Source organism: Bradyrhizobium sp. Ai1a-2, from assembly GCF_000426245.1.
GTDB lineage: Bacteria > Pseudomonadota > Alphaproteobacteria > Rhizobiales > Xanthobacteraceae > Bradyrhizobium.
Window position 1 is genome coordinate 1 of sequence record NZ_AUEZ01000068.1, and the last position, 44,971, is coordinate 44,971.

The 44,971-nt window shown below is 63.0% G+C and carries 43 protein-coding genes and 1 tRNA gene; 31 read left to right on the top strand and 13 right to left on the bottom strand.

Annotated elements, in window-relative coordinates:
• On the top strand, positions 1-290 hold a 290-nt coding region (locus tag K288_RS0132340), incomplete at its 5' end, for an IS5/IS1182 family transposase (RefSeq protein WP_027583278.1).
• Positions 291-303: 13 nt separating this feature from the next.
• On the opposite strand, the gene K288_RS0132345 is transcribed toward K288_RS0132340, so the two are convergent.
• On the bottom strand, positions 304-1,095 hold the full coding sequence (locus K288_RS0132345; protein WP_043161308.1) for a helix-turn-helix transcriptional regulator: 792 nt from the start codon (positions 1,093-1,095) through the stop codon (positions 304-306).
• Positions 1,096-1,315: 220 nt separating this feature from the next.
• On the opposite strand from K288_RS0132345, the gene K288_RS0132350 reads away from it, so the two are divergent.
• The 10 genes from K288_RS0132350 (at position 1,316) to K288_RS0132395 (ending at position 12,328) form a co-directional block, all read left to right on the top strand.
• Positions 1,316-2,464, top strand: a complete 1,149-nt coding sequence (locus tag K288_RS0132350; RefSeq protein ID WP_027583280.1) for an ABC transporter substrate-binding protein — start codon at positions 1,316-1,318, stop codon at positions 2,462-2,464.
• Between the two features lie 23 nt (positions 2,465-2,487).
• On the top strand, positions 2,488-3,702 hold the full coding sequence (locus K288_RS0132355; RefSeq protein WP_027583281.1) for a cytochrome P450: 1,215 nt from the start codon (positions 2,488-2,490) through the stop codon (positions 3,700-3,702).
• Between the two features lie 11 nt (positions 3,703-3,713).
• On the top strand, positions 3,714-4,037 hold the full coding sequence (locus K288_RS0132360) for a 2Fe-2S iron-sulfur cluster-binding protein (RefSeq protein WP_027583282.1): 324 nt from the start codon (positions 3,714-3,716) through the stop codon (positions 4,035-4,037).
• A gap of 370 nt (positions 4,038-4,407) precedes the next feature.
• Complete coding sequence (locus K288_RS0132365) at positions 4,408-6,675, top strand: penicillin acylase family protein (protein WP_201449755.1); 2,268 nt, start codon at positions 4,408-4,410, stop codon at positions 6,673-6,675.
• A 201-nt stretch (positions 6,676-6,876) separates the two neighbouring features.
• Positions 6,877-7,587, top strand: a complete 711-nt coding sequence (locus tag K288_RS49810; protein ID WP_051334856.1) for a TetR/AcrR family transcriptional regulator — start codon at positions 6,877-6,879, stop codon at positions 7,585-7,587.
• A 126-nt stretch (positions 7,588-7,713) separates the two neighbouring features.
• Positions 7,714-8,901, top strand: coding sequence for an aromatic ring-hydroxylating dioxygenase subunit alpha (locus tag K288_RS47190; RefSeq protein ID WP_051334857.1), 1,188 nt, complete (start codon positions 7,714-7,716; stop codon positions 8,899-8,901).
• The gene (locus tag K288_RS0132380) at positions 8,898-9,365 is read left to right on the top strand and encodes a nuclear transport factor 2 family protein (RefSeq protein WP_027583284.1); all 468 of its coding nucleotides are present in this window, start codon (positions 8,898-8,900) and stop codon (positions 9,363-9,365) included. The genes K288_RS47190 and K288_RS0132380 overlap by 4 nt, the downstream gene beginning before the upstream one ends.
• A 12-nt stretch (positions 9,366-9,377) precedes the next feature.
• Complete coding sequence (locus tag K288_RS47195; RefSeq protein WP_051334858.1) at positions 9,378-10,343, top strand: tripartite tricarboxylate transporter substrate-binding protein; 966 nt, start codon at positions 9,378-9,380, stop codon at positions 10,341-10,343.
• 236 nt (positions 10,344-10,579) lie between these two features.
• Entirely contained in the window at positions 10,580-11,527 is a 948-nt protein-coding gene (locus tag K288_RS0132390; protein WP_244443332.1) for a crotonase/enoyl-CoA hydratase family protein, read from the top strand.
• A 390-nt stretch (positions 11,528-11,917) separates the two neighbouring features.
• Positions 11,918-12,328 (top strand): RidA family protein, encoded by a 411-nt coding sequence (locus K288_RS0132395; RefSeq protein WP_027583286.1) that lies wholly within the window; start codon positions 11,918-11,920, stop codon positions 12,326-12,328.
• Positions 12,329-12,617: 289 nt separating this feature from the next.
• Here K288_RS0132395 and K288_RS0132400 read toward each other — a convergent pair.
• Positions 12,618-12,694, bottom strand: a tRNA-Arg gene (locus K288_RS0132400).
• A gap of 301 nt (positions 12,695-12,995) precedes the next feature.
• Here K288_RS0132400 and K288_RS0132405 point away from each other — a divergent pair.
• The gene (locus K288_RS0132405; RefSeq protein WP_027583287.1) at positions 12,996-14,345 is read left to right on the top strand and encodes a globin-coupled sensor protein; all 1,350 of its coding nucleotides are present in this window, start codon (positions 12,996-12,998) and stop codon (positions 14,343-14,345) included.
• 406 nt (positions 14,346-14,751) lie between these two features.
• Complete coding sequence (locus tag K288_RS0132410) at positions 14,752-15,387, top strand: hypothetical protein (protein WP_343208986.1); 636 nt, start codon at positions 14,752-14,754, stop codon at positions 15,385-15,387.
• Positions 15,388-15,470: 83 nt separating this feature from the next.
• Here the strand turns inward: K288_RS0132410 and K288_RS0132415 are convergent, their stop codons facing one another.
• Complete coding sequence (locus K288_RS0132415) at positions 15,471-15,689, bottom strand: hypothetical protein (protein WP_027583289.1); 219 nt, start codon at positions 15,687-15,689, stop codon at positions 15,471-15,473.
• A 60-nt stretch (positions 15,690-15,749) separates the two neighbouring features.
• Positions 15,750-16,754, bottom strand: a complete 1,005-nt coding sequence (locus K288_RS0132420) for a 2-dehydropantoate 2-reductase (protein ID WP_027583290.1) — start codon at positions 16,752-16,754, stop codon at positions 15,750-15,752.
• Positions 16,755-16,900: 146 nt separating this feature from the next.
• Between K288_RS0132420 and K288_RS0132425 the strand changes: the two genes are divergently transcribed.
• The gene (locus K288_RS0132425) at positions 16,901-17,506 is read left to right on the top strand and encodes a YidB family protein (protein ID WP_027583291.1); all 606 of its coding nucleotides are present in this window, start codon (positions 16,901-16,903) and stop codon (positions 17,504-17,506) included.
• Positions 17,507-17,557: 51 nt separating this feature from the next.
• The gene (locus tag K288_RS0132430) at positions 17,558-17,836 is read left to right on the top strand and encodes a GlsB/YeaQ/YmgE family stress response membrane protein (RefSeq protein WP_027583292.1); all 279 of its coding nucleotides are present in this window, start codon (positions 17,558-17,560) and stop codon (positions 17,834-17,836) included.
• Positions 17,837-17,979: 143 nt separating this feature from the next.
• On the opposite strand, the gene K288_RS0132435 is transcribed toward K288_RS0132430, so the two are convergent.
• Complete coding sequence (locus K288_RS0132435; protein WP_027583293.1) at positions 17,980-18,762, bottom strand: SDR family oxidoreductase; 783 nt, start codon at positions 18,760-18,762, stop codon at positions 17,980-17,982.
• A 264-nt stretch (positions 18,763-19,026) separates the two neighbouring features.
• On the opposite strand from K288_RS0132435, the gene K288_RS0132440 reads away from it, so the two are divergent.
• Genes K288_RS0132440 through K288_RS0132450 form a run of 3 tightly spaced genes read left to right on the top strand, consistent with a single transcriptional unit; the run spans position 19,027 to position 22,088 of the window.
• Positions 19,027-20,094: an acyl-CoA dehydrogenase family protein gene (locus K288_RS0132440; protein ID WP_027583294.1), complete on the top strand. Its 1,068-nt coding sequence runs from the start codon at positions 19,027-19,029 to the stop codon at positions 20,092-20,094.
• 15 nt (positions 20,095-20,109) lie between these two features.
• Complete coding sequence (locus tag K288_RS0132445) at positions 20,110-21,270, top strand: acyl-CoA dehydrogenase family protein (RefSeq protein WP_027583295.1); 1,161 nt, start codon at positions 20,110-20,112, stop codon at positions 21,268-21,270.
• A 17-nt stretch (positions 21,271-21,287) separates the two neighbouring features.
• The gene (locus K288_RS0132450; RefSeq protein WP_027583296.1) at positions 21,288-22,088 is read left to right on the top strand and encodes an enoyl-CoA hydratase/isomerase family protein; all 801 of its coding nucleotides are present in this window, start codon (positions 21,288-21,290) and stop codon (positions 22,086-22,088) included.
• A 104-nt stretch (positions 22,089-22,192) separates the two neighbouring features.
• Here K288_RS0132450 and K288_RS0132455 read toward each other — a convergent pair whose 3' ends face one another.
• From K288_RS0132455 to K288_RS0132465, 3 genes are read right to left on the bottom strand one after another with little or no spacing between them, the layout of a single operon-like run.
• A complete protein-coding gene (locus tag K288_RS0132455; protein ID WP_027583297.1) occupies positions 22,193-22,942 on the bottom strand; it encodes a hypothetical protein in 750 nt (249 codons plus the stop codon).
• Positions 22,943-22,944: 2 nt separating this feature from the next.
• Complete coding sequence (locus K288_RS0132460) at positions 22,945-23,739, bottom strand: enoyl-CoA hydratase (protein ID WP_027583298.1); 795 nt, start codon at positions 23,737-23,739, stop codon at positions 22,945-22,947.
• A gap of 42 nt (positions 23,740-23,781) precedes the next feature.
• The gene (locus tag K288_RS0132465; protein WP_027583299.1) at positions 23,782-24,990 is read right to left on the bottom strand and encodes an ABC transporter substrate-binding protein; all 1,209 of its coding nucleotides are present in this window, start codon (positions 24,988-24,990) and stop codon (positions 23,782-23,784) included.
• A 522-nt stretch (positions 24,991-25,512) separates the two neighbouring features.
• On the opposite strand from K288_RS0132465, the gene K288_RS47200 reads away from it, so the two are divergent.
• Together K288_RS47200 and K288_RS47205 are read left to right on the top strand one after the other, a co-directional pair.
• Positions 25,513-26,256, top strand: a complete 744-nt coding sequence (locus tag K288_RS47200; RefSeq protein WP_051334859.1) for a hypothetical protein — start codon at positions 25,513-25,515, stop codon at positions 26,254-26,256.
• Positions 26,257-26,401: 145 nt separating this feature from the next.
• On the top strand, positions 26,402-27,436 hold the full coding sequence (locus K288_RS47205; RefSeq protein WP_064737373.1) for a LysM domain-containing protein: 1,035 nt from the start codon (positions 26,402-26,404) through the stop codon (positions 27,434-27,436).
• A 45-nt stretch (positions 27,437-27,481) separates the two neighbouring features.
• Here K288_RS47205 and K288_RS0132485 read toward each other — a convergent pair whose 3' ends face one another.
• The 3 genes from K288_RS0132485 to K288_RS0132495 are packed head-to-tail and all read right to left on the bottom strand — an operon-like array spanning position 27,482 to position 29,728.
• Positions 27,482-28,108 (bottom strand): isoprenylcysteine carboxylmethyltransferase family protein, encoded by a 627-nt coding sequence (locus K288_RS0132485; RefSeq protein WP_027583300.1) that lies wholly within the window; start codon positions 28,106-28,108, stop codon positions 27,482-27,484.
• 25 nt (positions 28,109-28,133) lie between these two features.
• Positions 28,134-29,183: an NAD-dependent epimerase/dehydratase family protein gene (locus K288_RS47210; protein ID WP_064737374.1), complete on the bottom strand. Its 1,050-nt coding sequence runs from the start codon at positions 29,181-29,183 to the stop codon at positions 28,134-28,136.
• A gap of 26 nt (positions 29,184-29,209) precedes the next feature.
• Entirely contained in the window at positions 29,210-29,728 is a 519-nt protein-coding gene (locus K288_RS0132495; protein ID WP_027583301.1) for an Mpo1-like protein, read from the bottom strand.
• A gap of 274 nt (positions 29,729-30,002) precedes the next feature.
• Here K288_RS0132495 and K288_RS0132500 point away from each other — a divergent pair, with 274 nt between their 5' ends.
• Together K288_RS0132500 and K288_RS0132505 are read left to right on the top strand one after the other, a co-directional pair.
• Positions 30,003-30,746, top strand: a complete 744-nt coding sequence (locus K288_RS0132500) for a thermonuclease family protein (RefSeq protein WP_051334861.1) — start codon at positions 30,003-30,005, stop codon at positions 30,744-30,746.
• A gap of 240 nt (positions 30,747-30,986) precedes the next feature.
• Entirely contained in the window at positions 30,987-32,516 is a 1,530-nt protein-coding gene (locus K288_RS0132505) for a M48 family metalloprotease (protein WP_244443335.1), read from the top strand.
• A gap of 70 nt (positions 32,517-32,586) precedes the next feature.
• On the opposite strand, the gene K288_RS0132510 is transcribed toward K288_RS0132505, so the two are convergent.
• A complete protein-coding gene (locus K288_RS0132510) occupies positions 32,587-33,897 on the bottom strand; it encodes an MFS transporter (RefSeq protein ID WP_152535772.1) in 1,311 nt (436 codons plus the stop codon).
• A 186-nt stretch (positions 33,898-34,083) separates the two neighbouring features.
• Between K288_RS0132510 and cyoA the strand changes: the two genes are divergently transcribed.
• The 9 genes from cyoA to K288_RS47215 all read left to right on the top strand — a co-directional run bounded on the left by cyoA (position 34,084) and on the right by K288_RS47215 (position 44,653).
• A complete protein-coding gene (gene cyoA / locus K288_RS0132515; RefSeq protein WP_027583305.1) occupies positions 34,084-35,250 on the top strand; it encodes a ubiquinol oxidase subunit II in 1,167 nt (388 codons plus the stop codon).
• A 9-nt stretch (positions 35,251-35,259) separates the two neighbouring features.
• Entirely contained in the window at positions 35,260-37,269 is a 2,010-nt protein-coding gene (gene cyoB, locus K288_RS0132520) for a cytochrome o ubiquinol oxidase subunit I (RefSeq protein WP_027583306.1), read from the top strand.
• Positions 37,266-37,895 carry a cytochrome o ubiquinol oxidase subunit III gene (cyoC, locus tag K288_RS0132525; protein ID WP_027583307.1) on the top strand — a complete coding sequence of 210 codons (630 nt, stop codon included), beginning with the start codon at positions 37,266-37,268 and terminating at the stop codon, positions 37,893-37,895. Before cyoB ends, cyoC begins: the two co-directional genes overlap by 4 nt.
• Positions 37,892-38,278: a cytochrome o ubiquinol oxidase subunit IV gene (gene cyoD / locus K288_RS0132530; RefSeq protein WP_043161312.1), complete on the top strand. Its 387-nt coding sequence runs from the start codon at positions 37,892-37,894 to the stop codon at positions 38,276-38,278. The genes cyoC and cyoD overlap by 4 nt, the downstream gene beginning before the upstream one ends.
• A 26-nt stretch (positions 38,279-38,304) precedes the next feature.
• Positions 38,305-39,099, top strand: coding sequence for an SURF1 family protein (locus K288_RS0132535; RefSeq protein WP_027583309.1), 795 nt, complete (start codon positions 38,305-38,307; stop codon positions 39,097-39,099).
• Complete coding sequence (locus K288_RS0132540) at positions 39,071-40,462, top strand: ATP-binding protein (RefSeq protein ID WP_027583310.1); 1,392 nt, start codon at positions 39,071-39,073, stop codon at positions 40,460-40,462. The genes K288_RS0132535 and K288_RS0132540 overlap by 29 nt, the downstream gene beginning before the upstream one ends.
• Positions 40,452-40,985 (top strand): response regulator transcription factor, encoded by a 534-nt coding sequence (locus K288_RS0132545; RefSeq protein ID WP_027583311.1) that lies wholly within the window; start codon positions 40,452-40,454, stop codon positions 40,983-40,985. Before K288_RS0132540 ends, K288_RS0132545 begins: the two co-directional genes overlap by 11 nt.
• Before the next feature lie 202 nt (positions 40,986-41,187).
• Positions 41,188-42,777 carry a porin gene (locus K288_RS0132550; protein ID WP_027583312.1) on the top strand — a complete coding sequence of 530 codons (1,590 nt, stop codon included), beginning with the start codon at positions 41,188-41,190 and terminating at the stop codon, positions 42,775-42,777.
• Between the two features lie 586 nt (positions 42,778-43,363).
• Positions 43,364-44,653: an extracellular solute-binding protein gene (locus tag K288_RS47215; protein ID WP_051334863.1), complete on the top strand. Its 1,290-nt coding sequence runs from the start codon at positions 43,364-43,366 to the stop codon at positions 44,651-44,653.
• 83 nt (positions 44,654-44,736) lie between these two features.
• Here K288_RS47215 and K288_RS51020 read toward each other — a convergent pair.
• Positions 44,737-44,971: ATP-binding protein (locus tag K288_RS51020; RefSeq protein ID WP_160169030.1), on the bottom strand; the 235-nt coding region annotated here is incomplete at its 5' end.

The following is a 44,971-nucleotide window of genomic DNA, read 5'->3' on the forward strand; positions in this document are numbered from 1 at the left end:
CGCTCATCGAGGGGCTCCCAGCGGAGGTCGTGATGGGCGATGCGGCCTACGATTCCGATGCGTTGCGATCCGCGATCGCCGCAAAAGGCGCTCAAGCCGTCATTCCGAACAATCCCTCACGGGCAATCAAATATCCGCTCAACAAACCCCTCTATGCCGAGCGTCATCTGATCGAATGCTGCTTCTCGAAACTGAAGCGTTTCAGGCGCGTTGCTACGCGCTACGAAAAAACGGCACGAAATTACTTCGCCGTCGTCGCTATCGCCGCAACACTGCTCTGGCTAAGGTAATTGTCCACACGACCTAATGCGCGGAGCGGGGCAGCGCCATCAGGCGCAATGCGATGGCGAACAACTCGTTTTGCGAGGAGATGTTGAGCTTCTCGTAGGCTCGCTTGCGATAGGTGAAGGTCGAGTGCAGGCTGATCCCGAGATCCGCCGCGATCGCCTCGGACCCATAGCCAGACAGGATCCGCAGGCAGACATCCTTCTCCCGGCCGGTCAGCTTGAGGAACGGCTCGCGGGTCGAAAACAGCGTGTGAAGCTTCGTTGGCGCCTCCGCGACCACCTCCTCCTGGCAGTGACGCGCCACGATCGCGGTGATGGCGGGCGCCATGTTGCAGAGGCGCGCGGCCTCGTTGCGCGAAAACCGGCCTTGCTCGGCGGTTCGGTAGAAGTTCACGTAGAAGCAGGCGCTGTCGACCCAGATCGCGGCAGCGATCTTGTCGACGATCTCGGCGTCCTCGAAAAAGATCTTCCGATAGCTGTCGCTGTACATGCGACGGGCGAAGCTCGGCAGGACGATCGGGCGAGGCGCCGCTCGCTGGCGCAGGATCGCCTCCCGGTTCGGATCGGACAGATGAAAGTGCTCGGAATATGCCGCGCCGAGGTCCGGCCCGATGTCGATGTGCCCGATTCCCAGCGCGCAACGCGCCGTTCGCTCCGTCTCGAGGGCAAATACCATGCAATGGCCGACACCGGCCACGGCCCGCACCGTATCCATCAGGACCTGCGAGAACGAAGGTCGACCGATGGCAAGCACCATCGGCGCAAGGACGCTTGACGAATCTCCCGGTTCCACCGCCGCTGACCCCATCGCTTCCTCCGAATTTTTCTTCAAGCCTATCAGCTACATCCGCAGCTTTGAAGCGGTCTCGTGCGGCCCCTCGCCCTGTCTTGAGGCAGCATCTGTCACCAATCAGGGGGACAGACGCCCACCCGGGTGGTAGGCGATAATTCAGAAGCGCGGGCGTACTAGACGTCCTCGGCGTGTCCGCGCGCACTGAAAAAAAGGAATTCTTTCGGGAGGGACTACAATGAGGCTGGGCCTTGCCGGGCTTTGGATCTTGCTGACCGCGGTTCTCTGCGCCTCGGACGCAAAAGCGGACATCAAGGTGGGGATCGTTGTCTCCGCGTCAGGGCCGGGCTCGGCGCTCGGGCAACCGCAGATGCGAACGGTCGCGGCGCTGCCGAAGGAGATCGGCGGCGAAAAGGTCGTCTACATCCCGCTCGACGATGAATCTGATACCACCAAGGGCGTCCAGAACGCCCGGCGCCTGGTGATCCAGGACGGCGTCGACATCCTGATAGGATCGTCGCTGACGCCCGTGACGATGCCGATGCTCGACATCGCCATGGAAGCGAAAACCCCGATCATCTCGCTGGCGGCGGCGACCGCCATCGTCCAGCCGATGGACGACCGCCGCAAATGGGCGTTCAAGGTCGTGCCCAACGATGACCTGATGGCGGCGGCCATCCTCAAGCATATCGCGAAGTCGGGGGTCAAGACTCTCGGCTATATCGGCGTTTCGGATGGATATGGCGAAGGCTATTACAAGGAAGTCAGCCGGCTCGCGCCGACGCTTGGCCTGACGGTGACGACGCATGAAGTGTACGCACGCGCCGACACCAGCGTGACCGGCCAGGCCTTGAAGGTGATGGCGACCAATCCGGAGGCGGTGTTCGTCGCATCCGCCGGCACGCCGGCCGTATTGCCCCAGCAAGCCCTTCGCGAACGAGGCTATGCCGGCAAGATTTTTCAGACCCACGGCGTGGCGACGGAAGAGTTCATCAAGCTCGGTGGCGCCAATGTCGAGGGCGCCGTGTTTACCGGGGAAGCGTTCACCATCGCCGAGGATCTGCCGGCGAACGATCCGTTCCGGCAGGCGCGCGAAGAGCTCGTCTCTGCCTACGAGAAGGCCAACGGCCAGAAGCCGAACATCTTCGCCGCGCATTTGTGGGATGCTGTCGCGCTGTTCAAGAGGGCGGCGGCAAACGCCTTGAAAACCGCCAAGCCGGGTACGCCGGAATTCCGTGCTGCGCTGCGCGACGAGCTTGAGCGCGGCAAGGACGTCTATCTGAACAACGGCCTTTCCACCATGAGTCCGACCGACCACAACGGTTACGATGAGCGTTCCGCCTTTCTCATCAAAGTGGAGGGTGGGAAATTTCGCCTGATGCGGTAGGGCAAGTAAGAAGGAGGACTTGAATGACTGCACTCGGCTCCTCTTCCACAACCAGCGCGGTACCGCATCTGGACGTCGATCCTTTTGCAATCGAGTTCTTCGCCGATCCTTTCCCGACCCATGAGGTCCTGCGGGAAGCGGGGCCGGTCGTGTATCTCGACAAATGGAACGTCTACGGCGTTGCACGATACGCCGAAGTCCATGCAATGCTGAACGACCCCATGACCTTCTGCTCCAGCCGCGGCGTGGGCTTGAGCGATTTCAAGAAGGAAAAGCCGTGGCGGCCGCCGAGCCTGATTCTCGAAGCCGATCCGCCCGCCCATACCCGCACGCGCGCCGTGCTCAGCCGCGTGCTGTCGCCGAGCGTCATGAAGCAAGTGCGCGATGGCTTCACCGCGGCTGCCGAGGCGCGGGTCGACGCGCTATTGGACAAGCGCAGCTTCGATGCGATCGAGGATCTCGCGGAAGCCTACCCGCTCTCGGTCTTCCCGAACGCGCTCGGACTGAAGACCGAGGGCCGCGAGCATCTGCTCCCCTATGCCAGCCTGGTGTTCAACGCGTTCGGTCCGCCGAACCAGTTGCGGCAGGAGGCGATCGAACGTTCGGCGCCGCACCAGGCGTATATCGCCGAGCAATGCCAGCGCGAGAACCTTGCGCCGGGTGGCTTTGGCGCCTGCATCCACGCGCGCGTCGATGAAGGCGAGATCACCGCCGCCGAGGCGCCCCTCCTGGTGCGCTCGCTGCTGTCGGCCGGCCTCGATACGACCGTCAACGGCCTCGGCGCAGCTGTCTATTGCCTGGCGCGCTTTCCGGATCAATGGCAGCTCTTGCGCGATAATCCGGCGTTGGCGCGCAATGCCTTCGAGGAGGCGGTGCGCTTCGAAAGCCCGGTTCAGACTTTCTTCCGCACCACGACGAGGGAGGTCGAACTCGGCGGCGCACCGGTCGGCGAGGGCGAGAAGGTGCTGATGTTCCTCGGCGCGGCCAATCGCGATCCGAGGCGTTGGGACAAGCCCGATGGCTACGATATCAACCGACGCACCAGCGGCCATGTCGGCTTCGGCTCGGGCATCCACATGTGCGTCGGCCAGCTCGTGGCGCGCCTCGAAGGCGAGGTGATGCTGTCGGCGTTAGCGCGCCGCGTCGCGAAAATCGAGATCACGGGCGAACCGAAGCGCCGCTTCAATAACACGCTGCGCGGGCTCGACAGCCTGCCCGTTACCATCACGCCGGCATGACAAGAGGGACGATGGCTGCGATCACCTTCATTCATCCCAATGGCCGAAGCGATCGGGTCGAGACCAGTGACGGCGAGAGCGCGATGCAGGCCGCCACCCGTCACGGATTGGATGGCATTCTCGCCGAATGCGGCGGCAACGCCATGTGCGCAACCTGCCACGTTTATGTCGACGATGATTGGCTCGCGCGCCTCCCCCCGATGAGCGACGACGAAGACGCCCTGCTCGACGGCACCGCTTGCGACCGCCTGCCGAACAGCCGCCTGTCCTGCCAGATCAGGATGACACCCGCACTTGATGAGCTCGTGCTGCGCCTGCCGGAACGGCAGGTCTGAGCGCCGATCGGCAAGGGCGAGAAGCGCCAGTTCCCGTTCGAAGGCGCTTCTCAGTCAACAGTAGCCGCACGCGACGGGGCGCGGGACTCGGCGAAGCAGATGCGACGTCACGCCTCCTCACTTCAAATCAGATATCGCTGCGACGTGATCGCAGTTAGCAAACATCAATCGTTTGTGCCGAGACTGATCGGCGTGGCTTCAACGAGTTGTGTATGGACCGTCAAAGACGTTCGCAGGCATAGCGCCGAAGGAGACAATCCGATGGGCAGGAACGGTGAAGCGAAGGTCTTTGCTTGGCTGGTCGATCGCAGCCGTTCCAACGATCCTGACCGCGATGGTCGTGACGTGTTGGGTCGCTCTTAGAGCCAGCTTGCCGATACTCGATGGCTCCGTTCAAGGCGAAGGACTATCCGCCAAGGTCACGATCGACCGGGATGCGCTGGGCGTGCCCACGATCAGTGGCTCGGACCGGGCGGATTTGGCTTACGCAACGGGCTTCCTGCACGCTCAGGATCGGTTCTTCCAAATGGATTTGTTGCGACGCTCGGCTGCGGGCGAACTGGCCGAGCTTTTTGGGCCGGTCGCGCTCGATCTGGATCGCCGCCAGCGCTTGCATCAATTCCGAATGCGCTCCCTCGTCGTACTCGCCGCCGCCTCACCGGACGAGCGCCGCCTTATCGAGTCCTATACCCGCGGGGTCAATGACGGCTTGAACGCCCTTTCCGCCAGGCCTTTCGAATACCTGCTGCTGCGGGCGGCACCCGTCCCCTGGCGACCGGAGGATTCCGTCCTGGTTGCGTATTCAATGTACTTCGAGCTGCAATACGATGAATTGGAATCCGTGCTGGCACGTGCTGCGCTACGTGATCACACGCCCGACGACATGTTCAGGTTCCTGCTGCCTGACGTCAGTCATTGGGACGCACCGCTGGATCAGACGACGAGCCCGATTGTCCCGATGCCCGGTCTGCCGACCGCTAAGCCAAGCTGGTCGCTTTCGCTGGCACGATCGGATCCGCAGCCCGACGAGAATCCTGTTGCCGGCAGCAACAGCTGGGCTGTCATAGGCGCTCACACTCGCCAGCGTGCGGCCATGCTGGCGAACGACATGCATCTCGGCCTGCGACTGCCAAATATCTGGTATCGCCTGTCGCTTGTTTACCCCGACGCCAGTGGAAAGATGCGTCGCGTCACTGGCGCGAGCCTGCCGGGCACGCCGGCCGTTATCGTCGGCAGCAACGGTCGCGTGGCCTGGGGATTCACGAACAGCTCAGGCCACTACCTGGATCTGATCAGTCTTGACGGCAACACGGTGGACGGCGTCCGACCTCGGGAAGCCGGCAGCAGCTCTGAGACGGTGGCGCGCCAGATCGAAAGCATCAAGGTGAAAGGAGAAGCGCAGGTTGATCTGCCCATTGTCGTGACACGTTGGGGACCGGTCATGGCAGTCGGCAACAAGAATTACGCAATTCACTGGGCAGCCCACGACCCGAACGCGATCAACCTGCATCTCCTGCGCATGGAAGATGCCGACAATGTCACGGCCGCGGTCAAGATCGGACAGACAAGCGGCATACCCACTCAGAATCTCATTGTCGCCGACCTGGACGGCCACATCGGCTGGACTCTTGCCGGCCCATTGCCGAAACATCCGGCGCCGAGCGATGGTCTGCCGGTCTCCGAACCCGACAATCACACCTGGTCGGAATATCTCGCACCAGACGAGTACCCGGTAAGGTACGATCCCTCCTATGGCCGTCTATGGACGGCGAACAGCCGACAATTGAGCGATAAGGATCAGGACAAGATCGGAGGCAGAGATGCCGACCTGGGGGCGCGCGCGAGCCAGATCCGCGATGACCTGTTCATGAGAGATCGCTTCGACGAGAACGCGTTCCTTGCCATACAGCGTGACGATCGCGCGCTTTGGATCGATTTCTGGCGGCGCCTGCTGATTGATGCGCTCGATGACGCCGCGCTGGATGGGCATCCGCAGCGCGCCAAGCTCAAACAGCTTGTGACGGAGTGGAACGGCCGCGCCGATCCGGACGCGGTGGGTTATTCGCTGGTCCGCAGCTTCTATCAGTCCATGTATGACGCGTGGTTTGGCGGTCTCGATGCCGAACTCCGTCAAGTCCATCCGAGAGCCAGCTATCGCGTCGCGAACCGACGCGCGGAGGCCGTGATGGAAACGCTGGCCGAGCGCCACGCCTGGATACCTTCCGAGATTTCCGACTGGCGAGCGTTCCTTCTCAATCGCGTCGATCTGGTCATAACAAAGACCACGCGCGACGGAGCACAGCTTCAGGATGCGCGCTGGGGCACCACGAACACGTCTCGCATAGCACATCCATTGGTGCGCTCGCTGCCATGGCTTCGCACATGGCTGGCCGTGCCTCCCGTAGGCTTGCCAGGTGATGTCAACATGCCGCTGGTACAAGCGCCGGAGTTCGGCGCCTCCGAACGGATGGTGGTAGCCCCCGGCCATGAAGACACCGGCATTTTCCACATGCCGGGAGGCCAAAGCGGCCATCCGCTGTCCCCGTTCTTTCTCGCGGGCCATGAGGCATGGGTGCGTGGCGATCCGACTCCGTTCTTGCCTGGCCCCACAGTCCACCAAATGATCATGCAGCCGTGAGAGGATTCGATCTCGTCGCTGTGGTGGAAGGTGTCTCACCTGGTCGACGCAACATCCGCAAAGCCCTGTTTGAAACGAAATTTCGTCAGTCGTGGGGCCGATGAGTTGAATTTGCTCCTCTTTGCGCCGATGGTGGAACCTCGATCTATGCGCAGGGCTCGCGCAGACCCCCTTCCTTTTTTGCACGCCGCGGGACACGGAATGAAGAATGGCAGTCGACACCACTTCGAAGGAGCGCCAGCCGCGACGGTTCCGATGGGAAAGCGCGAGGCGAACAAGGCCGACAAGCTCGACAGAGTGAAGCGAGCGGCACGCGAACTTTTTACGTCGGTTGGGTACGACGAGGCCACGACCCGGCAGATCGCGAAGAAAGCGGGTGTCGCGCTGGGGACTGTGTTCACCTATGCGACCACCAAGCGCGACCTTCTCTTTCTGGTCTCCAATGATTTGCTCGACGAGGCTCGCCGCGACGCCGAGGCGTCATTTGAGGCCACGCGAGGGCTCCAGCTCAACTTTGTGACGTTCTGCGCGGTCTTTTACAAGGTGTTGCTGGTACAGCCGGAATTGTCGAAACTCGTTTTCCGCGAGCTGCTATTCTACGATTCAGGCATTCACTCGAGGAATGCGCTCGCCAATCGCATGCGTACGTTGAAGAACATCGAAGCGATGGTCGTCAGCGCCGCGAACAAGGGCGAAATCAGCCGCGGTCACTCGTCCGCGCACGTTGCTTGGTTGCTGTTCAGCATCTTTCAAGCCGAAAACCGCCGTTGGCTTGCTCTCAATGACCGCGAACTCGACGAAGGACTGTCACACCTATGGACATCCGTCGGGTTGCTGCTGAATGGACTATCGGCCAAACCCGCCGCGACTTTGCGCGCACCGGCTGCGGTGCTGCGTAAGCTGACGCGCTGAAAAGCCCCTCCTCAAATTTTTAGAACTTGTTCAAAAATCAGATTGACTGATTTTAGAGCGTGTTCAATATTAATGGGGCGCTCCGATCCGAAGAGCGGATAAACTTCATTCGACGAGGAGAACGCCTTGGTCCGCCTCCTGACAGGTCACGACAAGCCGCAGCTTCCCGAAACGCATTACCTCGACAACCGAATATTCACCGACGAGGCGATCTTCCGCGAAGAGCAGGAACGAATTTTCACGAAGACCTGGCAGTTCGTTTGCCATGAGAGCGAAGTGGACAAGCCCGGCGATTTCCGCTGCGCCAGGATCGCAGGCAAGTCAATCATCATGGTCCGCGGGGCCGACAACGTCATCCGCGGATTTCACAACGCCTGCCGCCATCGCGCCGCGGAAATCGTCCGTGATGAGTCCGGAACAGCGCGGATGTTTACGTGCTTCTATCACCATTGGACCTATGGGCTCGACGGTAGACTCAGGGGGGTGTCGAAGCCCGAAGGGTACGAAGCGGTCAATCTCGACAAGAGCACGCTGGGTCTCGTACCGGTCCGCAGCGAGAGTTTTGCAGGGCTTGTATTCGTTTGCCTGGACGACGGCGTTGAACCGCTCCGTGAATTCCTCGGCGACATTGTCAAAGGCTTTGAAGAGCCACTCGGGACCATTCCGCTCGAGGTCTTTCACTTCCACAAAGCGGTGCTGAAGACGAACTGGAAGTTGTGGCAGGACAACAACAGCGAGCGCTACCACGCGTTGCTGCATGTGGCCAATCGCAAGACGATGCCTTGGGTCCTCGGCAAGACCAGCCCGATGAAGCTTAGGATCGAAGCGCACGGACACAGCGGCTATTGGGCTGATGGCGGCGAAGCCGTTGTCGATTACGCCAAGGGCGGCTATTCGGACGGCGCGGAGGGTGCGTTGCCGGGCATGCGCGGGGACGAGATGCGGGTCATCAATCTGTTCCCCGATCTGATGATCAACATCCGCTCGAATGTCGTTCGCCTCGATCGCATGGTCCCGCTGGGTCCGGATCGAACCCTGGTCGAGTGGCGCGGCCTTGCCGTCAAAGGTGATGACGCCCGGATGCGCGCAATACGCACTAGGCAACACAATCTGTTTTGGGGTCCGACCGGGCGCAACCTCCCGGAAGATGTCCTGGCAGTCGAGTCTCAGGCGAGGGCCATGGGCACGGGAGACATCCGCTACAGCATCATCGCGCGCGAGGAGCAGCTCAATCCGACCGACGACGCGAACATTCGATCCTATTATCGGGAATGGGGAAGGCGGATGGGAAAATCCCCTGCGACGCTGGCATGAGCTCTCATCAGGAAGACCTCGAGGCGATCCGGACCGTCGTGCAACGGACGGCGGCCTTGCTCGATACCGAGCAATTCAGTGAATGGATCAGCCTGTTTGATGCCGAGGGCAGCTACGAACTGGCCGCTTACAGCACCGAGATTCGGCGCTGGATGACTTGGCAGCTCTCCGACCGGCCAGCGCTGAAACAAATGTTGGACGAGGTGGGTGAGCATGTCCGCGACCCCGCCCGCCGCCGCCACGTGGTCGGGATGCCGTTTGTCGAATTTACGGACGATGCGACCGCCCGGGCGACCACGACTTTCTCTCTGTTCAGAACCACGCCGGAGGGAACGTCCTCGCTTTACATCGTCGGCAGCTACGAGGACCAGTTCATCAAGCGTGACGGCGCCTGGCGCTACGCATTTCACAGGGTTGTCTCCGACACGCGCGTGCTCGACGCGTTCACCCATATACCAGTCTAGAGATGCCGTCCGATGCGACTGCTGATCACTTCCGCCGCTATTGCATGGGGACTCATAGCCGTTCCGCAGATTGCCGAGGCGCAAAACTATCCGAACAAGCCGATCCGCGTGTTCGTCTCGTCCACGGCCGGCGGTCCTCTCGATGTTTTCACGCGTCTGGTCACCCACAAGATGGAAGAGCGGCTGCACCAGCCGTTCGTCATCGAAAACCGCAGCGGAGCCGGCGGAAACATCGCGGCTGCAGGGGCCGCGCAGGCCGAGCCGGATGGCTACACGGTCCTGTTTTCGATCGATACGACCTTCACCGTCAACCCCAGTCTCTTTAAGCAGAACCCCGTCGATCTGGATAAGGATTTCGTCCCCTTGTCCGTGCTCGCCAAGTTCGGTCAGGCGCTTGGCGTTCCCTCTACTCTGCCGGTGAGTTCGCTTGCCGACCTGATCGAGCTATCGCGCAAGAAGGATCTTGGCTATGGCTCTTCGGGCACGGGATCGCCAGCGCACCTGGCATTCTCCTATCTGCAAGCCGTCAGCGGACTTAAGGCGACGCATATCCCCTACCGGGGCAATCCGCCGGCATTGCTCGCTCTCCTGAACGGAGACATCCAAGCGGCGATGGTTGTTACCACCTCGCTGCTTCCACTTGCTCAGGAAAGCAAAGTCAAGCTCCTCGCCTATTCCGACAGCACGCGGTCCGAGGCGATCCCCGATGTGCCAACCGTAGCGGAACTAGGATACCCCAACTTTGAAGCCGTTTTCGGCTACGTCATGCTCGTCCCGGCAAACACGCCGAAATCGATTGCGGACGTGCTATTCACCGAAGCGACCCACGCCGTCATGGAGCCTGATGTCCGCGAAAAGCTAAAAAGCACGGACACGGTTCCCATCGCACTATCCTCGCGGGATTCCGTTGTCTGGCTGCACAACAGTCGCAAGAAATGGGCCGACGTCATCACGAAGATGAATGTCAGCGCTGAGTGAGCCGCTTCAGACTTTGTGTTCTCCCAGCGATTATCCGTCTACCCCTGCCGGTGCGACGCATCCGCTCGCGTAGAGATGCGATGCTTGAGCGAACCCGCAGGTCGCTGCGTGGCGGCGAAAAGCGCCACCTTCCGAAGGGCCGCTTCTTACATCGTCCCCTGGCGCCACGCGTTGACGCAGTGATCACGGCAAAAAGCATTGACTAAGCTAGTTGACTGACTATTAGTGAGCAGGGTATGCCCCATGCAAGATTCACCGTTGAAAAGATGAGATCTCGGCGCAGCGTTTTGAAGGTAGGGATTGCCGCGAGCGCCGCCGGTGTTCTCGGCCGACAGTCAACTGCCTCCGGCGCTGACCGTGAGGGCTCCCCCAATATTTCCGGAAAGGACCTGGCTGTGGGTTCGAAGTCCATAACGCTCGAGCGAAAAGACCACGTCGCGCTCATTGGTCTCAATCGACCGGGAAAGGCGAACCGAATCGATCCGGAAGCGTACGAACTCCTGTCAGAGGCTTACTTTGAATTCGAGCATGACGATTCGTTGCGCGTCGCCGTCCTGTTCGGACACGGTGAGCATTTTTCGCGTGGTATCGACGTCGAGGCGTTTGCTTCCACAATCAGTTCGGGGGGCGAGCAAGGGCTCGGTCAGCAAAGAATAGACCCGTTTGGAAAATCCCCGCAGCGTCTCTCAAAGCCGGTAGTCGCTGTCGCCCACGGCGATACCTGGAATATAGGTCATGAATTGTGTCTGGCTGCAGATGTTCGTGTGGCCGCCGCGAATGCGAACTTCGGTCAAACCGAAGCCTCACAGGCGCGTATGCCCGGAAGCGGCGCTACGATCCGATTTGTGCGGGACGCCGGTTGGGGCAATGCCATGCGCTACATGCTCACCGGCGACCACTGGGGCGCGGAAGACGCAAAGCGGATGGGGCTTTTCCAGGAGATCGCGGCCGACCCCGAAGAGGCACTACGTCTTGGAATTCTGCTTGCGACGAAGATAGCGGCTTGCGCACCACTATCAGTGCGAGCGACGTTGAAGTCGGCTCATCTCGCCGTCGATGAAGCCGCTGACAGATCGCTGTTACTTCTAGGTGAGCAGCGGCGAGCGCTGTATCAGACCCGGGATTTCGAAGAGGGCCTGGCTGCAACACGAGAGAAGCGCGCACCTCGATACGAGGGGCGCTGATCGAGTGGTTGCGCATGATTGTGTCAGCTTGCAAACGCGACTTTCGGAGTATTCTGCCAAGTTCTAGCTGACCAATACGTACTTTCATCTGGATCTCCCCGGGAAATTTTCTTCATTTCACCAAGCGATGCTCGCTGAAAGGCTTCGCCGCCTGTATGCCGAGGTGATGAAGACGCAGCGTTGGCAGAAGGCTTGATCGACACCTCCGGCTGGGGGGAGTAAGTCAGCGCGCAAGGTCGAAGGACCCTCAATCGAAATCGCGGGCAAGCGTGACTCGGATTGGAGCTACGCCTGGGTCCCCTGGTCGGCCCAGCTATTGGAGGCGTTAGTGCAGCGCTTGTTTCGCGCATTGGGCCTCGTCTGAAGCTAAAAAAGCAAAGGAGTGCAGAGATGCCACGAAAGACCTTGCAGCCAGCGGAACTGTTTGCCAGTAGGCCCTGGGGCTTTTCGCAAGTTGTTATCAGCGAACCGGGGCACGTTGTGAATATAGCGGGGCAGGTAGCCTGGAACGCCGAGGGCAAATCAAACGCGGAAGGGTTGGAAGGACAGTTTCGGCAGACGCTGAAGCAGGTCATCATCGCGGTAGAGGCTGCAGGCGGGCAGGCCGAAGATATTCAGACGTTGCGACTTTACATCCGCAATTTTGTGCCGGGCACCGATGCAGATATCATCGCCAAAGTGCTCGTTGACGTATTCGGCGATGTCAGTCCGCCAGCGTCTTCATGGATCGGCGTGCAGGCGCTTGCGCAGCCTGACTATCTGATTGAGGTCGAGGCGATGGCTATCGTCCCCATCGATTGATCTTGCTCACAGGAACGCTTTGGGACGAGGCTATACGACGTTTCACGGAAATCTGATGCCTGGCGAGTGAATGGCGCGAACGGGGGTGAAAAACATCACCCCCTCCAACACGGACGACCTTGTCGGAGAATTTGCGAGCGCGTCGGCTGACGACAGACGGTACCGGGCGTAACCCGTTGTCATCCAATGTAGTGGGCGCAATGGCCCATATTGATGCCGATTTGGCGCTCGAACGGAACGCGTACGGCGAGAAACGCCCGTATTTATTGGCCTTCTTGCAATCGGACGCTGGCGATCCCGGGAAGACTCGAACTTCCGACCTACGGTTTAGGAAACCGCCGCTCTATCCGGCTGAGCTACGGGACCGCGAACCCCTCTTTCCGGGTTTCGGCACCTCATAGCAGACTGAAAGCCCGATCGCCAGACTGCGTGCCGGGTCGGCGCTGCCCGTGATGAACCGGGTGCGACAGAGTTCCGGTGCGCTGCCCGCACCTAGTCGATAAGGCCGCCTCCGCGAATAAGCGCGCCAGATATGAACGACAAGTTAACCGGCCAACACGCCTTGCTTGAGCCAGATCAAGGTCATCCGCCTCGAATCAGGCGAAGGTTAAGAGCGGCCGCCTGCGGCCCGTCCTCCACCTCTCCCCTTCCCCATCCGGAGCACTCTGTGAATAGCGCCGGCAGCTTTGCCACCCGTCTCGCCTTCCATCGCATCGACCATCAGACCACCGCGTTGTTGCGCGAAGCGCGCAGCCTCATCATCGATGCGCTGCCCAGGATCCTTGATCGCTTCTACGACCACGCCGGCCGCTTCGCGCAGACCGCGCGCTTCTTCCGCAGCCGCGAGCACATGATGCATGCCAAGCAGATGCAGATAAAGCACTGGTCCATCATCCTGGAGGGACGCTTTGACGCCGACTATGAAGCGTCCGTAAGGCGCATCGGCGAGGTTCACAATAAGCTCGGACTCGAGCCGACCTGGTATATCGGCGGCTACAACGCGCTGTTGTCGGATCTCGTCGGCGAGGTCGCGATCCGCATGCCGGCGCGCATGCTGAGCCGCGGCTCGGCGGTGAAGCAGGCCGCGATGCAGTGCGCGATCGTCAACGCGGCGCTGCTCGACATGGATATTGCGCTTGCCGTCTATACCGAGGCCGAACGCCGCGACCGGCGGCAGCTGCTGGACCGGCTGGCGACGGATTTCGAGGGCGCGATCGGCGGTGTCGTCGACATTGTCGCCTCAGCATCCACGGAGCTGCAGGCGGCGGCGCAATCGCTGCAGGGCGCGACCGATCGCACCTCGGCGAAGTCGGGCCTGGTCACTGTCGCCTCGCGCGAGGCGACCACGAATGTCAACGCGGTCGCCGCCGCGGTCGAGCAACTCACCAATTCGATCCGCGAGATCGGCGAGCGCGTCACCGATTCGGCCCGGATCGCGACGGAGGCGACCGCGGCAATCAATGCCGCCGGCGACAAGATGCAGAAACTCTCGGCCGCCGCGGAGCAGATCGGCACCATCGTCCATCTCATCACCGACATTGCCGGCCAGACCAACCTGCTCGCGCTCAACGCCACCATCGAGGCGGCACGCGCCGGCGACGCCGGGCGCGGCTTTGCCGTGGTCGCGCAGGAGGTCAAGTCGCTTGCCGAGCAGACCGCCAAGGCGACCGCGGACATCGCCGCGCAGATCGGCGACATGCAGCAATCAACCACGGAGTCGGCGAGCGCCATCGGCGATATCGTCGGCGTGATCCGCTCGATGGGCGAAGCGTCGACCGCGATCGCCTCCGCCGTCGAACAGCAGGACGCCGCCACCAGCGAGATTTCGCGGAACATTCAGCAGGCAGCCGTCGGCACCAGGGACGTGTCTGACAATATCGAGGACGTCATGCATGCCGCCGAGGAGAACGGCGGCAGTGCATCGAACGTGCTGGATGCGGCGGGCGAATTGTCGCGACAGTCGGAGCGACTGCGCAATGAAATGTCAAAATTCCTGGCGACCGTGAGGGCTGCCTGAGGACATTCAGAGCGGACGCCGCTGTGGTTCCATCCAGATTAGAGCCTGCTGCGGACGAGCGACCGCAGACCGATTGATTCGGTTGGAGAATGGACGCGCTTCCATGGAACTTACGATTTCCCCTCGCGGGGAGGCGACGCACACGCACTGGCTGAGGAAACTCCTTCCACTCCACCGGCTGCAAAGCCGGCCCGGTCGCCGCACCGGTCATGTGATCGGACGCCCGTCATGTTCCTTTCACATTGAAATTTCTTGAAAATTTTAGTCGAAACGAGGCGCAGCGTGCGCTACGAAGCCGGCGGCTACCCTTGTGGAACCCCCCGGGTTCCGTCGTGACGGGCGCCATCAAAATGCCGACAATCCGCCCAACTCTCTCGCTGGTCCGAATCTGGCCGGGAATGCCTCTGTGATCGCCTCGCGTTTGTTGATGCTCAGCGTTGCCGTCGCCGGTGCAGCCGTGCTTGCGCCTGCGCGCGTCGATGCGCAGTGGTGGCGCAGCACGCCGAGGGATTTCGAGGAATGCGCTGATGTCGCCGAGAAGGCGAAGACGAAGGAAGACAAGACCTCGCAGCTCGGCGATTGCAACGTGAAATTCGCCGGACGCCGCAAGGCAGGTGGCGGCTACACTTATTATGACTTCCTGCAGGACCGCTCATTCGACATCTCCGGTCCCAACCCGACGCCGGAGGAGCAGAAGAGGATCGACCAGGAATATGCCCGCTATCTGGAAAGGCAGCGCCGCGAGAGCATGACCGCGGCGCTCGCGTTGAAGCAGCAGCAGGAAGCGCAAGCGCAATTGCCGCTGATGCAACCGCCCTTGCCGCCGGACGTCCAGAAGGTGACATTGCGGACCGATACGGTCCGGGTGCCGGTGCCGGTGGCAAGCCCGGTCAAGCGGGCCGAGCGCATCAGAGCCGCCAAATGCGCCAAGGACTCGTTCTCCTGCGACTGGCCGCGGGTCTCCGCGAGCTGGAACGAGTTCAAGAAGATTTTCGCCCCGCAGCCGCCGGCGCCGTCCACCAAGGCCAAGCAGCGCAGCTGATCCTGTTGGAATGGCAGCCCGGGTGAAGCGAACGCAACCAGGGCTACGAGGCTGCGATCAGGGAATCAAATCCGCAATCACCATCACTGGCGGGGATGGGTGCGCTTTGCGCGGTGCGGCACGACCGGCTTGGGCGCAGGCGCAACCGGATCGAAGGTCGGCGCTCGCGATGCCGCGCGGCTCTCCTGCAATCGCGCGTCATAGCCCGGGGAAGGGACGACCGTCGGCGGCGCGGCACGGGAGGCCGCGACTGAACCCAAGGCCAGGGCCGTAACCAACCCTATTACCGCAGAGTGTCTCATCGATCCTTCTCCATCATGTCCCCATTGAAATTCGTGCGGGACCGGCGCCTTTTCAAGGCGTCAGCCCCGGATCTGCTCGACCGTCAACCCAGGCGAGCCCTTGCCCGCCGCCTCGGCCTGCTTGACCAGTTCGACGACGCGCCGCGACAGCGGCGCCTTCAGGCCGCGCCGGTCAGCGATGGCTGTGATGACGCCCTGCAGATAATCGATCTCGGTGCGACGCCCGCGCCTGAGATCTTCCCACATCGAGGAGCGCGCCTCGGGATCGATCTTCATGGTGCGCCCGAGCAGTGTCTCGAAGATCGCATCGGGCACCCGCAACAGCGGCGGCATCAGGCCAGGCGGAATCGGCGTCGGCGACACCGGCCTGATGCCCTCGGCCCTGATCACCGCGAGCCCCTCCGCCATCTGGTCGGCGAACAGCTTTCGCCAGCTGCGTTGCGCGAGCTGCTGGCGAAGCGGGATGTCGGACAGCGCATTCAGCGCGTTGTTGAGATTGACGATCAGCTTGCCCCACTGCACGCCGTCAATATTGTCGGTCGCGCGCATCACAAGGCCCGGCACCGACAATCGTTGCGCCGTGCCCGCCGCATCCCGTTCGACGACGATCGCGCCTGATGTCGAGCGGTGAAACCTCCCCTGGCCGAGCGCCACCACGTTGAACGACACCATGCCGCCCAGCACCTTTCGACCGGGTAAGCGCTGACGCAACAGGCCGACATTGCCGACGCCGTTCTGCAGGCTGACGATGACTGCGTCTTCGGGCGCATGCCTCGCGATGATGTCGGCTATTCCGGCGGTATCCGCGCTCTTGACCGTGACCAGCACCGCGCTCGCGTCGTTAAAAATGGAGGGATCGTCCGACAGCGTGATCTCGTTCGCGGCAAGTCTTTGCTCCGACCCGTCGAAGCCGGTCAGCCGCAGCCCGTTACCCCTGATTTCATCGACCACGCGCGGCCGCGCCAGCAGAGCCACCTTGCGGCCGGCGGCGGCCAGCATGCCGCCGACAAAACAGCCGATGCTCCCGGCGCCGGCGATCCCGATCGGTCGATCCAAAGCATTCATCCGCCGTTCAACCCCACGAACGTAATCGATAGCAGAGTTGGTATTTTGTGCCTACCGAACGGGAGCCGCGGGCCGCGGCCATGCCTTGTAACCGTCATGGGCGGCCGTTATGTTTTCGGCGCGGGGCAGATACGCGGGAGAAAACGATGGGTTTACTCGACGTACTCAACGGCATGCAGAACGGCCCGCGCGGGCCCAGCACACCGAGCGCCGAATCCGACAAGGGCGGCATGTCGCCAATGACCATGGCCATCCTGGCACTGCTGGCCTGGAAGGCGGTCAAGCATTTCACCAACCAGCCCGGCGAGGCCCCACGGCAGGCGCCGGCGCCAGCCCCGACACCAACACCTGCTCCTCCGCCAGGCAATGTCGTCGCGGCAAACGTGCCCGGCGGTGCAGCCGGCGGCGGACTGAGCGACCTGCTCAAGGGCGGCCTTGGCGGACTGCTCGCAGGTGGTGCTGCCGGCACCGTCCTGAGCGGCGGGCTCGGCGATCTCCTCAAGCAACTCCAGGACAACGGCCTCGGCGACCAGGCCAATTCCTGGGTCAGCAACGGCCCGAACAAGCAGGTCGCGCCGGGCGATCTCGCCAACGCGCTGGGTGCCGACCAGATCGAGCACATCTCCGCGCAAAGCGGTCTGTCGCGCGACGATCTGCTCCGTGGCTTGAGCCAGTTTTTGCCCGACGCGGTAAATCACTTAACGCCGGACGGGCGACTGCCGAACGACGAGGAAATGTCGCGGCGAGTCTGATCGCGGCCGCGGACGAAGGCTGATTTCTCGTTTCAGGAAAGGACGACCGCCATGAGCGGCATTCTCTGGATCATTATCGTCGGCTTCATCGCAGGCCTCATCGCCCGCTTCCTCTCGCCCGGACCAAACAACCCGAGCGGATTCATCCTGACGACGGTGCTCGGCATCGCCGGCGCATTTCTCGCGACCTGGATCGGCCAGGCCATCGGCCATTACAGCCCCGATCAAGGCGCCGGCTTCATTACTGCCACCATCGGCGCGGTGGTGGTGCTGTTCATCTGGAACCGGCTGGTGGCGAGCGGCGTCATTCCCGATCCCGGCAGGCGGTAGTCGTTCGCCGCTTTGAGCGAGCTCACGTAGCAAGCTCACGCAGGGTGGGCAAAGCGCAGCGTGCCCACCTTTCTTGCACCGACCGTGGAGGGTGGGCACGCTTCGCTTTGTCCACCCTACGCGGTCCTCTCGCAATCGATGATTTACGCGATCAGATGCATTCCCGCATCCATGCGCACGCACTCGCCGGTCATGTTTCCCGAGGCCGGCGTCGCCAGGAAGCAAACGAGCTGCGCGATATCTTCCGCCGTTGAGGCGACCTTCAGCGGCACCCTCGCGACGACCGCATCGCGCACCTGCTTCGCGCCGGCTTCGCCGCGGCCCTTGGTGAACCACGGCGTATCGATATAGCCGGGACACACCGTGTTGACGCGAATGAGCGGCGCGAGCGCACGGGACAGCGACAGCGTGATGGTGTTGAGCGCGCCCTTGCTTGCGGCATAGGCGATCGAGGAGCCGACGCCGGAGATGCCCGCCACCGACGAGACATTTACCACCGCCGAGGCGCGCCCCGACGCGTTCGCGGCCGCTTCAAGCAGCGAGCGGGTCGCGCGGACCATCTGGAACGGCCCGATCGTGTTCACCGCGTAGATGCGCTGGAAGTCTTCCGCCGAGAGCCCCTCGAGATTGTCGTGCGCCACATGCTTGGTGGTGCCGGCATTGTTGATCAGCGCATCCAGCCTGCCCCAGGACGCCGCCGCAGCGGCGATCTTCCGACAATCCTCGTCGCGCGACACGTCGCCCTGCACCACCACGACCTCGGCGCCGGCACTGCGGCAGAGATCGGCGGTCTCTTCGGCTTCCTTCTTGCTGTTGGAATAATTGACGACGACGCGCCCGCCGCCCTTGGCCAGGATCTGCGCGGTCGCGGCCCCAAGGCCGGACGCCGATCCCGTTACGATTGCATACAAACCATCCTTCGACATTCGCACTCCCTCTTTAGCTTTTGCGATCAAAACGTTCTGCCGCTGGCATACCATATCGCGCGGCCAGCGCGACAAGCCAGAACTCCGTTACGTGGAATTTCTCCCTCCGCGACATGGCTCGCATGCCGCCGCCGCAAGCGGCCCTGCGGACAGCGCTTGTCACGGCTATGGCTTTTCCTCATCATAAAGCGCAAGAACGGAATGCACTTGGCGCGGCAGTTTGGCGCGCCCAGGACGTGCCAAATTCCATAGTTGAGGAACGCCGTGGCGGAGAGTGAGAACATCGTCGTCGAGACCGCAGAGAAAATCTTTGCCGATCTCGCCGACGCCCAGACCATCAACAGTGACAAGACAGGCAGCTGGAAAGCGCCGCTGTGGCAGGCGCTGAGCGAGGCCGGCCTGCCGCTGGCGTGGGTGCCGGACGATCTCGGCGGCTCCGGCGCGAGTCTCGCCGAAGGCTTTGGCGTGCTCAACGCCGCCGGCCGGTTCGCGATCGCGGTGCCGCTCGCCGAGACCATGCTGGCGGGCTGGCTGCTCGCGCAGGCGAAGATCTCTTCCCCCGATGGCGAGATGACGGTGGTTCCCGCGAGCCCGAAGGATCGCATCACGCTCAACGCCGATGGCAGCCTGTCCGGCCGCGCCCGCGGCGTGCCATTTGCCAAAGCGGCAAAGCATTTCGCACTGCTGGCGCATGGCCATGATGGCGGCATCTCGATCGCATTGGTCGATGCCGCCAAAGGCCGGATCGAGGCCGGCCTCAATATCGGCTACGACAATTCGGACACCGTGACGCTGGACAAGGTCGAGCCAATCACGATCAAGCCGGCGCCGAAAGGGTTTGACCAGGAAACGCTGATGCTGATGGGCGGCGTGGTCCGCAGCCTGCAGATCGCTGGCGCGCTGGAATCGATGCTCGACATTTCCGTGCGCTATTCCAATGAGCGCATCGCCTTCGAGAAGAAGATCTCGAAATTCCAGGCGGTGCAGCACAATCTCGCCCGCCTCGCCGGCGAATCCGCCGCCGCGCTCGCGGCCGCAACGTCGGCTGCCGACGCCGTCGCGAACGCGACGTCTTTCGACGACGCGGTGTACCTCGAAGCCGCGTCCGCCAAGGTCCGCTGCGCCGAAGCAGCCGAGAAAGGCGGCGCCATCGCGCACCAGGTACATGGCGCGATCGGCTTCACCATCGAGCACATTTTGCACCGCTATTCGCTGCGTGCGCTGGCCTGGCGCGACGATTTCGGCTCGGAAAGCCATTGGGCGGTCGAGCTCGGTAAGCGCGTCGCCGCCAGGGGCGCCGACGAATTGTGGCCGCTGGTAGCCTCGCGCTGATTTACGGAAAGAGCCATGACTGCAGCCCTTCGTTTCGATCCGATCCGCCTGCCGCCGGAATGCGAGCAATTGCGCAAGGAAGTGCGCGCCTTCCTCGCCGAAGAGATTGCCGCCGGCACTTTTGATCCGAACAAGCCCAACCGCGAAGACACCGACGCGCCGGAATTCTCGCGCCGCGTCGGCGCCAAGGGGTGGCTCGGCATGACCTGGCCAAAGAAATATGGCGGCCAGGAGCGCTCGTTCCTGGAGCGCTATGTGGTGACCGAGGAGATGCGGGTCGCCAATGCGCCGACGCGTCGCTTCTTCGTCGCCGACCGCCAGAGCGGACCGGTGCTGCTGAAATATGCGCCCGAGCATATCAAGATGGACATCCTGCCGCGCATCTGCCGCGGCGAGCTGTGCTTTGCGATCGGCATGAGCGAACCGAATTCCGGCTCGGATTTGTTCGCGGCGAAGACGCGCGCGACCAAGACCGATGGCGGCTATCTCATCAACGGCAGCAAGATCTGGACCTCGTCGGCGCATATCGCCGACTACATGATCGCGATCTTCCGCACCTCGCCGCCGACGAAAGAAAACCGTCGCCATGGCCTGACCCAGTTCCTGGTCAAGATGAAGCAACCGGGCATCCAGGTGAACCCGATTGGCCAGATCACCGGGCAGTACGAATTCAACGAAGTTGTCTTCACCGACTATTTCGTGCCCGACGATCACGTGCTCGGCGAGATCGACGGCGCCTGGAAGCAGGCGACGAGCGAACTCGCTTATGAGCGCAGCGGCCCCGAGCGCTTCCTCGAGACCTATTACGTGCTGACCGAGCTCGTCCGCGCGGTCGGCGACAAGCCGGACACCCGCAGCGCCGAAGGCATCGGCCGCCTGGTGGCGCAGCTTCACACCATGCGCCGCATGTCGGTCTCGGTCGCAGGCATGCTGCAGGCCGGCAAGGAGCCGGTGGTGGAGGCCTCCATCGTCAAGGACATCGGCACGGTGTGGGAGCAGCAATTGCCGCACCGCGTGCGCGACCTCGCCGCCTTTGTCGAGGAGACTGCCTCGAACCGCGAGACGCTGGAGAAGCAGCTCGAATTCGCGATCAGGACGGCGCCGAAACTAACGATCCAAGGTGGCACCACCGAAGTGCTCCGCGGCATCATCGCGCGCGGGCTTGGTTTGCGCTAATCAATAAGGGAACGCTCATGAGCAAATACACCGAAATCGGCGTCGAGAAGCACGGCCATGTCGGCCTGATCGAAATCCGCCGTCCGCCGCTGAACTTCTTCGACGTCACGCTGATCAACCAGATCGCGGACGCGCTGGAGGAATTCGATCGCGACATCGAGATCCGCGCAAGCGTGCTCGCCGCGCAAGGCAAGGCGTTCTGTGCCGGCGCCAATTTCAGCGATCCGGCCCGGCAGGAGCAGGAAGCGCGCGCGGAGTCCGATCCGGCCGCCAACCTGCCGATCAACCATCTCTATGTGCAAGCGGTGCGCATCTTCCGCAACAAGAAGCCGATCGTCGCCGCCGTCCACGGCGCTGCCATCGGCGGCGGACTCGGGCTGGCTGTCTCCGCAGATTTCCGTGTCACCTGCCCGGAGGCGCGCTTCTCGGCGAACTTCACCAAGCTCGGCTTCCATCCCGGCTTCGGATTGACGTTCACGCTGCCCGAGTTGATCGGCAAGAACAACGCGGAATTGATGTTCTATACCAGCCGCCGCGTCACCGGCGAGGAGGCTTATCGCTGGGGGCTCGCCAACGTGCTGGTGCCGCAGGACCAGGTTCGGTCGGAGGCGATGAAGCTCGCGCAGGAGATCGCGGAATGCTCTCCGCTCGGCCTCGTCTCCACCCGCGCCACCATGCGCGGCGACCTCGCCGACCGCGTGCTCGCCGCCACCAACCATGAGCTGGTCGAGCAGACCAAGCTGCGCGCCACCGAGGATTTCAAGGAAGGCGTGAAAGCCACCGCCGAGCGCCGCGTCGCCAATTTCAAGGGGCGGTAAGGCGCCGCTGTAGCGTCGCAGGATGGGTAGAGCGTAGCGAAACCCATCGCAATCGAGCAAGCCGCGAGATGATGGGTTTCGCTGCGCTCTACCCATCCTACACGTCAACTCGTCAGGCGAAACACAACACCGCCCAACGAGAATGCATCGCCGGTCACCGCGAGCCCCTTCCTGCTCGCGGCATCGCGGACCTTCGCGACATCGGCGACCTCAAACGTCAGCGCGCTCATGATCTCGCTTTCGCCCTCGACGAAGCGGAAGGTGCAATTCTGCAGCCGCAGCTCCGCACCGCTGACCGGCACCTCGAGAATCCGCCCCCAATGCGCCGCCAGCGCCTGCGGCTCCGGGCTCTGCATCTCGACTTCGGTCAGCGCCTGCGTCACATCTTTCCGGATGTGCTGCTGCCACTCCGGCCCGGCCGGCGGATAAGGCCCCAGGACATCGTCGCTGCCATCGGTGTGGTTGAACTCGATGAAGGCGGCGCGGCAGTCGCGCGGGTGGAGCTGCACGCCATGATAGGGCGCATGCGTGATGACGTTCGCGGTGCGTACACCCAGGCCATTGGCATGCGCGCCGCGCGCGTCGGGATCGTCGCAGCAGAAGATCGCCATGTAGCCGCCGCGGCCGCCGGTCTTCTCGATGAAGCGGCCCGCGGCCGTGCCCGGCTGGAACGGCGACACCACTTCGAGCAGGATGGTGTCGACCGGCAGCAGCGCGTTCTCCAGCCCGTACTTGGCGACGTTATCGTCGCGGTAGCAGACACTCAGGCCCATGATGTCGGCGATGTCGGAGATCACGGGCTCGAGCTGTGGGGCCACCAGGCAGATCTGGCGTAGCCTGAGATAGCCGGTCATCCCTACGCGCCCTTGAAGACGGGCTTGCGCTTCTCGACGAACGCCTTGGCGGCTTCCTTGTGGTCGGCGGTCTCGCCGCAGCGGGTGTGATGGATCGCTTCGCCATCGAAGCAATCCTCGAGCGACAGATGCTCGGCATTGTTGATATTGCGCTTGATAAAGCCGAGCGCGATCGACGGCCCCTGCGCCAGCGACATCGCAAGCTCGCGCGCGGCGGCGTCAATCTGCGCGTCCGGCACCACCTTGGTCACGACGCCGAGCGCATGCGCCTCCTGCGCCGTGAGGACCGGCGAGGTCAGATAGAGCTCGCGCGCCTTCGCGCTGCCGAGCAGTTGGGTCAGGAAATAGGTCCCACCATAATCGCCGGAGAAGCCGACCTTGGCAAAAGCGGTGGTGATCTTGCAGGACTCGCTCGCCACCCGCAGGTCGCAGGACAGCGCGATCGAGAGCCCGGCACCGGCCGCCGCGCCGTCGAGCTGCGCCACCACCGGCTTTGCCATCTGATGCAGGATCCGCGAGACCTCCATGCCGCGACGCAGGTTGGTGAGCTTGGCCTCGAACGGCAGTGGCGCCCGGCCCTCCGCCATCGATTTCACGTCGCCGCCGACACAGAAGGTGCCGCCGGCGCCCTTGATCAGCACCGCGCGCACCTCGTGATCCTCGGCCGCCCGCCGCGCCGCCTCGACCAGGCCGCGCGTCATGTCCGGGTTCAGCGCATTGCGCCGCTCCGGGCGGTTCATGGTGATGGTGAGCAGGCCGTTGTCCAGGTTTTGCAGGACGATGCTGTTCTCAGTCATGGCTTTGGCTTTCTTGGTTGTTGTTAGATTCATCCACCGTCGTCACTTCTTCACCAGCGGACAGCGCGAGTTCTCCAGCGACTGGAACGCCTCGTTGCCCGGAACGGTCGCGAGCAGCTTATAGTCGTCCCAGCGTCCCTTGGACTCGGACGGCTTCTTCACCTCGAACAGGTACATGTCGTGCACCATGCGGCCGTCCTCGCGGATCCTGCCGTTCTTGGCGAACATGTCGTTGATCGGGGTTTCCTTCATCACCTTCATCACAGCCGCGGAATCCGTGGTGCCCGCGGCCTTCACCGCCTTCAGATAATGCGTCACGGATGAATAGACGCCGGCCTGCGCCGAGGTCGGCACGCGCTTGGTGCGCTCCATGAAGCGCTTGGTGAACGCGCGGCTGTCGTCGTTGAGGTCCCAGTAGAAGGCTTCGGCGAGCAATAGCCCCTGCGCGGTGTCGAGCCCGACGCTGTCGATGTCGGTCACGAAGGCGAGCAGCGGCGAGAGTTTCTGCCCGCTTTTGGTCAGGCCGAATTCGGCGGCTTGCTTGATCGCGTTGATGGTGTCGCCGCCGGCATTGGCGAGCCCGATCACCTTGGCCTTCGAGGCCTGCGCCTGCAGCAGGAACGACGAGAAATCCGAGGTGTTGAGCGGATGGCGCACGCTGCCGAGCACCTTGCCGCCGGTCTTGACCACGACGTTGGTCGTGTCCTTTTCGAGATCCTGCCCGAAGGCGTAGTCGGCGGTCAGGAAGAACCAGGTATCGAGGCCGGACTTCACCGCCGCGAGGCCGGTCACATTGGCCTGCGCGAAGGTGTCGAACACATAATGCACGGTATAGGGCCCGCAGGCCTCGTTGGAGAGGCGAATCGAGCCGGGGCCGTTGAAGATGATGATCTTGTTGCGGGCCTTGGCGATCTCCCCCGCGGCGAGCGCGGTCGCGGAAGCCGCCACGTCGAAGATCATCTCGACGCCCTGGTTGTCGAGCATATCGCGCGCGATGTTCGCGGCGAGGTCGGCCTTGTTGAGATGGTCACCGACCACGACCTCGACCTTGCGACCCAGCACCTCGCCGCCGAAATCCTCCACCGCCATCTTGGCCGCGGTCTCGCTGCCGGGGCCGGTGATGTCGGCGTAAAGGCTCGACATGTCGAGGATGCCGCCGATCTTGAGCGGCGGCGGCTTGCCCTGCGCCAGCGCCGCGCTGGCTGACACTGCCAGCATGCAGGCGACCACGCCTGATAGAATTCGTTTCATGAAGCCTCCCGGTTGGTCAGCCGCATTGCCTGCGGTCTACGATATTGCGTTGCGATCATGCCGCATGGCATTGATCGCAGCAAGCCGCGGCAATGCATGAATCCGTCATCGGTTTTCCGCTAAGCGGAATGGTCTTCAGCGTTTCTCAGCCGAACGTGATATCTCGACGTCCGTCGAAGTTTTCATGATGCGGATCTCGTCGTCGAACTGATAACGCTTTTGACCATCGACCACCGCACCCGGCAGCTGTTTGCAATCGCTGGCGGCGCGTCCGAACAGGCCGCGATCAAAAGGCCGTGCCAGGCCGGCGATTTCAGTTGCCTTCCGCTGATCGCCATGTTCTCGCCAAGTTCCCGTCCGTGTCCTAGCTCACGACAAACATTGATGAATCGAGCCATCCGTGTTGCTCCGGAGACACGCCGCACCAGTAAAGCCACATTGTGCGTACTGCTTTTGTTGCGGTTGCGAGCGGGCTGGGGGTACGGTCATCCGCAATATTCGGTAGCCCTTCGAGGAGGAGCCATGAACGCCTATCGCGGCCACACCGGACAGGTCGGCCGGCATTTGTCTTCGCTGCTGCGCGCCATCGCGACCGCACTGTTGCTGCTGCTTCCAATCGTCGCAAGCCCGGCGCAGGCCGCGCCGGAAACCGCAGCCGCTCGGGCCTCCACCGCCCACGTCTATATGCTCCGCGGGGTGTTGAACGTCTTCTCGCTGGGACTGGACCAAATTGCCGCCAGGCTGCAGGCCCAGGGCATCCAGGTGACGATCAGCAATTACGTGTTCTGGTCGTCGCTCGCCAGCGACGCCGCGGCCGAATACCGAAGCGGCAAGACCAAGACCATCATCCTGGTCGGCCACTCCTCGGGCGCGACTTCCCTGCCCGACATGGTCGCGAGGCTGGACCAGCTCGGCGTTCCCGTGAAGCTCGCAATCGGACTGGACTCGGTGTTCCACACCAGCCTTTCCGGACGCGTCGGACGATACGTCAACTTCTACGTCGCCAACGGCGCCGGCACGGCGGTTGAAAGGAGCAGGGGATTCCAGGGCACGCTGGAGAACGTCAACGTACAGAGCGTGCCGGGCGTCGGGCACCTGACGATCGACAAGAACGAGGTCATGCAGCAGAAGGTGATCGGCGAAATCGACGCCGTCGTCTTCGGCCGTCCAAGTCCCGCAGCGCCGACGAAGCGGCGGCAGCCGAGTGAGGCAAGCGCCGCCACCGCCGCACCACGGGCGGCCAGCGCAGCTGCAGCTCGTAACTGAACCCGAGCCTATCGGATTGCGGCGCGCTGGTTGCGCCGCAATTCTGCCAATTCCTGCGCGATAGTTCACCCTGAACGCGGGCAAGTGGCCTGCCGGCGACCGAGCGCCGGCGTATCTGCGCGCCGAAACCACAGGCAGAAGGCGCATGATCAATCCCAAGCCGGTAATGGCCATTGTGTTCCGGGCGATGCTTGTCGCCTGCGTCTGGTCGGCTGGCTGTAATTTCACGCTCGCGGCTCCGGCCGCAAAGCAGACCAATACCGCAGCAGCCGTGGCGGCTCCGCCGCCGCCCCCACCGGAGCAGCCGGCGCCGACGCCACGGGTGCGCGCCTATCTGTTCCGTGGCGCGATGGGCCCGATTTTTTCGCGCGGCATGGATCAACTGACCAGCCGCCTCGAAGAGGTCGGCGTCCAGGCCGACGTCTACGAATTCACCATCTGCCGGCTCATCGCCGCGAAGGCGATCCGCGAATACAAAAAGAATCCTCTTCCGATCGTCCTGATCGGGCACTCGATGGGCGGACTTTGCGCCGTGATATTCGCCGAAGTGCTTCAGGAGGAAAACATCCCGGTCAACCTGATCGTCGCCATCGATCCGGCGCACGCAACAGGGGAGGTGCCGCGCAATGTCGAGCGCTTCATCAATATCTTCATGTCCGACAGCGTGCTGGGGGGCGGCGATGTCGTCGCGGTGCCAGGCTATCCGGGCCATTACGCAAGCTACGACTTGAAGGATCACTCGGAAGTCACCCACATCAACATCGACAAGATGGACACCATCCACGACCAGTTGGTGAATGCGGTCGTGCAACTCGGGACGACACCGATGCAGGTCAAGGGCGAGACGGCGCCGCTGCGTTACGTCGTTCCATCGGATGCGCCGCTTGAGCTGTGGGACAGCGGCATGCCGCTATCCGCACGCGCAGGCGATACCTTGCAGAGCATCGCCACGACCAACAACGTCCCGCTGTGGTCGCTCACCCAGGCCAATCATCTCCCGGACAACGCCACGCTGACCGCCGGCCAGCGTATCGTCATTCCGCGCCACCTCATGCCGGTCGCACAGCAGCCCGCCACAACGGCGACGGCAACGGAGCCGGCAAAGCGACCCGCAACTCCTTCCGCCCGCTCTTCGCGCGGCGAGGCTCCGGCCGAGAAGTCGTCTCCGCGAACACGGTGAGGCGCTGAGCTTGTGGCCGGGGCTTACGGCTCCAATTCGGAACCGCTAACCGGCCGGCATGAACGGGATTAGCATCGGCACGCGCCGGCGATACGCGCCATATTCCTCCGCGCCGAGTTCGGCGCTGAGGAAGACCTCCTCCATCCGGGCCTTCTGCGCCATGCCAAGCGAGATCAGCACGGCCCCGAGGATCGCCGTCACCGTGCCGATGGCAATGCCGGTGACCAGCATTCCCGCGATCAGGCCGGTATAGATCGGGTGACGCACGAGGCCATAAGGCCCGGTGTCAATGACGTGGTGACCTTCCTTGTGCGTGATCGCGTTCGACCAGAACCGTCCGAGATGGATTCGCGCCCACCATGTGAAGGAGATTCCGGCAAGTGTCAGGATCGCCATCACATAGATGCCGAAGCTGCCGAACTGCCACAGCGGCTTCTCCCCCAGGACCCTTCCGGTCCATGGCAGGAACAGGATCGCGCCCAGCAGAATCGGGATGCGGTACTTGAGCGAGTCCAAGGTCATGACGTGCTTCTTGGTCTGGCCGGACCAGACCGACGCCACGACCCAGCTGATGACCCACAGAATCCAGATGATGGCGAGCAACTGTGTGGGCCAGGTGGAGGTCCACCCGCTCAAGACAAACGCGAACCATTGACCAGGGTCTTGCGACATATTGCGACCGTATCAGGCGATTGGATCAGACGCCAAACCGGCGCGTGGTGTTGAACGATTGGGCGCCCGGGCTCGACACCGGTTCCCATTCCGACTGATTTTGACCGGAGCCAAGCAGATGCGCAATGGTTTCGCGCAGCACGGGCTCGACCGGTCCAGGCGCATAGCCGAGTTCACGCTGCGCCTTTTCGATCGACAGGGCCTCCGCCCGCCGCGCGATCCGGACGCCTTCGGCCGTGCCGGACGGCGGCCGGCGGGTGACACGATCGGCAATGAACTCCAGGATGCCGGCGGTGACCTCGGCAAGGCGGCCATTCATCGCAACGCGCGGCGTGCGCCGGCCGCTGACATGGGCCATGATCCGAAGCACCTGCTTCATCGCGATGCTGTCGCCGCCCAGGATGTAACGATGCCCGAACCGCCCGCGCTCCATGGCGAGGATCAGACCTGCGGCGACATCGCGCACATCGACCATGTTCACGACGAAATCCAGATAGAGCTGCACGCGCTGGTTCAGGAAAAGCCGGAGCATTTCCGTCGGCGGGGTGAAATTGTGGTCGTGGGTTCCGATCGGCATCGTCGGGCAGCCGATGACCACGGGATATCCGGACGCCGCCTCCTGCATCGCGTAGCGCTCGGCAAGCATCTTCGAGCGCGTATAGGGTCCCGGCATGTCGTCGGGCAACAGCTCATCGTCGGCCAGGCGATCGTCCGATCGCGACGCGCGGAACAGGATTGATTCGGTGGAGCAGTGCAGGAGTCGCTTCACACCGCGCTTGCGCGCGGTCCCGATCACGACCTCGGTGCCGCCACAGTTAACGTCGTGGAAATCGGCTTTCCGCCGCAGCCACATCCCCGGCAGGCCGGCAAGGTGATAGACCTCGTCGACGCCGTCGATGGCGCTGTGCACGAGGTCGCGGTCGAGAACCGAACCTTTGACATACTCGACCTTCGGCAACACCCGCGACGGCGGCTGAAGGTCAAGCACGCGCACATTGCGGCCTTGCGCGACAAGCGCCGAAACAAGGTGCTTGCCGATGAAGCCGTTACCACCCGTAACAAGGATTCGTGTCATGCGGCGGGATGCAGTGCGGGCTGGAGCTACTGGGAATACGACAGGGAATCTTGCGGAGCCTCAATAATACTCGCGAGATCGTGCCGAAAGCCCAGCGCAATGAATAATTTCGCCATCACGAACATCGGCCCGAGCAGCAGGTGGGTGGGATGATCGGCCATCGAGGCTTTCCTGCGTTCGAACACCTGGTGCCCGATGACCTGCGAGGCGACTCCTGCGACAAGAAGGACCGCCGTCAGCGACCACATGCCGGCGGTGGTCACGTGGCTGACGATCCAGGCGGCCGTCGACAGCAGAGCGACAGCGCCGCAAAAGATTCCCGCACCAAGCGCGAGATCGAGCAAGAACCAGTAGAACAGCACCGGCAGCACGGCGATGACGGCCGCGCTGACCTCGACTCCGAACAGCGTGAACGACAGGAGGCTGAGAGGGAGAATGGCCGCCAGGAACAGGAACACGATGCCGAACACATGCATCACGCAATTCCAGGGGTCGCGATGGTATTCAACGTAATCGGTCAACTGCCGCCGAAAATACGAGTTCATGCAGCACTTTTCTTTCCTGTTGTGCCGGGAGGCGCGGCAAGACTGGCTTGCGCGAAACCCAGCGCTCCGGCTTCATTGCAGGCCCCCGCCGACAGGGTGCTACTTATGCTCGCAATCGGCCTCAAGTCAAAATGCCCCCGGGATGGTGGATCCCGCAGATCGGACGGAGAACGACCTCGTTGCGGAAAATCATGTCCTAATTCAGTCGGCTAGCAGCGGCGTCATGACACGGGCCCACAACGTGACCGCACATCACAGGAAATTTTGTGCACAAATGTTGCTGTTCTGCCTCATGCTTGCGGTGGTAACCGATTCCGCCCACGCGGCGGGATGCGCTTTCGAAGCCCAGGGCGAGGGCCGGGTGGTGTCTGTCACCGACGCGCGCAGCTTTCGCCTCGAGGACGGCCGCGAGGTCCGCCTCGCCGGCATCGAGATTGCCGACCGGCAGAACGGGACCGCGGCCCTGTCGGCGCAGGTCCTAGGGCGCGACATCTCGCTGCAGGGCCAGGACGACTCGCCGGACCGCTACGGGCGACAGACGGCGTTCGCCTTTGTCTCGGGATCTGACACTCCCGTGCAAAGTGAGCTGTTGAGGCAGGGCCAGGCGATGGTGTCGCCCGAGGTGTCGAACCGGGATTGTGCCACGCTGTTGCTCGCCGCCGAGGCCGAGGCAAGGCAGGCCAAACGGGGAACCTGGGCTGACGGCTCGGTCATAAAAAACGCGGAAAGTCCGGGCGATATTTTGGCGGGGATCGGGCGTTTTGCTGTGGTCGAGGGGAAGGTCCTGTCCGTCCGTCAGGCGGGCGCAACCACCTACCTCAATTTTGGCCGGAACTGGACACGAGACTTTGCTGTGACTATTTCAAGGCGCACGATCCCCGCGCTCGAAGCGGCCGGGGTTTCGCCTAAGTCCCTCGAAAATCGACGGATTCGGGTCCGCGGCTGGGTCGAAGCGCGCAACGGGCCACGAATTGAATTGCTCCGGGTGGGGCAACTGGAAGTGCTCGGCGGAAACTAGGGCATGATCCGGAAAAGTGGAAACCGGTTTTCCGAAAAGATCATGATTAAACAAAGAGCTAGAGCGGGACGACGGTTCGAAGAAAAGTCATCGCGCTCTGGGGCACGAAAAGGGGAACCGGTCCTCCGAAAAGATCGTGCTCTAGCAAGCGGATGAGAGCATGATCCGTACGTGGGAACTGGTTCTTCCGGGAAATCATGTTTCAAACAGGGATGGGGTCATGATCCGGCCGGTCGGACCATGATATCTTCCGGCAGCTTGAGAGTAGCTGACGTGATAGAGGGTGTGCGACGACGGGACAGGACGGGCGGCGGCCTTTCGGCTGTGCCGGCCCTGCTGTGCGCGGCGACCCTGCTATGCGCCTGCAGCAATCTCGGCATCGGCCGCGTCGAGACCGCGACTCCGATCGCGGCGCCCCAACCGGCAAAGCCGAAGCCCACGGTGGCGCAGACGCCCGCGAGCGAACGTGAACATGAGCGGATCCTGGCCACTTATGGCGGCGCCTATGACGACCCGAAGCTCGAGGGCCTGATCAGCAAGACGGTCGATCGGCTGGTCGCCGCGTCCGACCGTCCCGATCAGGGCTACAAGGTGACGATCCTCAATTCCGGCGCGGTGAACGCTTTCGCGCTGCCGACCGGCCAGCTTTATGTGACGCGCGGCCTGATCGCGCTTGCCAGCGACACCTCGGAATTGTCCTCCGTGCTGAGCCACGAGATGGCCCATGTGCTGGCCAAGCACGCCTCGATCCGCGAAGACCAGGCGCGGCAGGCGGCGGTGGTGACGCGCGTCGTCACCGACATGGGCAACGATCCCGAACTCACTGCACTCGCCCTGGCCAAGACCAAGCTCACGATGGCGAGCTTCTCGCGCCAGCAGGAATTCGAGGCCGACGGCATCGGCGTCGGCATCGCCGCGCGCGCGCATTTCGACCCCTATGGCGCCTCGCGCTTCCTCACCGCAATGGAGCGCAATGCGGCGCTGAAGGTCGGCAAGACCTCGTTCGATCCGCGCGCGCAGGATTTCCTGTCCTCGCATCCGGCAACGCCCGAGCGCGTCGCCAATGCGCAGGCCGCGGCGCGGCAATATACGGCGCCCGAAGGTGCCGAGCGCGACCGCGAGACCTATCTCGCCGCGATCGACAACATCGTCTATGGCGAAGACCCGAGCGAGGGTTTCGTCCGCGGCCGCCGCTTCCTGCATCCCAAGCTCGGCTTCACCTTCCAGGCACCGGAGAACTTCACGCTCGACAATACCGCGCAGGCGGTGATCGGCGTGCGCGAAGGCGGCTCGCAGGCGATGCGATTCGACGTGGTGCGGGTGCCTGCGGAGCAGTCGCTCGGCGACTATCTCAACTCCGGCTGGATGGAAGGCGTCGACAAGGCTTCCACCGAGGATATCAGCGTCAATGGCTTCCCGGCGGCGTCGGCAACCGCGCGTGGCGACCAGTGGCAGTTCAAGGTCTATGCGCTACGCTTCGGCAGCGACGTCTATCGCTTCATCTTCGCGGCCAAGCAGAAAACCACCGAGAGCGAGCGCAATGCGCGCGAGACCGTCAATTCGTTCCGCCGCCTGACGCTCGAGGAAATCCAGGCGGCGCGCCCGCTGCGCATCAAGGTCATCAATGTGCAGCCGGGCGACACCGTGGAATCACTGTCGCACCGCATGGGCGGCGTCGATCACCCTGCCGAACGCTTCCGCGTCCTCAACGGGCTCGACGCCCACGCCCAGGTCAAACCCCGCGATCGCGTGAAGATCGTGGTGGAGTGATCTCTTTGTTTGGGCATGAAAACCGGTTTCCACTTTTCCGGATCATGCTCTAGCCTCCGCCGCTTCGCCTCTACTCGATGATGTTTTCGCGCAGCCCGCTCAGCCAAAGCGCCAGCAGTGTCCACACCGCGCCGGATAGGAGATAGGCGCCGGCCGAGATCAGGCCGAAATGGCTCGCGAGCAAGAGCGCGGCCAGCGGCGCAAAGCCGGCGCCGAACAGCCACGCGAGGTCAGAGGTCAGCGCCGACGCGGTGTATCGGTAAATCGGCGCGAAGCTGGAGGCGATCGCTCCCGAGGACTGACCGAAAGACAGGCCCAGCAGAATGAAGCCCAGCACCATATAGATGGTTTCACCGACGGCCCCGGCATCGAGCAGTTGCGGAGCGAAGCCGCTATAGACCGCGATCGCGATCGCCGAACCGGTCAGCAGTGCCTTTCGTCCGACGCGATCGGCGATCAATCCCGAAGCCACGATCGCGGCGACGCCGAACGCGGCGCCGATCATCTCGATGACGAGAAACCGCACCGGGCTTTCGCGGGTGAACAGGAAGACCCACGACAGCGGAAACACCGTGACCATGTGGAACAGCGCAAAGCTCGCCAGCGGCGCGAAGGCGCCGAGCAGGATGTTGCGCCCCTCGTCACGAACCGTGCTGGCGATGCGGGCCGGCTGCAGCTCGCGGCTTTCGAACAGCGAATCATATTCCGGGGTCGCCACCATGCGCAGCCGTGCGAACAGGGCGACCACGTTGATCGCGAATGCGACAAAGAACGGATAGCGCCAGCCCCAGTCGAAGAAATCATCCGCGGACAGGTTGCCGGCAAAGTACGCGAACAGGGCGCTCGCCACGATCAGTCCCAGCGGCGCGCCGAGCTGCGGCACCATGGCATACCAGCCGCGGTGATGCCGTGGCGCATTGAGCGCGAGCAGCGAGGCAAGGCCATCCCAGGCCCCGCCCCAGGCCAACCCTTGAACCGCGCGCGCCAGCGCCAGCAGCCAGATCGCGAACACGCCGATCGTGTCGTAGCCGGGCAGGAAGGCTAATCCGACCGTCGCTGTGCCCAGGAGGAACAGCGCGATGATCAGCTTCGCGCTCTTGCCGTAATGGCGGTCGATCGTCATGAAGATGACCGTCCCGAGCGGCCGCGCCACGAAGGCCAGCGCGAAGATGGCGAAAGAATAAAGTGTCCCCGTCAGCTCGTTGACGAATGGGAACACCAGGCGCGGAAACACGATCACCGACGCGATCGCATAGACAAAGAAGTCGAAGAATTCGGACGTGCGGCCGATGATGACGCCGATGGCGATCTCCCCGGGATGTGCCGATTCGTGACCCTTCGTCACCGGGTGGCCGTGAGCCATTGCAGGGGCCTGTGTCATCGCCATTCGCGCCTTATGCCGTCCTTGATTGAGGCGGCCGCCAGACGGTCTTGCCGCTAGCGGCCTCAAAATCGTTGTTTGGGCCGCCATTGCGCACTGCAACATTGGACAAATTGTCCAATGTCCTCCTTGTTGCATCGCAGCTACCCCTTGTTCCACATAAGAAAATTCCAACAAGGTTCCACCGTGCGTGTCTTGAAGATCCTGGCGTTGCTGCCGCTCGCAGCCGCTCTTTCAGGTTGCGATTTCGTCGTACTTGCCCCGGCCGGCGACGTGGCCGTGCAGCAGCGCGACCTGGTCGTGGTCTCCACCGTTCTGATGCTCTTGATCGTCCTGCCGGTGATGGCGCTGACCGCGCTGTTCGCCTGGCGCTACCGGGAATCGAACACATCGGCCCGCTATGAGCCCGAATGGGACCATTCCACCCAGCTCGAGCTCGTCATCTGGTCGGCGCCGCTTCTGATCATCGTCTGCCTCGGCGCGTTGACGTGGATGGCTACCCACCTGCTCGACCCCTACCGCGCGCTCGGCCGCATTGACGCCGATCACCCGATCGAGGCGCAGGACAAGCCGCTCAATGTCGAAGTGGTCGCGCTCGACTGGAAATGGCTGTTCATCTATCCGGAGTATAACGTCGCGACCGTCAACGAGCTCGCAGCTCCCGTCGACCGCCCGATTCGTTTCCGCATCACGGCCTCCTCCGTGATGAACTCCTTCTACATTCCGGCGCTGGCGGGCCAGATCTATGCCATGCCGGGCATGGAGACGAAGCTGCACGCCGTGACCAACAAGCCCGGCGTCAACAAGGGCTTCTCCGCCAACTACAGCGGCGCCGGCTTCTCCGGGATGCACTTCGCGTTCCACAGCCTGTCGGCGGCCGACTTCGACAAATGGATCGCCGGCGCGAAGGCAAGCGGCGACATGCTCGGCCGCAACGACTACCTCGTGCTCGAACGTCCGAGCGCCAACGAGCCGGTTCGCCGCTACGGCTCGGTCGATCGCGACCTGTTCAAGGCGATCGTCAACATGTGCGTCGAGCCGGGCAAGATGTGCACGAGCGAGATGATGGCGATCGACGCCAAGGGCGGGCTCGGCCGCGAAGGGCTGAACAACACGCTGCCGCTGACCTACGACAAATATGCCCGCCGCGGCGCGGTGTTCGGGCCCGAGCCGACCTATGTGGCCGGCATCTGCTCGGTCGACGAATTGAAGGGGCAATCCGAGCCCGAGAGCACCGTCCCGTTCGACACGACGCCGCTGCGCGGCGCCGGCCTCAAGCGTCCGCCGTTCTCGCCCGCCAATCCGTCCTCCACATCCCTTCTTCTCGGATCTCGTCCGAAATCAGACTCCTAAGAGCGCCGCATGTTCGACACTTCCCTCCTCGCGAAAGCGATTTTCGGCCGCCTGACACTGGACTCGCTGCCGCTGCATGAGCCGATCGTGGTCGGCACGTTCATCGTGGTCGCACTCGGTGGCATCACCCTGCTCGGCGCGGTCACCTATTTCCGGCTGTGGGGCTATCTGTGGCGCGAATGGTTCACCACCGTCGACCACAAGCGCATCGGCATCATGTACATGATCCTCGGCATCGTGATGCTGCTGCGCGGCTTTGCCGACGCCATCATGATGCGCCTGCAGCAGGCGATCGCCTTTGGCGGCTCCGAAGGCTATCTCAACGCCCACCACTACGATCAGATCTTCACCGCACATGGCGTGATCATGATCTTCTTCGTCGCCATGCCGCTGGTGACCGGGCTGATGAACTACGTCGTCCCGCTACAGATCGGCGCGCGCGACGTGTCGTTCCCCTTCCTCAACAATTTCAGCTTCTGGATGACGGTCGGCGGCGCGGTGCTGGTGATGATTTCGCTGTTCGTCGGCGAATTCGCGCGCACCGGATGGCTCGCCTATCCGCCGCTGTCTAATATCGGCTACAGTCCTGATGTCGGCGTCGACTACTACATCTGGGGGCTGCAGGTGGCCGGCGTCGGCACGACGCTCTCGGGCATCAACCTCATCTGTACCATCGTCAAGCTGCGCGCACCCGGCATGACGATGATGAGGATGCCGGTCTTCACCTGGACCTCGCTGTGCACCAACGTCCTCATCGTCGCCTCCTTCCCGGTGCTGACGGCGGTGCTGGCCCTGCTGTCGCTCGATCGCTACATCGGCACCAACTTCTTCACGAACGATTTCGGCGGCAGCCCGATGATGTACGTGAACCTGATCTGGATCTGGGGCCACCCCGAGGTCTACATCCTGGTGCTGCCGGCGTTCGGCATCTTCTCCGAGGTGACCTCGACCTTCTCGGGCAAGCGTCTGTTCGGCTACACCTCGATGGTCTACGCCACCGTCGTCATCACCATCCTGTCGTACCTGGTATGGCTGCATCACTTCTTCACGATGGGCTCGGGCGCCAGCGTGAATTCCTTCTTCGGCATCACCACCATGATCATCTCGATCCCGACGGGGGCGAAGATGTTCAACTGGCTGTTCACGATGTATCGCGGCCGCATCCGCTTCGAATTGCCGATGATGTGGACCGTCGCGTTCATGTTCACCTTCGTGATCGGCGGCATGACCGGCGTGCTGCTCGCGGTGCCGCCGGCCGACTTCGTGCTGCACAACAGCCTGTTCCTGATCGCTCATTTCCACAACGTGATCATCGGCGGCGTGGTGTTCGGCGCGTTTGCCGGCATCACCTACTGGTTTCCGAAGGCGTTCGGCTTCAGGCTCGATCCGTTCTGGGGCAAGCTGTCGTTCTGGTTCTGGGTGGTCGGCTTCTACTTCGCCTTCATGCCGCTCTACGTGCTCGGCCTGATGGGCGTCACCCGCCGCCTGCGCGTGTTCGACGACCCGAGCCTGCAGATCTGGTTCATCATCGCAGGGATCGGCGCGTTCCTGATCTTCCTCGGCATCCTTTCGATGCTGGTGCAGATCGCCGTGAGCATCCTCAAGCGCGAGGCGCTCAAGGATGTGACCGGCGATCCCTGGAACGCACGCACGCTGGAATGGGCCACCTCGTCGCCGCCGCCGGCCTACAACTTCGCATTCACCCCCGTCGTCCACGACAACGATGCCTGGTGGGACATGAAGCGCCGCGGCTATCGGCGTCCGCTCACCGGGTTCAAGCCGATCCACATGCCGAGCAACACCGGCACGGGCGTCATCCTCGCCGCGCTGGCTACGGCGATGGGGTTCGGCCTGATCTGGTACATCTGGTGGCTGGCCGCCGTGAGCTTCATCGGCCTGCTCACGGTCGCGATCGGCCACACCTTCAACTATCACCGCGATTATCACATCCCGGCCGATGAGGTCGTCCGGGTGGAAGATGCGCGCACGCACCTGCTTGCCGCCGGAGCCAAGTCATGACACTCGCCGTCGTCCCCCCACAAAATTCCGAGCCGGTCTTCTACGTCGTCGACGAGCACGAGCATCCCGAAGGCGCGAGCACCATGCTCGGCTTCTGGATCTACCTGATGAGCGACTGCCTCATCTTCGCGATGCTGTTCGCCACCTTTGGCGTGCTCGGCGGCAACTACGCGGCAGGCCCGGCGCCCAAGGACCTGTTCGACCTGCCGCTCGTGGCGGTCAACACGTCGATGCTGCTGCTGTCGTCGATCACCTACGGTTTCGCGATGCTGGCGATGGAGAAGTCGCGCGTCGGCGCGATGCAGGCCTGGCTCGTGATAACCGGGCTGTTCGGCCTGGCGTTCATCAGCATTGAACTGTTCGAGTTCGCTCACATGATTCACGAGGGCGCGACGCCACAGCGCAGCGCCTTTCTGTCCTCCTTCTTCACGCTGGTCGGCACCCACGGCCTGCACGTCACCTTCGGCCTCGTATGGCTGGTGACGCTGATGGTGCAGGTCGCCCGCTACGGCCTGATCGAGGCCAACCGCAGGCGGCTGACGTGCCTCAGCATGTTCTGGCACTTCCTCGACGTGGTCTGGATCGGCGTGTTCACCTTTGTCTACCTGATGGGAATGCTCCGATGAAAACCGATACACACGCCCTGCAACCGGCACCCGACGCGCATGGCCATGGCGAGCACCATGCCGGCGGCTCGCGCGAAAGCTACCTGATCGGCTTCGGCCTCTCCGTCATCCTCACCGCGATCCCGTTCTGGCTGGTGATGAGCGGCGTGCTCGGAGACAAGCAGCTCACCGGGCTTGCCATCACGGTGCTGGCGGCGATCCAGATCGTGGTCCACATGGTGTATTTCCTGCACATGAACACCCGCTCCGAAGGCGGCTGGACCATGATGGCGCTGATCTTCACCATCATCATGGTGGTGATCGGGTTGGCCGGATCGGAATGGGTCATGCATCACCTCAACGTCAACATGATGCCGGGGCACGAGATGAGCGGGATGAAGTGACGGCGCGCCCCTCTGGCCTCTCGCTGCTGCTCGTCGCCCTCGCGGCGCTCGGCGTCGTCGCGCTGACTGCGCTCGGCGTGTGGCAGCTCGAGCGCAGGACGTGGAAGCTGGCGCTGATCGACCGGGTCGAGCAGCGTCTGCATGCGGCCCCTCAGCCGCTGCCGGCGCCTTCGTCGTGGCACGCGATCACGGCGTCAAGCGACGAGTACCGGCGCGTGACCGTCACCGGCCATTTCCTGCATGAGCGCGAGACGCCGGTGGCGGCGGTGACCGACTATGGCCGCGGCTTCTGGGTCCTGACGCCGCTGCAGACGACGGACGGAGCCACGGTCCTGGTCAATCGCGGTTTTGTTCCCCCGGAACGTCGGGACGCTTCGACACGGAGCGAGGGAAATCCGCCCCGAACGGTGAGCGTCACCGGCCTGCTGCGGGTCACCGAGCCAAAGGGCGCCTTCCTGCACACGAACGACCCGACGGCAAACCGCTGGTACTCGCGCGACGTCGCCGCGATCGCCACAGCGCGCGGACTGTCGCAGGTCGCGCCGTTCTTCATCGATGCCGACGCCTCCCCCAACCCCGGCGGCTACCCGATCGGCGGATTGACCGTCGTCAGGTTCCCGAACAACCATCTGATTTACGCGCTGACATGGTTCGCCATGGCCTTTATGCTGGCGGCTGCACTCCTGCGCGCTTTGCGCGGCAGGGGACATGTCCGCGACTTCGATGCGCGGCGCGATGCCGTGCGCAGCCTGGTGGCCGCCGCACGCAACTTATCTCGCAAGACGGGCCCAGATGCTCGAGCGCATATCGGATCGGCATGACCACGGGAAAACGACGGGCGAGGCCATGACGCTGCCGGCGAAGGCCGGTGCCGGCACGGCCCCGGTCGCGCTGGATGCGCCAAAGTCCACTGACGACACCACCAACCGCAAGAACATGGCGCTGCTGATCCAGCTGCGCTGGACCGCGGTGATCGGCCAGATCGCGACGATCGCATTCGTGGACCGGTGGCTCGGCATTGCGCTGCCGATCCTGCCGATGGCCGGCGTGATCGCGGCCCTCGTGGCGCTCAACTTCCTGAGCCTTGCCTGGGTACGGTACCGGGCGGAGATCAACAACCGCGAACTCCTGCTTGCGCTGATGCTCGACGTCGCCGCACTGACCGGCCAGCTCTATCTGAGCGGCGGGGCGACCAATCCGTTCACATCGCTCTACCTTCTGCAGGTCACCCTCGGCGCAGTCCTGCTCGACGCGCGCTCGACCTGGTCGCTGGTCGGGCTGGCCTGTTTGAGCTTCGCCGGGCTGACCGTCGCCCATCGCCCGCTCGGTCTGCCGCAGCACGGCTTCAGCGATCCGTTCAGCCTCCATGTTGCCGGCATGTTCATCGGCTTTGCGCTCAATGCCGTCCTGCTCGTGGTGTTCGTGACGCGCATTAACCGCAACTTGCGAGAACGCGATGCCCATTTGGCCGCGCTGCGCCAGCATGCCGCCGAGCAGGATCACATCGTCCGCATGGGCCTGCTCGCGTCCGGGGCGGCGCACGAGCTCGGCACCCCGCTGGCGTCGCTGTCGGTGATCCTGAGCGACTGGCGTCGCATGCCGGCGCTCACATCGAATCCGGAGCTGTCAGACGATCTCGCCGAGATGGAGACGTCGCTGCAGCGGTGCAAATCGATCGTCACCGGCATCCTCGTTTCGGCCGGCGAGGCGCGCGGCGAAGGATCGTCGCCGACCACGGTAACGGCCTTTCTCGCGGCGCTGGTCGAGGAGTGGCGCACCACGCGCCCGTCGGCCACGTTGTACTTCCGGAACGAGTTCGGCGCCGACCTGCCTGTTGTCTCCGAGGTCGCGCTCAAGCAGGCGATCTTCAACGTGCTCGACAATTCCGCCGAGGTATCGCGCGACTGGATCGAGCTGGCGGCCGAGCGCGCCGACGACCGCCTCGTGCTGTCGGTCACCGATCGCGGACCGGGCTTTGCGCCGGAAATGCTGGCGCAGTTGGGAAAACCCTATCAGTCGAGCAAGGGACGCCCGGGAAGCGGCCTCGGCCTGTTCCTGGTCGTGAACGTCGTGCGCAAGCTCGGCGGGGTCGTGATGGCGCGAAACAACACAGAAGGCGGCGCAACCATCCGCCTGGAGCTACCCCTGGCAACGCTGGCGATCGGAGGCGGCCTTGACGGATGACCGGCTGCTTTTGATCGTGGAAGACGATGAAGGCTTTGCCCGCACGCTCAAACGTTCGTTCGAGCGGCGCGACTATCAGGTCGTCGTGGCGGCCTCGCTCGACGAGGCCCGGAAAGTGCTTGAAGAGAAAACGCCCGGCTATGCCGTGGTCGACCTCAAGCTGGGCGGCGCCTCGGGGCTGGCCTGCGTGGAAGCGCTGCATGTGCACGATCCCGAGATGCTGATCGTCGTGCTGACCGGATTTGCCAGCATCGCCACCGCGGTCGAAGCCATCAAGCTTGGCGCCTGCCATTACCTCGCCAAGCCGTCGAACACCGACGACATCGAGGCCGCCTTCCGCAGGGCAGAGGGCAACGCCGATATCGAGGTGGCCGCGCGTCCCACCTCGATCAAGACCCTGGAATGGGAGCGCATTCACCAGACCCTGATCGAAACCGATTTCAACATCTCCGAAGCCGCAAGGCGGCTCGGCATGCATCGCCGGACGCTGGCAAGAAAGCTGGAAAAGCGTCAGGTGAAGTGAACGGGGCGTGACCCCCTGTACCGGAAGTGGTGGGACGCCGCTTTTCCATCGGCGCCGACCAGATTGGTCGACGGTTTTGTGACAGAAAGATCACACCGGGCCAGTCAGTTGCATAGGGTTCAGCGCCACGTATTGCCTGCCGACCATCTTGGATTCAGTCTTGGTGGACTCACCTGGATGAGTCACGGGAAGGAGCCCCGGAATGGAAAGGGCGCGGAATCTCGTTTTCGGAATGATGGCTGGCCTGATGGCCGTCGGCGGCGCGCAGGCGGCCGATCTGCCGATCAAGGCCAAGCCGATCGAATACGTGAAGATCTGCTCCGCTTACGGGGCAGGCTTCTTCTTCATTCCCGGCACCGATACCTGCATCAAGCTCGGCGGCTATGTGCGCGCCGACGTCACCTTCGACGGCGGCGGCGCCCACGGCCAGCCGGCGTGGAATGGCGATGCCGGGCAGCGGAACCGCTATTTCGATTATTTCGTCGGCCGCTCGCGCATGGTGCTGACAGTCGATACCCGCACCGCCACCGAATACGGCGTGGTCCGCACCTTCGCTTCGACCAAATTCCAGTTCACCACGCTGGGCGGCAGCACCTTCAACCCGAACTCGATCAATGGCTCGCTCCCTGTCGCGAACTCGAACCTGCTCGACACCCCCGGCGGCGGCTATGTCGCCATCTATGATCTCTTCGTCCAGTTCGCGGGTTTCACCTTCGGCAAGTCGGCTTCCGCCTACGCGTCGCCCTGGCAGGGTACTCCGGGCAACAACTCGTCGTTCCTGCTGGGCGGCCAAAGCGGCGACAATAGCGGCACCAATAACATCCAGTACACCGCGGACTTCGGCAACGGCGTGACCGGCAGCATCGGCCTCGACGATCCGACGGTGTGGGACCGCACCAACGTGTTCAACCTGTCGCTGCCGCTGAACGCCGCGCTGACCTCGGGCAACGCCTATGCCGGCGTCCATGCGCCCGACGTCGTCGGCAATATCCGCATCGATCAGGCCTGGGGTCTGTTCCAGATTTCCGGCGCGGCGCACGAGGTGAACGCCTCCTACAACGTCCTCAACACCGCTGGCGCGCCGGCCGGCGCGGTCGCCTTGCCGGGTGCGGCGCCGACTGCGCTGTCGGAGATCAGCGGTCACCCCGACACGAAATGGGGTGGCGCGGTGATGGCTGCCCTGCAAATCAAGAACCTGCCGACCGGCACCGCCGACGACATCAAGCTCGATGCGAGCTACGCCAAGGGGGCCACGAAATACATCATCGGAACTGACTCGACCTCGCCGAGCTTTGCGCTGTTCGGCGGCACCAGCAATCCGGCGGCCTATCAAAGCATCGGCTTCGGCGCCACCACCGATGCGGTCTACCTTCCGTTCGCAGCCGGCGGCGACGGCTCGCTGCATCTGACCGAGGCCTTTGGCGTCCGCGGCGCGTTCAATCACAACTGGGATCCGTACTGGTCGACGAGCCTCTATGGCAGCTATTCGGCGGTCCGCTACGATGGCGCGGCCAAGGCATTCATGTGCGCCAACTACACCACGCCGGCGAAGGCGGTCAGCGCCGACTATGTCTGCAATCCCGACTTCAACGTCTCGCAGCTCGGCACGGTGACCCGCTGGACGCCGGTCAAGAACCTGACTTTCTCGGCGGAAGTGCAGTGGTTCCACCTCGACCAGAAGTTCCAGGGATCGGCGATCCTCGGGGCCGCAGCTCCGAAGCCCTCCACGCGCTACGAGTTCAAGGATCAGGACGCCGTCCATCTGGAGCTTCGCGTTCAGCGAAACTTCTGAGGCCATTTTTCATTCGCGTCGATTCTGTGCTGTCGCCAGCCTGGCGCATGATGCGTTTTGGTTGAATCAGCCCGTCCACGCGTTTCACCTCTCCCGCGGGAGAGGTCGGCGCGTAAGCGCCGGGTGATGGCTCTCTCCACACGGTCGAACAGCGTGAATCGCGGAGACCCCCACCCCAGCCCTCCCCCGCAAGCGGGAGAGGGAGCCCAGCAGCGATCGCGGATGCAATTCGACCTGATCTCATCGCGCTCTAGCTCTTTGTTTGAGCATGATCTCCGCGCAAACGCTTCGCGTTTGTCGCGAGGGAAAACCGGCCCCCACTTTTCCGGATCCTGCTCCAGGAACCAATTTCGTTGGGACAGGGTGACTGCCGGATTACATCGCTTGCGCTCATGCAACTTTGGGCATTGAATTCCGCGACAATGCGCTGCTGACGCGAGTCCTTAGCGATGCAGTGTTTCAATCGATCAGCTCTGCACAGTCCCACGTGAAGCGAGTCACCGCAGGCTTGCGCGCTTGCTTGTCCGCGCAATGCCGACGAAGCACACGAAAGACGAAACGCCAATTGGCCAGCATGGAGGGAATGATGTCACGGAAGCTTTCGCGACGGCAATTTGTCAGTGCGACTGCCATCTCGTCCGCTGCGCTCGTCGCTGCGCCCTATGTGCGCGGCGCCTACGCCGCCGGCAAATTGTCGATGGGCTTCTGGGACCACTGGGTGCCTGGCGCGAACAAGACCTTGACCGATCTCGTCAATGAATGGGCCGCGAAGGAAAGGATCGAGGCGCAGATCGACTACATCACCAGCCAGGGCAACAAGATCCTCCTCACCGTTTCCGCCGAAGCGCAAGCCAAAGCCGGCCACGACATCCTGGTCATGACGACTTGGCTGCCGCACGCGAATGCCGAACAGCTCGAGCCCGTCAACGACATCATGGCGCCGATCATCAAGCAGAATGGCGCGATCAATTACACAGTCGAATATCTCGGCCAGGCCAATGGCAAGTGGCTCGGCGTTCCGTCTTGCGTCGGCAGCCAGATCAAAGGTCCCTGCTCGCGTATCGATCTGATGAAGAAATACGCCAATATCGACGTGCAGGAGCTGTATCCGGCCGGCCGCCCGCCACAAGCTGATAACTGGACCATGGATACGTTTCTCAAGGCTGCAGAAGCCTGCCAGAAGGGCGGCTTCCCCTTCGGCATCGGTCTTGGCGAGACCGCTGACAGCACTGACACCGCCGGAGCGGTCTTCCAGTCATTCGGCGCAGAACTCGTCGACACCAAGGGCAATCTGACTGTCAGGACCGACGCCGTTCGGCAGGCGCTCGATTTCTACAGGAAGCTGATCGCCTTCCTGCCATCGGATGTCTCGGCATGGGACGACGCCTCCAACAACAAATGGCTGATTTCCGGCAGGGGCGCGATGATCATGAACCCGCCGAGCGCCTGGGCGGTCGCCAAGCGCGACGCTCCGCAAGTTGCCCAGCAATGCTGGACCCACGGCTTTCCGTCCGGACCAAGAGGTCGCTTCGCACCCTACGTGCCTTTCTTCTGGACCATCTGGCAATTCTCCAAGAACAAGGCCGCGGCCAAGAGCCTGCTCGTGCATCTTTCGCAGCCGTCATCGATTGAGAAGCTGGTGGTCGCCAGCGGCGGCTATGATCTGCCAGCCTACGAGAACCTCACGAGGCTGGAGGTTTGGGCGGAAGCCGAGCCGCCGAAGGGCACGCTCTATCATTATCCGAATCCCTACAACCATCAAAAGCTGTCAATTGCGGCGTCGCCAGCACCGCCCAAAGTCGCACAGCAAATCTACTCGCAGGCGACGCTGACCAAGATGTGCCTGCGCCACGCGCAGGGTTGCATATTTCACTGATGATGAGCAGCGATTTCGCGCGATCATGAGCGCTGAATTCAGACGATCGTGAGCAACTCGCTCCGGCCGAGGCGGTGATAGGGTCAGCGTTTCGGCTGCTCGTCAAGGGTGATGGTTTTGGCGTTGCGTTTTCGCATGCTTTCGCCGGCAAGCTCGAGGCGGTGAGCGTTGTGGACGAGGCGATCCAGAATGGCGTCGGCGAGCGTGGGATCTCCGATAACTTCGTGCCATGTGTCCACGGGGAGTTGGCTGGTTATGATGGTGGAGGCACGGCCATGGCGGTCCTCGAGGATTTCCAGTAGATCTCGCCGCTCGGCG

Coding starts and splice junctions, on each gene's coding strand:
- K288_RS0132345 (WP_043161308.1), bottom strand. CDS start 1,095: ATGGGGTCAGCGGCGGTGGAACCGGGAGATTCGTCAAGCGTCCTTGCG.
- K288_RS0132350 (WP_027583280.1), top strand. CDS start 1,316: ATGAGGCTGGGCCTTGCCGGGCTTTGGATCTTGCTGACCGCGGTTCTC.
- K288_RS0132355 (WP_027583281.1), top strand. CDS start 2,488: ATGACTGCACTCGGCTCCTCTTCCACAACCAGCGCGGTACCGCATCTG.
- K288_RS0132360 (WP_027583282.1), top strand. CDS start 3,714: ATGGCTGCGATCACCTTCATTCATCCCAATGGCCGAAGCGATCGGGTC.
- K288_RS49810 (WP_051334856.1), top strand. CDS start 6,877: ATGAAGAATGGCAGTCGACACCACTTCGAAGGAGCGCCAGCCGCGACG.
- K288_RS0132380 (WP_027583284.1), top strand. CDS start 8,898: ATGAGCTCTCATCAGGAAGACCTCGAGGCGATCCGGACCGTCGTGCAA.
- K288_RS47195 (WP_051334858.1), top strand. CDS start 9,378: ATGCGACTGCTGATCACTTCCGCCGCTATTGCATGGGGACTCATAGCC.
- K288_RS0132390 (WP_244443332.1), top strand. CDS start 10,580: ATGCCCCATGCAAGATTCACCGTTGAAAAGATGAGATCTCGGCGCAGC.
- K288_RS0132395 (WP_027583286.1), top strand. CDS start 11,918: ATGCCACGAAAGACCTTGCAGCCAGCGGAACTGTTTGCCAGTAGGCCC.
- K288_RS0132415 (WP_027583289.1), bottom strand. CDS start 15,689: ATGAGACACTCTGCGGTAATAGGGTTGGTTACGGCCCTGGCCTTGGGT.
- K288_RS0132420 (WP_027583290.1), bottom strand. CDS start 16,754: ATGAATGCTTTGGATCGACCGATCGGGATCGCCGGCGCCGGGAGCATC.
- K288_RS0132425 (WP_027583291.1), top strand. CDS start 16,901: ATGGGTTTACTCGACGTACTCAACGGCATGCAGAACGGCCCGCGCGGG.
- K288_RS0132430 (WP_027583292.1), top strand. CDS start 17,558: ATGAGCGGCATTCTCTGGATCATTATCGTCGGCTTCATCGCAGGCCTC.
- K288_RS0132435 (WP_027583293.1), bottom strand. CDS start 18,762: ATGTCGAAGGATGGTTTGTATGCAATCGTAACGGGATCGGCGTCCGGC.
- K288_RS0132445 (WP_027583295.1), top strand. CDS start 20,110: ATGACTGCAGCCCTTCGTTTCGATCCGATCCGCCTGCCGCCGGAATGC.
- K288_RS0132450 (WP_027583296.1), top strand. CDS start 21,288: ATGAGCAAATACACCGAAATCGGCGTCGAGAAGCACGGCCATGTCGGC.
- K288_RS0132455 (WP_027583297.1), bottom strand. CDS start 22,942: ATGACCGGCTATCTCAGGCTACGCCAGATCTGCCTGGTGGCCCCACAG.
- K288_RS0132460 (WP_027583298.1), bottom strand. CDS start 23,739: ATGACTGAGAACAGCATCGTCCTGCAAAACCTGGACAACGGCCTGCTC.
- K288_RS0132465 (WP_027583299.1), bottom strand. CDS start 24,990: ATGAAACGAATTCTATCAGGCGTGGTCGCCTGCATGCTGGCAGTGTCA.
- K288_RS47200 (WP_051334859.1), top strand. CDS start 25,513: ATGAACGCCTATCGCGGCCACACCGGACAGGTCGGCCGGCATTTGTCT.
- K288_RS47205 (WP_064737373.1), top strand. CDS start 26,402: ATGATCAATCCCAAGCCGGTAATGGCCATTGTGTTCCGGGCGATGCTT.
- K288_RS0132485 (WP_027583300.1), bottom strand. CDS start 28,108: ATGTCGCAAGACCCTGGTCAATGGTTCGCGTTTGTCTTGAGCGGGTGG.
- K288_RS47210 (WP_064737374.1), bottom strand. CDS start 29,183: ATGACACGAATCCTTGTTACGGGTGGTAACGGCTTCATCGGCAAGCAC.
- K288_RS0132495 (WP_027583301.1), bottom strand. CDS start 29,728: ATGAACTCGTATTTTCGGCGGCAGTTGACCGATTACGTTGAATACCAT.
- K288_RS0132500 (WP_051334861.1), top strand. CDS start 30,003: ATGTTGCTGTTCTGCCTCATGCTTGCGGTGGTAACCGATTCCGCCCAC.
- K288_RS0132505 (WP_244443335.1), top strand. CDS start 30,987: ATGATATCTTCCGGCAGCTTGAGAGTAGCTGACGTGATAGAGGGTGTG.
- K288_RS0132510 (WP_152535772.1), bottom strand. CDS start 33,897: ATGACACAGGCCCCTGCAATGGCTCACGGCCACCCGGTGACGAAGGGT.
- cyoB (WP_027583306.1), top strand. CDS start 35,260: ATGTTCGACACTTCCCTCCTCGCGAAAGCGATTTTCGGCCGCCTGACA.
- cyoC (WP_027583307.1), top strand. CDS start 37,266: ATGACACTCGCCGTCGTCCCCCCACAAAATTCCGAGCCGGTCTTCTAC.
- cyoD (WP_043161312.1), top strand. CDS start 37,892: ATGAAAACCGATACACACGCCCTGCAACCGGCACCCGACGCGCATGGC.
- K288_RS0132540 (WP_027583310.1), top strand. CDS start 39,071: ATGCTCGAGCGCATATCGGATCGGCATGACCACGGGAAAACGACGGGC.
- K288_RS0132550 (WP_027583312.1), top strand. CDS start 41,188: ATGGAAAGGGCGCGGAATCTCGTTTTCGGAATGATGGCTGGCCTGATG.
- K288_RS47215 (WP_051334863.1), top strand. CDS start 43,364: ATGTCACGGAAGCTTTCGCGACGGCAATTTGTCAGTGCGACTGCCATC.